The organism is Selenomonas sp. oral taxon 137 str. F0430, from assembly GCF_000183625.1.
Classification (GTDB): Bacteria; Bacillota; Negativicutes; order Selenomonadales; family Selenomonadaceae; genus Centipeda; species Centipeda artemidis.
The window spans coordinates 173,015-230,685 of record NZ_AENV01000006.1 but is presented as its reverse complement, the minus strand read 5'-3'; the positions used below and the strand labels follow the sequence as shown (position 1 = coordinate 230,685).

The window sequence follows — 57,671 nt, the reverse complement described above, 5'->3', positions numbered from 1 at the left end:
GTATGCCAACAATGCACGGACACACTCGCCGGAGCAGATCAACAAGCTGCGCGGAAGTCTGCGGGAGTTCGGATTCGTGAGTCCCGTCATCATCGACAAGGACTACGGCATTCTCGCAGGGCATGGGCGTGTTGCGGCGGCACGGGCGGAGGGTATGGAGAATGTGCCGTGCGTATTCGTCGACCATCTGACGGAAGCGCAAAAGAAAGCGTACATCCTCGCAGACAACCGTTTCGCACTCGATGCAGGATGGGATGAAGATATGCTGCGCGTCGAGATGGAAGCCTTGCAGGGTATGGACTTCGATGTATCTCTCACGGGCTTCGATGAGTCCGAGATTGCTGACCTGCTCTCCTTGGATGGTGGGGAGGCGCAGGAAGATGACTTCGACGTGGACGCAGAGTTGGCAAAGCCCTGCGTTGCCAAAACAGGAGATGTCTGGCATCTCGGCAAGCACCGTGTCATCTGCGGAGATTCCACTCTCCCGGAGACATACGAGCGTCTGCTTGGCGGCGAGAAGGTCAATCTCGTCTGCACGGACCCGCCGTATTTTGTGGCTCTGGAAAGTTCCTCCGGGAAAATAAAGAACGACGATCTGAATGACAAGGACGCCTACGAGTTCCTCAAATCTGCCTTTACCGCCTTCCACTCGGCAATGGCGACAGACGCTTCCATCTACGTTTTCTACGCAACAGCAAAAGCCCGCATCTTTCATGACGCTTATGAGGATGCGGGCTTTAAAGTTGGCGCGGGCTTGGTTTGGAAGAAAGACCGACTGGTTCTTACGCGCACGGACTGGAAGTACATCCACGAGCCAATTATCTGGGGATGGAGGAAGGACGGACGGCACAGGTGGTACGGCGATCAGAAGCAGACCACTGTCTTTGCATTTGACCGTATCAAGGACTCGAAGAAGGACGGCTGCGGACATCCGTCCTCGAAGCCCGTGCCGCTTATCGCGTATCTCATCAAGCAGTGTACGCAGACGAACGGCATCGTTCTCGACGGCTTCCTTGGTTCTGCATCAACGCTCATCGCCTGTGAGCAGTTGAACCGTATCTGCTATGGCGTGGAACTTGAGCCGAAGTTCGTGGATGTCGCTGTTGAGAGGTACATTCAGAGCAAAGACGGGAATGCCGAAGATGTGTTTTTGGAACGTGACGGTGAGCGCATTCCGTATGCGGACGTGCCGAAATCGAAGGAGAAATCTTGATGCGTGTGTTTTTGAATCCGGGTCATGCACCGGATGGCAATCCAGACCCCGGTGCGTGCGGCTACGGACTGCGCGAGTGTGATGTGGCAAAGAACGTCGCTGACCTTGTTGCGGGCTATCTCGCTGCAGCAGGTGTAGAGGTAGTTGGCACTTTGCAATCCGACAGCCTACACGAAGTCGTCTCGGCTTCCAATCGTGCGGATGCCGATGTGTTTATCTCTGTTCACTGCAACGCTTGTAACGGCAGTGCGAACGGGACAGAGGTCTGGCACTTCTACGGAAGCGGCGCAGGGGAGACACTGGCAAACTGCATTCAGAACCAGATTGTCACATCACTCGGAACTACGGATCGCGGCACAAAGGGCGCAAAGCCCGGTGTCAACGGTCTGTATGTTCTGAGCAACACTGATGCGGTCGCAGTGCTTGTGGAGCTTGCGTTTATCGACCATGCGGGCGATGCGCAGTTGCTCCGCAGCCGGCAGGATGAATTTGCCCGCGCCATTGCGCGTGGGGTAACGGACTATGAAGGAGCGTGTTGAAGATGAAACTGGAACACATTCAAAACGAACTGAAGAATCATGTGGGGGATTTTGTACGGACGGAAGCGAAGGAAGCGACCGTCCTCTGGATGCACGAGAAGGGGCTTCCCGCAGCGCGTGAGGTGTCGGCGGCGTACACGGCGGCACTTCGCGAGAGTGCAGAGAAGGAGACGGGATGGTGCAGATTCCGTGACCGCATCTTCCTGCCGCTTGTTATCGACGGGGCGATCTGGATGACAGGCAAGATGCTCGAACGCATGACGGTATCCTTGGCAGGGAAATGATGGGCATAAGATCTATTTGATGAGATAGAGTTGGTGTATACAACAGAATCCGCTTGCTAATTCTTCCCACGTGAGTGATGAATGTAATGACCAAAGTACATGAAGGAGGTAGTCACCATGAAGGTCAATTACAACATCCAAAAGGAAGAGCGCAAGGCGATGGTCGCGGTAGTCAGCAAGGTGCTCGACACGAAGCCCGTCTACTGCGGCGCACCGACATTTTCCTACATGATTGGAGCATTCGAGATCACGAAGGACGGCGGTCTTTGCTTCGACGATGTCACCGACGAAGCGACCGTTGCGTGTGTGCGCACGGCACTGCGCGAAGCGGGCTTTATGTCCAAGGGCGGGGAGGACGAGACTTCCTGCGCGGCCACAGGGGCAGACGCGCCGAGCCGGACGGAAGCTGTCGCGGCTGAACCATCCGCAGTAGAAACGGCGGCAGAACCTGCTCCGACCGAGGAAGAGATGTCAGAACCCGACGAGGACAGCCTTTCCATCAGTCTCCCACGCAGCCTTTTCACGGAGACATCACTGAAGAATCTGGACGTACTCCTCCTGAGCAAGGGGCGGCTGATTCGTCACGCCTTTGACATCAGGGAAGCGACCTACACGCTCACCGATGACCGCATCACCTTTGCATGGCTGCACGGGACGATCACCGACGAGACGGCAAAGGCATACGCCGAGTTTATCAGCAAACTCTGCCTGATGGCGCGGACGCAGAATCGTGTCACGGCGAAGGAGAAGATTGTGGACAACGAGAAATACGCATTCCGCTGCTTCCTCCTGCGTCTTGGCATGATCGGCAATGCCTACAAACAGTCGCGCAAGATTCTTCTGCAGAACCTCACGGGCAGTAGCGCCTTTAAGAGCGGACATCGGAAGGAGGATGAGGATCATGCGGTTTCCGAGTAAGGAACAGATCACCGTGCTTCGAGAGCGGTACCCACGCGGGACGAAGGTGGAACTTCTCGGAATGGACGATCCGCAAGCACCACCCAAAGGGACGATGGGCGAGATTCTGGGCGTTGACGATGCGGGACAGCTTCTCGTCCGATGGGCGACAGGCTCCTCGCTCAGTCTGATCCCCGGTGTGGACTCCTTCCGCATCGCAGAGAAAGGCGGCAGGTCATGAACGAGAGGATTTTCACGCAGATCATGGATATCCGCGATTCGGGGCGGGTGAATATGTTCGACATTCCCGCTGTTCAGAGGATGGCGTTTAAGATGGAATTCTACGAACTCATCTGCTTCATCGAAGAGAACCGTGCGGCGTATGTACGCTTTATCCTCACGGGCGAAGAGTAAGTTTTACGGCTTCTTACACAGCCTTTCGGGGCTGTGTTTCTCTCGAAAAATAAGTGTAGTTTATCCGAAATATGACTTGCTATATTCTGCGTTTAGAGCAAATATGTCAATGACAAAGGGAACAACCTACACACAGAAAGCGAGGAACACAAAATGAAAAGCGCAGAAGCAAGATGGCCGAAGACCACCACGATGGAGCACCTCGATGAAATGCGGTTCGGGACGAGCGGCGCGATCCTGCGCTACGGCGAACAGATCCTTGTCGTCGGGATGGAGTGTTGGGGTTTCCACGCAGCCGTCTACGAGATGGTCGAAACGCCGGAGGAGACGGGATTTGCGGATATCGAATGCCGCCTGAACCTTGTCGAAGCCGCCAAGGAGCTTTTCGAGGACGGCGGGCGCGCGATGGCTTGGTGCATGAAGCGCATCTAAGCCGCTCCAAGAGGAAAAACAGCCCTTCGGGGCTGCTTCTCGTTGCACCGTATGATACGCCGTAAAAAATCTGCAAAATGTCAAGTATACTCCGCTATTCGCTTGCTATATGTGGCTTTTAGAGCCATGTATATACACGAGGAAAGCCCATAGGACGGCGAAGAAAGGGGCGCTTCCAAATGAAAGCGGAAACGGCACGGCAGATTGCAGACATGAAAAGGCAGACCATCGGGGTGGAAGTCGAGATGTACGGCATTACCCGCAGGGACGCCGCGGGCATTGCGGCAGACTTCTTCGGCACGGGAGTCGTCAAGGACACAGCACACCGCAACGGATACTGCACATGGAGCGCATGGGATGCTAAGGGACGCGAATGGAAATTCCAGCGCGACGTTAGCATCGACGCCGCCGGCAGCGCGGAGCAGACCGAACTGGTCACGCCCATCCTCCGCTACGAGGACATCGCGTCCTTGCAGGAACTTTTGCGCAGACTGCGCCATGCAGGAGCAAAGAGCAACCCCGCCCATATGTGCGGCGTACACATTCACATCGGCAAGGGCGACCATACGGCGAAAACCATCCGCAACCTCGCGAACCTGATGGCAAGTCACGAAACACTCCTGATCGCCGCGATGCGCATCGACCAAAGCCGCATCGGACGCTACTGCAGGACGGTGGATCGCAACTTCCTCGACCGGCTCAACAAAGAAAAGCCGCAGACAATGGAAAAGCTCGCAGACATCTGGTACGAAGGGAATTGTGTTGTACATGGCAGAGGACATCACTACAACGGCTCACGCTACCATTGCCTGAATCTCCACGCGACCTTCACGAAAGGCACCATCGAATTCCGCCTCTTCCAGTTTGCCAATCCCACGGCAGAGCGTAAGGGCGGTATCCACGCAGGGGAAATCAAGAGCTACATCCAGCTTTGCCTTGCCCTTTCCGAAATGGCAAAGACAGTAAGGACGGCAAGCCCCAAAGAACCACAGCGGGAGAACCCGAAATTCGCAATGCGGACATGGCTGATGCGCCTCGGCTTCATCGGCGGGGAATTCGCCACGGCGCGGGACATCCTCACGAGGAACCTTGTAGGCGACGCCGCTTTCCGCTTCGGCAGGAGCACCCCTTCGGCATAAATGCCAAAGACCCGACATTGCCCGCCTTCTGGCGGGCTTGGGGCGGTAGAAAGGATGTTCCTTCGGAAGCGGAAAGGATGATGAAGATGAAAACGAAGATTTACATTGCTTACGGCTCAAACATGGATGAGCGGCAGATGGCGTTTCGCTGCCCGGAGGCGGAGCTTCTGGGGACGGGAATCCTCGAAGGCTGGCGGCTCACGTTCAAGGGGAGCAAGACGGGAGCGTATGCGACCATCGAGAAAGAGAAGGGGCTGACCGTCCCGATTCTGCTCTGGCGTATTTCGGACAAGGACGAGGAACGGCTTGACCGCTACGAGGGATTCCCGACGTTCTACTACAAACGGACAGTCCAAGCCGTGAGAACCGATGCAGACGGAAAGCCCTGCGGCATGACGCGAGGAATGGCGTACATCATGCACGAGGAGCGCAAACTGGGACTGCCCGCCGTCGATTATCTTGCCGTCCTCGATGAAGCCTATCGGAAATTCGCCTTTGACGAGGAAATCCTCGCTGTGGCATACGAATACAGCAGCAAATAAACAATACACAATTTGCCGAGAACCGCCTGCGGGCGGTTTTCTCGTTTGCGTACACTCGGAAGGGGGTGACTTCATGCGGAAACTGACGGATTACAAGCCGACAAAGTTCATGGCAGAAAACGCACACTATGACAAAGCAGCTGCGGACTATGCTGTGGGCTTTATCGAGTGCTTGTGCCATACGAAGGGGACGTGGGCAGGAAGGCCCTTTGAACTCATCGACTGGCAGGAGCGCATTATCCGAGACATTTTCGGAATTCTGAAGCCGAACGGCTATCGCCAGTTCAATACGGCGTATGTGGAGATTCCCAAGAAACAGGGAAAATCAGAGCTTGCCGCCGCCATCGCACTCCTCCTCTGCTGCGGAGACGGTGAGGAGCGAGCCGAGGTGTATGGCTGTGCTGCTGATCGTCAGCAAGCAAGCATCGTATTCGAGGTCGCAGCCGACATGGTGCGGATGTGTCCCGCACTCAGCAAACGGGTGAAGATCCTCGCCTCCCAGAAGCGTATGGTCTATCTGCCGACGAACAGTTTCTATCAGGTACTCTCGGCAGAGGCATACTCAAAGCACGGCTTCAATATCCACGGCGTGGTATTTGACGAGCTGCATACACAGCCGAATCGCAAGCTCTTTGACGTTATGACGAAAGGCTCCGGTGATGCGCGAATGCAGCCGCTTTACTTCCTTATCACCACAGCAGGGACGGATACACAGTCCATCTGCTACGAGACACACCAGAAAGCGAAGGATATTCTCGAAGGGCGAAAGATCGACCCGACCTTCTATCCCGTGATCTACGGAGCGAAGGAGGATGAGGACTGGACAGACCCCGAGGTCTGGAAGCGGTCGAATCCGTCGCTCGGGATTACAGTCGGCATTGACAAGGTACAGGCGGCCTGCGACTCCGCACGGCAGAATCCCGCCGAGGAGAACAGCTTCCGACAGCTGCGGTTGAATCAATGGGTGAAGCAGTCCGTACGGTGGATGCCGATGGACAAGTGGGATGCGTGCGCCATACCTGTTGACGCTGAGTCCTTAGAAGGGCGCGTCTGCTACGGCGGGCTTGACCTTTCCTCCACGATGGACATTACGGCATTTGTTCTTGTGTTTCCTCCGACGGATGAAGATGATTCCTTTTCCGTCCTTCCGTACTTCTGGATTCCCGAGGAGAATATCGATCTGCGTGTACGGCGCGACCATGTGCCGTATGACGTGTGGGAGAAGCAGGGCTTTCTCATGACCACCGAGGGGAATGTCGTGCATTACGGATTTATCGAGGCGTTCATTGAGAAACTGGGCGAGAAGTACAACATCCGCGAGATTGCTTTCGACCGATGGGGCGCGGTGCAGATGGTACAGAACCTAGAGGGCATGGGATTCACCGTTGTTCCGTTCGGGCAGGGCTTCAAGGATATGAGTCCGCCGACCAAGGAGCTGATGAAGCTGACTCTGGAAAAGAAAATAGCGCACGGCGGGCATCCCGTCATGCGCTGGATGGCAGACAACATCTTCATTCGCACCGATCCTGCGGGCAACATCAAGGCGGACAAGGAGAAGTCCACGGAGAGAATCGACGGTGTAATTGCGCTCATCATGGCACTCGACCGTGCGATTCGCTGTGGGAACGACGCATCGGAATCGGTGTATGAAAATCGTGGTGTGTGGGTGTTTTGAAATGGAGGATTCTATGAACCTATTCAGCAAACTCTTCCGTTCGCGGGACAAGCCTACGAATCATCTCGGCGGCGTGTCCTTTTTGTTTGGTCAGACGGCGGCGGGCAAGGCGGTCAACGAGCGGACGGCAATGCAAACGACGGCAGTCTACGCCTGTGTGCGTATCCTCGCCGAATCCATCGCAGGGCTACCTCTTCACGTCTATGCCTATCAAGGTCAGGGCAAGGAGCGCGTGCCGGAGCATCCGTTGTATTTCCTGCTCCACGATGCGCCGAATCCCGAGATGACCTCCTTTATATTTCGCGAAACCATGATGAGTCACCTTCTTTTGTGGGGGAATGCCTACGCACAAATTTTGCGGGATGGCAGAGGGCGTGTTCTCGGACTCTATCCGCTGCTCCCGGACAAGATGGAGGTCGGTCGCGACAGCCGCACGGGGGAACTCTACTACACCTACACGAGAAGCACGGAGGAGAATCCGAACTTCAAAGATAAGGGGCAGATTCGTTTGCGACGCGAGGATGTCCTCCACATTCCGGGACTCGGCTTTGACGGACTTGTCGGCTATTCTCCCATTGCTATGGCAAAGAATGCCATCGGCATCGCTCTGGCAACGGAAGAGTATGGCGCGGCATTCTTCAAGAACGGTGCGCGTCCGGGCGGCGTGCTTGAGCATCCGGGCGTTCTGAAAGACCCGTCGAAACTGCGAGAGAGCTGGCATGCCGTCTACGGCGGCACGATGAACACAGGCAGGATTGCCGTCCTCGAGGAAGGGGTAAAGTATCAGCAGATTGCCATACCGCCCGAGGAGGCTCAGTTCCTTGAGACGAGGAAGTTCCAGATCGACGAGATTGCACGGCTCTACCGTGTGCCGCCGCATATGGTCGGGGATTTGGAGAAATCCTCGTTTTCCAATATCGAGCAACAATCGCGTGAGTTCGTCAAATACACTTTGAATCCATGGGTCGTTCGTTGGGAGCAGTCCCTGCAAAAAGCACTGCTGACGGACAAGGAGCGGAAGGATTACTTCATCCGTTTCAACGTGGACGGACTGCTGCGCGGGGATTACAAGAGCCGCATGGAGGGATATGCCATCGGGCGACAGAACGGATGGCTCTCGGCGAACGACATCCGCAGCCTTGAGGACATGAATCCCATCGAAGCGGAGGAGGGCGGCGATCTCTATCTCATCAACGGGAACATGACAAAACTGAGGGACGCAGGTTTATTCGCCAACAAGAAAGGAGAGGGCGATGAAACGTAAATTTTGGAACTGGGTTCGGAACGAGGGAGAGAAGCGTGTCTTGCTTCTGGACGGTGAAATCTCAGATGAAACATGGTGGGGCGATGAAGTCACACCTCAGATGTTTCGCTCCGAACTGAACGCCGCCGAGGGAGATATTGACCTCTGGATCAACTCGCCGGGCGGGGACTGCTATGCAGCGGCACAGATCTACAATATGCTCATGGAGTATAAGGGAAATGTCGCCGTCAAGATTGACGGGATTGCCGCGTCTGCTGCATCCGTTGTTGCAATGGCAGGATCAACGGTTGAGATTTCTCCCTTGGGGATGTTGATGATCCACAACCCGATGACCGTCTCCATCGGGGATACACACGAGATGGAGCGGACAATCACGTTCCTTGCCGAGATCAAGGAGAGCATTATCAACGCCTACGAACTCAGGACGGGACTTTCCCGTGCGAAGATTTCACGGCTGATGGATGCCGAGACGTGGATGAATGCAAAGAAGGCGGTGGAGCTTGGATTTGCGGATTCCGTTCTCTATGAGAACAGGGAACATCTCACAAGTGCTGCGGCAGATGGGCTGATCTTCTCCCGTGCCGCCGTCACGAATTCCCTGCTCTCGAAATTCGGGCAGGGAACACACAATGTCAATGCAGAGCCGCTCAAACGACGGCTCTTTTCTATTTCACACTAACGGAGGGACAAACACATGGATAAGATCATGGCAATGCGCGAGAAGCGTGCAGAAATGTGGGAACAGGCAAAGCAGTTTCTGGATTCTCACGAAAAGGACGGGCATCTCACAGCCGAAGATGCCAAAGCATACGAGCAGATGGAGAACGAGGTGCTTGCACTCGGCAAGGACATTGAGCGCATGGAGCGTCAGGCAATTCTTGACGCGCAGCTCGCAAAGCCGACCGCAGCAGCGATTACCAATCTGCCGGGCGCAGGATTCGCTTCCGAAAAGACAGGTCGTGCAAGCGAGGCCTACCGTGCGGCGATGCTGAAGGCACTCCGCACGAACTTCCGTCAGGTGGAGAACGTCCTGCAGGAAGGTGTGGATGCAAACGGCGGCTATCTCGTTCCCGAGGAATATGACAAGCGTCTCATCGACGTACTCACTGAAGAGAACGTCCTGCGTCCGCTTGCAACGACGATCACGACGAGTGGGGAGCACAAGATCAACATCGCCGCGACGAAGCCTGCGGCATCGTGGATTGAGGAGGGGGCTGCGCTCACCTTCGGTGAGGCGACCTTCGACCAGATCGTCCTCGACGCACACAAACTCCACGTCGCGGTCAAGGTGACGGAGGAGCTGCTCTACGATAACGCCTTCAACCTTGAGAACTACCTCATTGAGCAGTTCGGCAAGGCGCTCGGCAACGCAGAGGAGGATGCTTTCCTGAACGGCGATGGGACGCACAAGCCGAAGGGACTTCTCACCTCGGCAAAGACATCCGTCACCACGGCGGCGGCAGACATCAAGGCGGACGAACTCGTGACGCTCGTCTACAGCCTCAAGCGTCCCTACCGCAAGAATGCGGCGTTCATCGTCAACGACCAGACACTTGCCAGCATCCGCAAGCTCAAGGACGCGAACGGTGCGTATTTCTGGCAGCCGTCGTATCAGATGGGCGAACCTGATCGTCTGCTCGGCTATCCTGTGTACTCCTCGGCGTATATGCCCGCTGTCGCGGCGGGCAAGACTGTCATTGCGTTCGGGGATTACTCCTACTACAACATCGGGGATCGCGGCACCCGCGCCCTGCAGGAACTCAAGGAGCTGTTTGCGGGTAACGGCATGATCGGCTACGTTATGAAGGAGCGCGTGGACGGAAAGCTCGTTCTTGAGGAAGCCGTGCAGACGCTCAAGATGAAGGGTTGATGTATGTTTTGCGGCAAAGAGGGGAGGTGGTTTTATGCTTGTGCCGCTTGCAGCAGTCAAGCAGTATCTTAGGATTGACGGGGATGAGGAGGACGATCTCCTCATGCACTTTACGGAAACGGCAGAACAGATTTGCACGGCACTTCTGCGCGTGAAGAAGCTGTCCAAGGTCGAAGATCAAGCAATCGTGCGTGTCGCGGTGCTCTACGCCGTATCCTATCTCTATGAACACAGAGAGGAAGCGGATCACAGAGGGCTTGCGCTGACACTGCGCTCGCTCCTCTTTGGTGTGCGGAAGGAGGTCTTTTAGATGAAGGTGTCTATGAGCGAACTGCGTCACAGAATTTCTATCCTGCGCCCCGTGACGGATACGGATGATGAGGGAAATATCCTCTCCTCATCTGCGCAGGAGATTTCAAAGGCGTGGGCGCTCGTTCTGCCCTTTGCCGCGAAAATCTCCGACGGTTATGCGGAGAAGGTGCAGGAGGTGGATTACCGCATCGTCATTCGTTACTGTGCGGATGTGCGCGTGACGGATCGTATCCGTTGGGGAGATAAAACGCTCACGCCGATTGCGCCGCCCTATCCGCTCGGTGGGAAGAAATGGTGGCTTGTTCTGGAATGCAGGGAGTTGGTGGAAGATGGCTAGATACCGAGGATTCGTCTCTGCCGAGAAGATATTGTCCGAACTCGGCGCAGAGGCGACGGCTGCAGCAAAGGCAGCACTCGCACACGGCGCAGACGATATGGTCGCAGAGGCAAAGAACCGTTGTCCCGTCTATGCGGGAACAGATAAGCGCGTGGTAAAGGGTGCGCTCCGTGACTCCATCCATAAGCGACTGCGACGCAAGGACGGCTCCGTCTGGCGCATTGCGGCAGATGCGGAGTCTCAAGATGGCGTATTCTACGGTACACTCGTCGAATTCAGCCCGCGCATCAACAAGCCGTTTCTCTATCCCGCGCTCGACGCTAAGAAGGACAGTATTCGTTCTGCCATTGTTGATGCTGTCCGAGCGGCAATACGGAGGCGGGGAAGATGAGTATTGCAAAGATAGTGTACCAATCTCTTGTATGCTCTAAGGAGCTGACGCAGCTTCTTGCACATGGGAGAAAGGGCATCTACCACGGGCGCAGTCCCAATGCAGGGACGTATCCCGTTCTCGTTTACTCCGTTATTTCGGATGTTCCTGCGCTCTCGGCAGACGGTGCGGAACTGGAACGGCGCGTGACAGTGCGCATCCACATTCTGACGAAGGACGGGAGATTCCGAGAGATTCATAAAGTGGTGCAGAATGCGCTTTTGCCGCTCGGCTTTGTCCGTACACAGACGCAGGAGTTCGTTGAGAAAGATATATTCGTGGAAATTACAGATTACAGAACAGCAGTGGAGGGAGAATAAAATGCCGGGACCAACACCAACAGCAAAGCCCGCAGGGAATCTGACAAGCGGGCAGTTCATCAACATCCAGAAACTTCATATCGCCAAGATGCTCACCGACGTGGCAGGAGGGGCGGCGACCTACGAGGTTCCGATCCCGCTCGGGAAGCTCCTGCGAAAGGTAGACATCAAGCCACAGACGAATCAGGCGGAACTTTTCGCGGATGGTCAGTCCGTGGATACGGCATCCAATACTGCATCCTACGATCTGACGTTTGACACGGCTGCGCTTCCTTTGGAATACACGGCGTACCTTCTGGGACACAGTATCGAGAATGGCGTGATGAAGGCGGGCAAGGAAGATGTCGCTCCGTACTTCGCCGTGCTCTTTCAGTCGGATAAGCGCAACGGGAAGAAGCGTTTCACCAAGTTTTACAAAGTCCAATTCACGGAACCCTCTGAGAGCGGCAACTCGAAGCAGGAGAGCATTCAGTTCGACACGCCGACGCTGACGGCAAAGGCAATCTATCGACTCTCGGACGGGCTGTCCTACGCCAAGGCAGACGAGGAGGCGGCGGGCTTTGCCGCAGAGACGGGGACGAAGTGGTACGAGCAGGTATGAGGGAGGAACTTATGGAAACACCGAAACTGCATATTGCTGGCAGGGAGATCGTGCCGAACCCTCCGAAGATGAAGGTGTGGCGCGAGTTCCTTGCCTTTTTTGATGCTGACAAACAGGACATGAATCTTGAGGACTTCTTGGATGCACACGTCCGTCTGATCGTTCTTGGATTCGGACGGGAGGAAGTGACACGAGAATCCGTGGAGGAGAATGTGGATGTTGCGGACATAGTGCCTCTCACACGTGCACTCTTCCGATGGATTCAGTCGCTGACCTTTTCAAAACTGGTGAACCTCCCAAACGGAGAGACGGGGAAAGAGGCGTAGTTCTTTCTCCGTACCAGAATTTACTGCGCTATTACGAGCGGCTGCAGTCCGCCTACGGGTGGACGATGCACGAGGTTGATTCCCATGAGGTCGTTTTTTTGCTCGATCAGCTTGTGGTAACGGCACTGTGCGAACAGCAGCAATGTGAACGCTATATTGACGACGTGATGTAGGGAGGGGATAGGGTGGCAAAGCGCGGACAAAAGATTGATGAACTCTATCTCGACATCGGTCTCAACATCGCACAGCTGCAGCTGGACTTTGACACGGCGGGCAAGACCGTCTCAGATTCCATCGCACGGCTCAACAGCAAGGCAAACAACATTCACCTCAAACTGGATGCCGACCTTGCCAAACTCGACGGTGTGGGTACGGAACTAGACAAGATCAAGGTGCGCCATCAGGCGATCAACCGCGAACTGGATATTCAGCGGCAGAAGGAACAGATTCTTGCCGCTGTTTTGCAGTCTGCCAAGAAGAATGACGGCGTGGATAGTGCGTCCTATCGGCGTGCTGAAAGTAACCTGTTACGTCAGCAACGGACAGTTGCGCAGACCGAAGCCGAGGTGCGGAAACTGAATCATCGCCTCAAGGAGAGCGCGGTTCTCTCCGGCACGCTCGGCGGACGTATCTCAGCGGGCATAACGGCGGCACAGGCGGGTGTCAAGAATCTAACGAGCGGATTCAATGTTCTCTCGACAAAGATGGCCGCCGTTATGGCCGTCGCGGCAACCGGCGCAGGGCTGTTCAACATCACCAAGGACGCAATGCTTGCGGGCGAGAATGTCTACAAGCTGACGCAGCGACTTCACGTCTCTGCGAGTGAGGCGGCGACACTCAATCGGGTGTTTCAGCTTGCGGATACGGACATCAAGAGCGTCATTCCACTGATCGCTCGTTTGGACAAACAGGTGGGATCTGCGGGTGAGAGCGGCAACGATACTGCCCGTGCCCTTTCACGTTTCGGCATCGCACTCAAAGATCAGCAGGGCAATCTCCTGCCGCTCAATGAGCAGTTGGCGCAGCTTGCCAAGGGCTACAAAACCGCAAGCGAAGCGGGGATGGAGGAAGCATATACCGCAGAAGTGCTCGGAGCACGCGGGGCGGCGCTCATTCCGATTCTCGAACAATATGAAGACCTTATGACGATTTCTTCTCGCGTCAAGACCACGGGGCTGCTCGACCCCGCACAGGCGCATGAGACCTATCTCAAATGGCGTGCGATGGAGATGGAAGCGGGACAGCTGAAACTTGCCCTTGGTGCGGCACTCCTTCCTGTCGCCGAGGAACTCATGCCCGAGATCAACGATGGATTCCAGACATTCATCGAGACGATTCGCGACAACAAGGACGAGATCAAGGATGCCGTCCTTGGATGGGGAGAGGCATTAAAGACCGTCGCAGAGCTTGCGGGTTTTGTCGGCGAGCAGATTCATAAGGTCAATGAACACGCCGAGGCGAATGCGTGGCTCATGAAGAATCACCCCGTGGCTGCGCCCCTTATCCCGATTCCGTTCCTCGGTGGTACGGTTCTTGATGCGCTCTACGGGGATGAATACAAGCGTTACCAAGAACAGCAGAAGATTGCCAAAGAGAAAGCGGCGGCAGAGGAGAAGGCACGTGCCGAAGCGGAGAAGAATGCCAAGGCACAGGAGCAGAATGCCAAAGCTGCGGCAATCCGTGCGGCGGCTGAGAAAGATGCCGCAAAGACGGTCAGTGAATCCGCAAAGGCGACCACACAACTAACAGACAGCTTATATACACTGACACACACGGACATCCAAAACAGTCTTCGTGCACTGGATCGTGAATCCTTTGAGTTCTTCCGGAAGGGCGCAGATCCGCATCTGATCGACGAATACCGCTTGGCAAAGGAAGCGAAGATTTACGCCGACTTTCAGCGCGACGTTGTGGACAAGGCGAATGCGCTCTATAAGACCGATTTGCAGAACAAGCTGGACTCCATCGCCCGCGAAGCCGATGCCTTTCGGCAGAGGGGCTTGGACGAACTCCAAACACAGGTGTGGCTCAGTGAGAGCAAGGCGCGAGTGATGGAGCAGTGGGAGAAGGATGTAGCGGGGAGTATCCGCTCCATTTGGAAAACGGAACTTGAGAACCGCCTTGCTGAGATTGAACGCGAGAAGGATGCGTGGGTGCAGAAGGGACTGGACGAGGTCGAAGCGACGCGCTGGGCGGAGAAGCAGAAACTCGATGCCAAGCGTAATGCCGCTCTGGAGGTTCTGCGCTCCCAGAAAGAGGAACTGAAGGTATTCAAGCAGTCCGGGCAGGTTGGGCTGATGGAATACCTTCGCAAGAAGAACAAGTTTACGGCAGAGGATCTGGGGCTGACACCGGAGCTTCTCCAACAGTTCCAGTCCGGGCGCAAATGGGCGATGGAGAATCTCCTGCCGAATTTCGCTCCCGAGAAGCGTGAGGACAGTTCCCGCATCCGTGTGAATGGGCAGGAGTTCTCATACGCACAGATGATGGCAGGATTGGGGCAACAAGCGCAGAGCATCCAAACTGCGGGGCAGAATGTTCTTTCCTCTCAAAATACTCCCCAGTCCGCGCCATCCATGACGGACAACCGCCAAATTCACATACAGGTGCAAATCGAGAACGCTGTCACGGAGGACAACGAGGGAATGCGGATGCTTGCCGATCACGTTGCCGACCGCATTCGTCCTGCCGTCGAAAACGCGCTTGGGGGTGATTCCAATTCATATTCAAATTGGTGAGGTGCGAACGCTCTCCGTTGAAAACTGGCAGATTGTTCCCGACGACCGTCAGCAGCTTTTGGAGATTGTTGGCGGTGCTGTGGTGCAGGATTTCGGACACATCACGGAGGGCGACCGTATTTCCTGCTCCGTTGTTGTGACCGTCGCCGACTGGGAGAAAATCAAAGGCTATTGGGACAGCCGTGCGATGGTGTCCGTGACCGATGAGGGCGGGAACATCCTGCCCTCCATGCGCGTTGTGGTGAAGTCCTACGAGTATATGGCGTATTTCCCGAAGGTATATAAACTGTCTCTGGAATTTTGGAGGGTATGACAATGGCAGAACTGCTGCATATCTATATGAACAATCCAACCGAGGGTGGCAAGGACGGGACGGAGGTCAGCTCCGGTACGGAACTCGCGCCCATCTCCGTTCTCCTCGATGCGGGCAAGGGCGAGCAGAAAGCTGTCAAATGCGCCGTGCGGTGCGAGAGCGGCTTCCATATCGACGGAGTCTTGACGATCAAGTTTGTCGGTGATCATGCGGATAAGTGGAAAATTGCTCTGCATAACGGATACACTGCCGAAACGGTATTGGAGTCCGCCGAGTGGAAAGACAGTATCTCATTATCCAATGTTGCTGATAAGAATACGATTTTCTGGGTCAAGGCACTCAGCAGTGCAGATGAACAGCCGCAGCAGGATACGAGCGTGGACATTCAGGCAGAGGGGCTTTTGGTGTCGGACTGAGGAGGTTTGTATGGCGTTCAAATACATCAATCCCGGCTATGCGGAGCTGCTTTCGGTTCGTGGCGGCACGACGGTAACAGGGGAGAAGTACAGTAAGACAGGCGTATCCTTCTGGCAGCCGACCTATTACAAGGGACTCAATCTTTCCGAGGTTCCATCGGAGCTTTACGGTAAATTCGATATGTACATCAAGAACTCCGAAAATGCAGACCGTGCAAGGTTCTCCATCGCTATCGGGGACTACAAAATCATGGAAGCAGAAACATTCTGGAGCAAGTGGAAGATTCGCGGGAACAACAACAATAATACGCTTGCCGCAGGTGAGGAAGTTCGTGTAAAAGCAATCAGCACGGTGTGGTTTCACATCAAGCCGGGACAAAACAATGACGGTCTTTTTCATGCCGTGATCGATGAACGCGAGGTTTGCAATAAAAGTGATGCGTATGTCGGTTATCTCACAAACTCGGATGCGAAGACAATATCGATCCTCAGCGGAACGGATGAAATTCTCGTCTCGAATCTCATCCTCTCGGATGAGGCGATTAGTCCGAGAGAGCAGGTCATTATGTTGCCCGTCGAATCGACACAGACGAACATGACCGACTGCGGCGATGGAAGCTATGAGGCGACGGCTGCGAATCAGGAGCTTCTGCAAACGGTCTATGTTGCCGCCCTATCCGCGCAGTATGGCGCAGACTCGCGTGTGACAGGGATTTCCCTCATTGGGAATCCTGCCTACCGCACGGCAGAAGGACTGTGCGCTCTGAGGGCACTTGAAAAGAGCGGCGGGAATATCACGGAATACGGCAGACATATCGCCGAACAGAATCCAACATCAGTTGTGATGGACACGCGCACTGTCTCCATGACGATTGCAGAACTCACGGGACGGCAGTTTGGATGGAGAGCGGGAACATGAGCATCAAGCTGAAACCTGGTATTTGTATTGCGTGGCTGCCGTTCGGGCGCATTCACATCAAGTCTGTTATATATGCCACGGTGATTCCCGTATTCCGTCAATCGGTCAAGGTCAGTGGAGATACGTCGCGCCGTCTCAACATATCCATCGCCATGCGTGCAGATACCCTGCGCGATATTCGGATCGTCAAGAAAATCACGGTAACGGGCGACACCGAGCGGCGCATTGGTCGCTGTGGTACGGTTCTCGTAGATACGAAGCGGACTCTTGTCAAGCAGTCGCGCATCCTTGCGGATACGAGAATTGAGATTCCGCACACGCTTACCTACGCAGAATTCCGGGAGCGGGGGATTCGCTCGTTTTCCGTAATGCTTGGGGAACTCAGTCTCTCCGACACCATCCAACTTGAAACCGTTCAACCGCTGTCTGTCGGTGCGAGTGTAGAGGGACGGGTGATGGACTATGCTTTCCGCTTTCTCGTGGAGGAAACAAGTCAGCGCGGCATCGTGCAGTCCGTCAAGGGGACGTACAGTAAAGACACACTCCTCTACACGCCCATCCATATCTATGTCGAGCGGGCAAAGGTATCACGCTATGCTGCCGAGATTGCGGCGGCACTTGGTTTGAAATTACACCGTCTGACCGATGATTTCACACCGTCGCAGAACTTCGAGGGGAGTGGAATGACGTATCATGACTTCATCTCCGCGCTCTTCGGCTGGACAGCAAAACTCCCGCAGCGGCAGATCAACGTCTTTATTCGCGGAGATACGCTCCACATCATTCAGCGCGGCATGGAGGAATCCGTGGTCGATATTACGAACTGGCCGCACGCGCAGCCGACCATCGAACGGAAACTCGTTCGTTCCGTCTGGCACAGCGCGAACAACAATCATGAGAGCGGGGCGCACAACGAGGAGGATACCGCTCCCGTTCCCTTCACGGGAACGATTTCATTCAAAGAGATCAGCCGTACTTACTCCAACGGCTTTCTCGTCCGTGAGACAAACGAAAATGGCTATAGCACATACGCGTATGATGGGGAGTATCTTGCGACAAAGCGCACGCATAATGTGGATGGCTCGACAAGCCGTACGGATTACGCATACGCCTCCACAGGTCGCGACGTTTACCTCTTCAAGGAATGGGAGCGTACAACAGAACCCGTCAATGATGGGAAGAAGCATACGGAATATGACTGGGAGGATTGGAGCAATGAGAAGGGAACAGAGCGCATTACCTACCACGCGCCGCTCGGCTATGGATGGTATGCGACCACCGTCTATGTGGACGGCGTGCTTGAAGGAAGCTCCCTCTCGCAGGGAAAACCCGGCGGCAAGTCGAGTCAGTTCACCGTCGAGCAGTCGAATCTCAGCCTTGGTGCAAGTTACGCGAGTGATGATGAGCTTCCGTATTCTTCCCTCATCGACACCGAGTTTCCCGTTGTGGGGACGGACTATCTTCGTGCCTTGACACGAGAAATCGAGTGGCTCAATCGCAAGACGCAGGAGACAATCACGGTGGAGATTCACGCACGGATTCGTAGCGGCGTTCCCGACATTGACCACATCGTCGATTTTACCGAGCGCATCCGCTTCGAGGGACACGAATACTTCCTTCAGTCCAATATGGTGGAACTCACGCCGCGCCTTCTGCGGCAGACCATCAAGATGGTGAGGTGGTATGGATGAATGGCGTTCTAGGGCTTGCGGCAGCAATCCGAGCAGGACTGAGAAAAGGAAGTACTCAGGAATCTCGCGCTCAGCGTGGTATCATCCGTAACGGACGCGTCCATATCGGCGAGCGGTCGTATCCATTTCGTGCGGCAGTGGACTGCAATACGTCAGATGGCAGTTTGGTGTGGGTACAGATTTCAAAGGGCGACACTGCCGTTATCGTGGGAGCGTGAGCTTATGCACAGGGCTAGAGTGAAAGCTGTGAGCGGGAATCGGGTGCTTGCGAATGGTACGTGGCTCATCTGCATTGGAAATCGAACAGTCTATCCAGGCGAATGGATCTGGACGGACGGTCGCTGCGTCTACGGGCATGAATCCGAGGGCGGCAGCAGTTATGTTCCGACGAATGTCCTTTCCGGCATACCGCTCCTCCAGATAAAGTGGAAGGATCAAAAAAACCAGATGCTCCATTCGTACTATGCAAAAGGAAAGATTCATCCGCTCGGCTTTTCCAAAGAGGATATATGGATGGTCAACAGCAGCCGCCACTTCGCGTATGTCTCAGGCTATGGAATGCTCGATGCCGAAATGGATGAGCGGGGAAATCTCTATACCCTCGAAGCTGTGAATGTCCTCGTGTTCCCGATCATCGGGGCAGATCAGCGTGACAGTATTCTCTCTGTCAAACGCAACGGCGAGATCATCGCCGCATACGATCTTGTGCCGATGTTTGGTGCTCCCGCCGTATCCGGTCCCACTGACCTCTATAGCTGTCAAACAGAAGGCGGGCGGGTGGATAAAGCTGGGAACTTCAAAGTGATGATATGGCACTCCGTATCAGAGCATGGGGGAGACGGAAGCCATGTCAGCACCGACCGTTATGTGTTCTTCGACGGTCAGAACATGGAATCTTGGATGGAGAAAACCAAAACAACGTCAAGAGACTCTGTTACAGGGGAATCCCATACTTCGGAAAGCAAATGGAGCGCACTGGATTATAGTGTCCGCTATCCAATCCATGACGGAATGTATATGCGCTTTCCTGCAAATCTGGATTATCTTATCTCCGGAAAAAAATATATCTCAAAGATTTACAGTGCAAAGGACGAACTGCTCATGGAACTGGAAACAAATCCGACTGCCCGTACAAGTCTCTGCCCTCTGGGACAGGGGAAATATCTGGTCAGCACGGGATCGCCCTTATATTTATGGAAGGACGGTCAGCTTACAGAGCTTATGCGCGGATGCTATAACTACCGTCTGCGCAGGATGAGCAATCTCAATAAATGGAAGAAAGCAGGGGGTGTCTGATATGGATCAGATTTTAACCATACGTCTGTATGCGGCGGGCATCGGCATCGTAGTCGGGGAGTTCCTCGGCAGCTTTGACGATCTGCTCTATGCACTTGTCGCATTTGTGGCAACGGATTACATCACGGGAGTCCTCCGTGCGATTGTAGAAAAGAAACTGTCCAGTGCAATCGGCTTCAAGGGAATCTGCAAGAAAGTCTGCATCTTCACCCTTGTCGGCGTGGCGAATGTCCTCGATACCCACATCATCGGGAGCGGCTGCGTCCTGCGCTCCGCCGTGATCTTCTTCTACATCTCGAATGAAGGAATCTCGATCATCGAGAATGCAGTGCGGATGGGGCTTCCCGTTCCACAGAAATTGCAGGACATGATGCACAGCCTCAAAGATAAATAACTGCTTTAACCTCAATGCCCGGCGAATCTTCGTCGGGTTATTTTTATGCCCGAAAAGGTGACCATGAGAGCCGTTTTTGTCCGCTGCTTCATGAAGGGAGATGTTGAAATGAGCAAGGAAGAAGGCCTTCGGGAAATGACGTATCAGATGGTGATGCGTGCTTCATGGAAAATGCTGCAGAGCGGACTTTTGTCAGAGGACGAGTATCTTGCATTTGAAGCGAAAATGCGCGAGAAATATCGCCCCGTCATCGGGCTTCTATTTTCAGATATTGACTTGCTATCGTGCGGATAGTACGGGAATATGGGAGTGGAAAGGAGGGAGCACCATGAAGATACGAAGAGTCCAACCAAGCCCTATATTGCAGAAAAAGCTGCGTGTGGCTGCGTATGCCCGCGTCTCTGTGGACACGCTTCACCACTCCCTTGCAGCGCAGGTCAGTTACTACAGCAGTCTCATCCAGAAGAATCCCGCATGGGAATACGCCGGTGTCTATGTGGATGAGGGGATTACGGGGACGAGTACCGCGCATCGGACGGAGTTCAAGCGGCTGATCGCCGATTGCAACGCCGGAAAGATTGATCTGGTACTGGTTAAAAGCATCAGCCGATTTGCCCGTGATACCGTGGATTGCCTCAATACCGTTCGGAAATTGAAAGAGCAGGGCATTGCCGTCCGATTCGAGCGCGAGAACATTGATTCCATGTCGGAGGACGGAGAACTTCTCTTGACGCTGCTCGCATCCTTTGCCCAAGAGGAGAGCAGAAGCATCGGCGACAACATTCGGTGGGGTGTGCGGAGGCGTTTTAGACAGGGGATTCCAAACGGACATAAAGCCCCTTATGGCTACACGTGGGACGGCGAGATGTTCCGCATCGTTCCTTCTGAGGGCGAGATCGTCAAGGAAATTTACCGCAGATACCTTGCCGGGGAATCTGCCTACGCCATCGCGAAGAGTCTCGCGGGACGTGGAATCACGGGGCGGCAGGGGAGACCAATAGAGCAGACCACGGTAAAGGACATCCTCTCCAACATCTCCTACACGGGCACAATGGCGCTGCAGAAGAACTACATCACGGAAGGTCATATCCGTAAGCAGAATAAAGGCGAACTTCCCATGTATCTGGTGGAGGGGATGTTCGAGCAACTCGTGTCAAAGGTAGATTTCGACAAGGCACAAGAGATACGGAAACGGAGAGCCGAAGGGGCGGCCAATCGGAATCCTGTGCTAATGCCATTCTCGGGAATGGTGAAATGCGGATGCTGCTGCGGCGGCTTCAGTAGAAGAACCGCCGGGAAGTACAGGCGATGGGGATGCAACACAAGAGAGCGGAAGGGCAGCACTGCTTGCGATAGCCGTCCAATCAAGGAAGAGGAACTTGTCGCTGTGGTCAGAACCGTCATGGAGAAGGATGATTTCGATACTGCGGAACTCAGGCGTAAGGTGTCCAAGATCGTCATTCACGGTGATCGAATCGACTTCCATCTTGTCAACGGGCGCATAAAAAAGACTGCCCGCATCTACAACGGGCAGCGCGGCAGCAATCCCTTCACGAACAAAGTGTACTGTGGCTCCTGCGGAAGCAAGTGTGAGCGTGACACTTGGACGAAGGGAACTAAGGTGTGGTCTTGCAGTCAGCCGCGCACAAAGTGCCGACTGAAACGGCTGCCCGAATCCGAACTAAAGGAAGCGGCAGAATCCTTGTTCGGCGATGGCTATGAGGGCAAGATCGTACAGAATGTAAAGCGGATTGTCATATCCGACGATGAGGTCATATTTCAACTCAAAGAAGGAGGCGCATACCGATGGCAAAGACAGTGCGGGTGATTCCTGCAACTCCCAGAGTGTTTCGGTCAGAAGTTGCGGCAGAACCAAGGCGGCGCAGAACGGCAGGGTACGCCAGAGTTTCGACCGACCATGAAGAACAGGCTTCCAGTTACGAAATGCAGATGGCGCATTACAAGAACTACATCGAAAGCCGCGCTGACTGGGATTTCGTCGGCATGTATTCGGACGAAGGGATAAGCGGCACCAACACAAAGAAGCGTGACGGGTTCAACCAGATGATTGAGGATGCCCTTGCCGGCAAGATTGATCTTATCATTACAAAGTCGGTCAGCCGCTTTGCGAGAAACACTGTGGATTCTCTGCAGAACGTCCGCAAGCTCAAGGAAAACGGCGTAGAGATTTACTTCGAGAAGGAGAACATCTGGACGTTCGATACGCGCGGAGAACTCCTTATAACGATTATGTCGAGCCTCGCTCAGGAGGAGAGCCGCAGTATCTCGGAGAACACCACATGGGGCAAGCGGAAGCAGTTCGCTGAGGGCAAGACCAGTGTCGGCTACAGTGCTTTTCTCGGCTATGACAAGGATTTCAAAATCAACGAGGAACAGGCGAAAATCGTAAGGCTCATCTACAAACTCTTCCTCGGCGGGCGATCCTTCTATGCCATTACCAAGGAACTGGAGAAGCGGGGCATTAAATCTCCGTCGGGAAAGGACAAGTGGTATATCTCGACGGTGCGCTCCATCCTTACCAACGAGAAGTACCGTGGCGATGCGCTGATCCAGAAAGAGTATACGGCGGACTTCTTGGATAAGACGCGACGGAAGAATACGGGCGAGATTCCGCAATACTATGTGGAAGAACACCACGAGCCGATTATCCCACCGGATTTATTCGACTTTGTGCAATCGGAGATAAAACGCAGAGAGCAGAACGGCAAGCACAGCGGTGTGAGCATCTTCGCGAACAAGATAAAATGCGGCTGCTGCAGCGGTTGGTACGGGGCGAAGGTGTGGCACTCCACGGACAAGTACCGCAGAGTCATCTATCGCTGCAACAAAAAATATGCCCACAAGGGCAAGCCGTGTGGTACGAGGCACTTGACGGAGGAGGAAATCAAACAGATTTTCGTCAAGGCACTGAACTCCTTGATGGAAGTCAAAGAGAACGTGATTGCCGAACTGCGATCACTGATTGACAGCGTTTGCCAGATGGAGGAGCTGACTGAGGAGCGTAATAGAATAGAGCAGGAACTCGGCGTTTTGACAGAACGGCTTGAAAAACTGATTCGTGAGAATGCACGGGTGGCACAGGATCAGACGGCATATCTGAAACAGGAAAATGAGATTCGCGCACTCTATGTGGAAAAGCAGGGGAGTTTGGAGAAGCTGGACGAGCAAATTGCCGAGAGGGAGAGTAAGAGAAAGACCTTGGAGGGCATGATTCAAGTGGTATGTGGTATCAACGGGGAACCAGTCGAGTTTGACGAGGAGTTGTGGGGCGGGCTGCTCGATCACATTGTAGTCAAGGAGGACGGGCAGGTGGTTGTTGTTTTCAAGGGTGGGATTGAGATTGGTGTTTGGAAATGAGGCCCTAGAACTTCCATCCGAGGGAGAACCCGCCCGTCACCTTAGCCGTATGGAACCCGTCGGGTTTTCGGATCGGCATCGCCGCAAAGACATCATAGGACAGATCGTCAATCATCCCGCGCACGCCGAGCGCCGCCCCCGCGATCGTGTGCCCGTTGTAGAGATCCGCACCGGCGCCGTACACCGCACCGACATCAAGGCCGAGATAAAGCTCCAGCTTCTGCTTCGGGAACCGCGTCGCAAACTCATTGCGGAGATACCAGCCGTCCGTCCCCATCAGCGTAACCTCGCCGTCGAAGCCCCGTACCGTATACCGATTCCCCATGCTGATCATATCCGTGCCGTAGAGCTCCATCCCGTCCATCGTCCACTGCCCGTGAAAGGACGTCGTAAACGTCGCAGGACGGTGGCTGAACTCAAACGGATGCACATAGTCCGCATCCAGGACCCACATCCGATACCGTGTCCGCGGCATATCCTCATAGGGACTCTCCTCCTGCGCCCCTATCCACCCGAGACCAAATCTATGGGCCAAACGGAAATAGAGCGTATCTCTTTTTAGATACAGACGCTCTGCAAGCCCGACCTCCATCGATGTCTGATGCATCGCCTGGATCGGAAGCTCGACATCGTTGAGGAAGCGATGTGAGTTCCGCTTGCGCAGACGAATGTCCATACTCGTCTTTCGATTTGCCGAACGGCTCAGCACATAGTCCCATGAAAGCACAGAGATATTCGTATCGCCTGCACTGATGAAATCATAGGGCATGCTTGCTACTGTCTGATGATATTTCGACCGCTGATAGGAGAGGGAAAAGGTATGGCGTCCGTAGGGATAGGTATAGCTGATATTATGCCCGCGCGTACCTTTCTCATAGCCGTCACGAGCACCGTCGAGATTCATGCCGATGCGGAGCATATCGTTCTTATGAAAGAGCTGGTCGATGCCGAGTGATGTGTACCACTGGAGCCTGCCCGTATCCTTGAGTCCGGAGTCGTCAAACGAGATCGTTCCGTAGACATTCCTCCCGCGTTTTACCGTAAGTACGACATCTGTCCCCTGGGGCTGATCGGCCGGTACAAGCTGAACCGAGATATCCTGTGAGGGAAGCCGCTTTGCCTGCTCGATACCCTGCTCGATGTCCCGTACGTTCAGAACATCTCCCTCGCGGAAAGGGAAGAGATTCTTCCAGTAGACCGTATCACTGCCGTCTGCAAAACGGACGACATGAATATACCCCACGAGGAGGACAAGGCGCAGCTCGCCGGAGGAGAGATTCTGTTCGGGAACGGCAACGCGGCTTGTCGAAAAACCGCGGGACATGAGCGCGCGGTTCATCGCGGTGACGAGATCGTTGATCTCGCGCAGAGAGAGCTCTTTTCCCTCATAGGGGCGGGAAAGACGTTCGAGGAAGCGAAAACGTTCCGTTTGATTTTGGATCGTAATATGGGAGATATGAAAGCGTACACTCTCATCGGCAGGAAGATCGGAGGAGGGAGGGGGAGGCGCAACGACCTCCGCACGCTCCTGATTCAGCCGCTCCTGTCGCTCAGACTCCTGTGTACGCGACTGATCCAGCTGCTCCTGCTGGGCAGGGGCAGCGATAGCTGGGACGGCAGAGAGGGAGAGGATGGGGATGAGGAGGAAGGTCGTGGGGCGGTTGAGTTGCATCAAGTAGAATCGCCTACTTTCCAAAGAATATTTTGCTTATTTAATGCAAGCAAATAGTGCGAGCGTTCCCATTATAAAAAATAGATTGTGATAGCGAAATATAATATATTATGATCTTTTATTTCGTTGAAAACTTGTAACTGATATTCTGAACGAGGATAGTTTGGAATTTTATCTAATTCTTGTAAAAAAACCAAAACATATTTTCTTAGTAAAATTGCTGTAATTCCAGTGCAATAAAGGACAGCTACCAACAATTCTTCTGTATAAGCACTTGTATAAGCACTGCCTAGTAGAAATAGGCAACACATTATAATCCATGGTAATTTTCCTATTAAGAAAAAACGAAAGTAAGCTTGCTTCACACGGGGGGACCAAAAAGACCCTGTTGATTTATAGTTCCATAATGCTCCTCCTATGATAATAATACTTCCAATTATGTATATATATAATCCAAGATTTGTAGATGCATTTATTTTTTCCAACACTTGCATTGCCCTTCCTAAAATGATATATGGCATTGATAGAACTATTTTGTCTGTCCATCTTTTAGAAGGATTTTTCTCAATTCATACTTTGCAATATCTCCTGCGACGCTACCTGTAATAGCAGCTGCTGAAGCAGTGAATATCGAGGCTGGTCCCGATTCAGTGGCGGCAAATCCGCCAATTGCAGAAAATAATGTTGGCAGTACATCCGTTCCTAGCGCTATAGCCAAGTTTGTTCCAGAATAAATGTACCAATCTTTCCGCATATCTCTATATGTCCACCCCATTCCTACGACGCCGCCTAATTTAAGATAGACTGAAAGCGGTCTTACAAAATGTCCCTCCCTTTTGACTGCATCAGGGAGTCGATTAGATACATCTGTAGCACTATTGATTCCGATTGAACCAAGTATGCTAAATTCTGTTTCTTTTTCAGGCAATACGAGATTTGTGCCATCAAAATTCTTTGGTGTGTGTATTTCTGTAACACGTTCGTATTGTTGAATATTAGAGGTTGAGTGTCGGATAGATTGCGCCTTTTTGGAAACTAATACGTCTCGATTCCAATAACCATCCTCTACTGCGACAGTTTCGGGAGAAGACCAACCAGAAGAACGAAGTGTTTCGTTATATTTTTTGAAGAATTCAATAGCACTTTCCTTTGTAATTCCGGCATCCATAAGATATCTAATAGCCTTGGGGTAGTTGTCGGTATTTTCTGCTTGCTTCCAAGCAGAGTTTGCAAGAGCAGGCTCTTGTTCTGATAGAGTCTTATGCATACCATCAATATATTGATCTATCTCTTCTTGTGATGGCGTTGTACCATCGTTTTTCTTTAGAGTTTCTTTTGCTATGGTTTCAACGGGATAGATATCTGGAAATTCCATTAAGAAATAGTTCCACTTCGTCCCACTTGCAGCCGCAGATGCTCCTGCGAGAGCATTCCCACCCGCGACTTTTGCGGCAGCTGCTCCGATGATGGCACTGATGAGCTGTGCTGTGCCGGGGTCTTTGCCGTCAAGAGCTTTGATGAGTGCTTCGTTGAGTCCTGCACCGATGGCACCCGAAGCAAAGCCAGCTCCTGTGATCTGGCTCATGAGCCCGCCAATGATGGCGTGCGCAGCAATCTTGCGTCCGCTTCCATCGTCCTTCATGTTGTGTAAGAGACGGAATGCCTCCTCGCCGAAGACTGCGGCAAGTTCCTGCTGTTCCTCGATTTTCGCCTTGTCAAAGATCCTGCCGAGCTCATTGAGGGCATTCTCTGTGTCACGGCTGAGGGCGGAGATGTCCTGTGCCGGATTCTCACGGATGTCGATTGTTCCTGCGGCAACGGCAGATTTCGTTGTGCTGCTTGCATCTCCCTTGACGGGCATGGAGAGATTTGGCGCAAGTCCTTTGGTGTTATAGACTTTGTTCTGTTCATCCTCCGACATGTTCTCAAAGTTGCCGTATTTGTGGTAGGAGGCACCGATGCTCTTTGCACTGTAATCGGCTTCGTTTTTGAGATCGCTAACTCAACCTTCCTCTTTTTTCTTGACCTCCTCAAACCATTCTTCGCAAATATGTAATCCTAATTTTGTTTCAGAATCTGTCCATAGATTCTCATAGCAGTAGTCTGCTTTGAGGCTATTCTTTTTTACATCATATACCAGTTTCATTTCTGTCGGCATGTCTTTTCCATATTTCATGCAAAGTGTATAAATTTTTTCTATGTCCTCAGAAATAATATCCAATAGACCTCTTTGTCGCTCTTCAGATACATCATATTCAAAGCCTTTCTCCTTTCCTTTGATATCATTAAGTTGGTGCTTCTTTACAACTTTTTTAGTAATTTCAAAAAAACAATCACCATAAATCGTATTACTTTCATATGAGCAGTATATATATATAGCATCTGCACGCCAATCAACATACTCAAGACATATAGATACCATATCTGCTTGATATTCTGTAAACTTCTCCTCAAAATCGTTTTTCATAATCTGTCTCCTTTAATTGTCATTTATTTAAAATCGTTGTTTTTACAGAATCTTTACCTTCTATCGTGTGTACAATAACGAATTTTGCTGGCCTTTTGCTAGCCCCTTCATATATCACATTTACTTCAACTTGTACGTTCTTTCCCTCCTTAATAGCTTTTGCCCACTCGTTCTCTAGTTTTTTGTACGTGCTCAGATTTACATGTGAACTCTGAGATACCAGATTCGCGAGCTCTGGTGAACCTCCGAAACGATCTGCCGCAAGATGAGCTGCTTGGTCTCCTTCTTGTTTGCCAGGAGTATTCGGGTTGTGCCTGAGCCTCTTATCACGTTCAGTAAGCTGAAGATTGTCTGTCTTGAATTGGCTGAGACGCCCTGCCTCATCGGTCTTATACAAATACTCGAATTCTCCCGCCTTATATTGAATATTGGGGCGTAAAGATTTGCCGTCTGGCTTGTATATATCTTTTGATCCAGGTGCTATCTTTTCAAGGTTTTCTAGGGTAGTAGCGGTGGGGACTGTTCCTGTTGGTAATTGTGACGGAGTGGGGGAGTTGCTTTTGTTCAAACGTGAAACTCCTGGAATAGCATCAAGTTTTTTTACAACCTTGATATATCTCCCTCCTGGAATTATCGTTGTAGCAGATAGTATCGCAGCACTATAATCTCCCTCCGCAAGATATAGGGCGGTTTCTGCTGCTCCTGCCGCAGAACCAATCGGTCCAGGAATATACCCAGCCCAATCTAATCCTTCGTGTGCAACGGAAGCAAATTGCTTAAACCTCATATTATTATTTTGTACGTTATTTTTTGATGTGGAGATTTCTTTCGCAGAAGGAAGGATTTTACCAAGATATTGCCCTTCTGGCTCCAGAATGCCAGTTTTGAATTCTTTAAGATTGGTATCGATGATTGTGGGTGGCATACTTTTGAAGTAGTCACCATTTTTGTCCTCGTCATAACCGCCTGGTAAATCCCATGCGTTCCCCTGGTTATCAACGACGAGATGAATCGTTTGATTATTATACCTAGTGTATAGGAGAATATATTGCCCCTCTTTCAGATCTTGATAAACTTCGGATTCTGGAAGTTTATCAAGCTGCTCTCTAATTTTGGGTAACTTTTCGTATTTATTCCACTTCGTCCCGCTTGCCGCAGCAGACGCCCCAGCTTGTGCATTGCCACCGATTGCCTTCGCAGCAGCTGCTCCGATGATGGCACTGATGAGCTGTGCTGTGCCGGGGTCTTTGCCGTCAAGAGCTTTGATGAGTGCTTCGTTGAGTCCTGCACCGATGGCACCCGAAGCAAAGCCAGCTCCTGTGATCTGGCTCATGAGCCCGCCAATGATGGCGTGCGCAGCAATCTTGCGCCCGCTGCCATCGTCCTTCATGTTGTGTAAGAGACGGAATGCCTCCTCACCGAATACGGCGGCAAGTTCCTGCTGTTCTTCGATTTTTGCCTTGTCAAAGATTTTACCGAGTTCGTTCAGTGCGTTTGTTGTGTCACGGCTGAGGGCGGAGATGTCCTGTGCCGGATTCTCACGGATGTCGATTGTTCCTGCGGCAACGGCAGATTTCGTTGTGCTGCTTGCATCTCCCTTGACGGGCATGGAGAGATTTGGCGCAAGTCCTTTGGTGTTATAGACTTTGTTCTGTTCATCCTCCGACATGTTCTCAAAGTTGCCGTATTTGTGGTAGGAGGCACCGATGCTCTTTGCACTGTAATCGGCTTCGTTTTTGAGATCGCTAAAAGAGAGTGTACCTGTGGAAAGATGGTTCTTGTCGGGAGTTGCGTTGCTCGCGATCAGTCCACCCTTTAGATCGGTATTCTTTTCGACATAGATATCAAAGCCACCACTTCCAGCAAAAAAACCTGCCTGATCGCGTGCACTACGGTAGTGGGAGTCGATATTTCCTTTACTAAAGGAACCTCCGATGTTGGGCTTAGCAAAGGAGCGGGTCGTTACCGTTTTGGACGTTCCGTTTGGTCCCGGAACCTCTGCCTTTGTCATGTTGACATTCCAAGAAATCCCAAAGCCCGCAGAGGTATTCTGCTCCTCATAGGTCTCTTTCTCCTGGAGCGTCTCAATATTGAGGTTCCCGCCGACTCTTGCCGTGACCTTGTCTCCCTGCACCTCGCTCCCAAGGATGTCCGTATCCTTGCCGGAGGAGATGACCGCATTCTCCTCAGCACGAACGAGGGCAGGGGTGTAGGAGGTGTAGGTCTCCTTGCTGTTGCCTTTGGCTCTGTTTACATCGATGCTGATGTCGCTGAGTCCGTTTATGCCAAAGGATGCCCCGACGCTTGCCGAGCTGTATTTATTCGCGGTGGTGGTAACGCTCGTGTTTTCTCCTGCCGCAAGGCGCACGTTCCCCTTAGCTGCGAGGGAGACGTCCTTGCTCTCGACGGTGGAACCCTTGACGGTGAGGTCGCGCTCTGCAGCAGTGAGATTTGCAAGCGCTCCTGCACGGATCATGCTGCCCGCATATTCTCTCGTGACGTTCTCGCTCCGATTGTAGGATCTGCTCGTGCCAAGGCTGAGATTGAGCGAGGGGGTATAGGATTTGTGCAGGGCAAGGGCATTCTTTCCGAAGTAGTCGTGGATGAGGCGGCCGGTTCTCCATGCATAGGCGGCTTTCAGGCGATCATCCTCAACCTCGCCCATGCGCTTTAAGGGGGCATAGAACTCCTGTCCGAGATCGATGAGGCCGTGTCCGAAACTGACAGTAAGACCGGAGGTCTTTACCTCCTTGGTATAGCTCTCGCGGTAGACGTTCTCCCTGCCGTCGATGGTGGTCTCCTTTGCGGTGACGGACGCTTCTTTTCCTGCGAGCACATTGGCAGAGGCCAGATGCGCCGTCTCTCCTGCGGTGAGGGAGACATTTCCGCCAAGGGCAGCAATATTTGTTCCCTGCTGGGTAGTCGCTTCTCTGTCATGATCGGTCTTCGTGCGCTGTGTGCCGATGGTAAAGCCAAGTCCGCCGGAGGAGAAGATGCCGGATTTCTTGACCTCTTTGTAGTGATCGAGCCGTGCGTAGTTCTCAGCGGAGCTTAAGGTCAGGTTCCGCGTTGCAGAGACGTTTGCACTGCCGTCTGCGATGACGTTTGCCGCCTGGAGCTCTGCATCTTTTGCCGCAGAGATATGGATGTTCTTTCCGGAGATATTGGCAGAGAGTGCCGAACGCTCCTCGCTGTCGGTGCGGATGGTGGTGGTCTTGCTGGAGAATAGGCCACGCTCTTTGTACCGCATGGCGTAGTGGTCTTCGGCGGTCTCGGTACCTGCAGTGATGTTCACATCGTTTCCGGCGGTGAGGGAGACGTCTGCATTCTTGCTTGCAACATTCGCCGCTCTTGCGCTCAGGTCATTTCCTGCGGCAAGATTTACATTGCCGTCTGCTTGGATCTCTGTCACAAACTCGGTGCCGCGCTTTGTCCGCAGATAGTTCGAAGAGTCGAGGGTCATGTCCTTTTCGCTTTGGAGTCTCTTGGTGTCGAGGACAATGTCATTTCCTGCCGTGAGCTGGATGCTGCCGTTTTTGCCCTGTGCGGAAAGACTTGCGCCTGTGAGCTCAATGTTCTTGCCCGCACGTATCAAAAGAGTGCCCTCATCTCCGCGGACGGAAATGTCCGCCGTCTGATCGAGGACGTCCTGATGGGGCAGCTTCTCCGTGGTGCTCTGTGCGTAGATATTATCCTTCGCATCAAGGAGAACAGAGGACCCTCCCTGAATGGTGCCGGTGGTCTTTATGTCGGTATCTGAGGTAAGGGTTACATCTTTGGCAAGGATCAGCCCTTCGTTTTCGATGTCTCCTGCATGTGCGCGGATGTTCTCGGCGTAGAGGGTGCCGGCATTTTTGAGTGCTTTTGTTGTTTCGACGCTGATGTTTTTGGCAGAGATGAGACTGCCGCCTGCGGTGAGTCTCAGACCGTTTGTGTTTTTCATATAGAGAACGGGATAGACGGCGCGTTCTTTTTTGCCGCGGACATAGACCTCGCGCTCCTCGAGCCAGATCATGTCGGAGGTGAGCGCCTCGATCTGCTCTTTGGTAAGAGCAACGCCGGGAGCGATGTTCATCTCCTCGGCATACGAAATACCCGCATCCATGAGTGCCTGGAATGCGGCTTCATCGTCGGTATAGCCGTCGAGGTGCCGTTTTCCGGTCTGACGGAGGATTTGCTCAGCAAAGAGCTGCTGCTCGTAGAAGCCGTCGCCGATTCTCTTGGGGACTTTGTCGGGATCCCAGCGAAGGCGCTGGTACATGTAGTCGGAGGAGAGGAATTTGCGCCGGTCGGTGAAGGCAGGATCGGTCTCGATGAGATATTTGGCCGTGCTCTCGGGGTGCACGCGGTAGAGGGCGCTGACGAGGAGATGCTCGAGGCCCTCGGCGCCGCTCCCTTTGGCAAAACCGTCCGGTGCAAGACCGAAGGGGGAGAGGGCGTTATGGATGCGCCTTCTCTGCTCGTCGGTGAGATTCTCGCGGGCGATGCCGCCCTCATAGAGACCAACACCGATGGGGGAGCCCTGGCTGCGGGCAACTTCGGGCGTCATAAAGACGTGGGAGCGGTATTTACGAACGTGACCTTTATGGAGCCAGTTTCTTCTTTCTGTGTAACTTGCCTGTGTGGTTCCAAGCGCGATGGTCTGTGCCTGCTGTTTCTTTGCCTCCTGTGTGAGGGCACCGGTTGTATGGAGTGTTCCCCCCGCGATGATGTTGCTGTCACGGTTTACTATATCGCCGTGCAGCTCAATGCTGCCGCCGGCACGGATGTTGCCGGGCATGGATGAGGTGACCTGTTCCTCTGAGGTCTGCGCATAGGTTTCGATGAATGTGAGGTGATGGATCTTTTGTCCCGCGGCCTCTTCGATGGGCGCATTGTATTTTTTGGCTTCTTCGTTGTGGGCAGCGATCTTTTCGTTGAGCTGTGCGAGGATGCCTTGGTACTGTGTGTCCCAGGCTGCCTGTGCGGGATCTCCGTTTTTGGGGCGCGGCGTGTTCATGGATGGGACGCCGAGCTCTTTGAAGATGGGATCGTCGTAGTCGTAGTTCGGTGCAAGTGTGCCGATGAGTTCTTCGGGGACAGGGGGCTCGCCGTTTGCGATCTCCTCGGGCGTGAGCGGGCGGATCTTTTCGTAGGCCGCAGGTTCATAGATGGGTTTTAGAGCCACCTGGCTGTGATACGCGCCGTAGCCATTATTAAGCTCTCGGAATTCGCTTGCGGGAAATACCTTTCCCTCTTCTTTGTGTCCCTGCTCATTGATAAGGATCTTGGTAGGATTGTAGTGGCTCTCCGTGACGACGCGCTTTGCCGCAAAGGCGGCGTTCTCGTTCCTCACGACGGGCGCGGTGATGCTCATATTTCCCTGTGCTTCGATGCGTGCGCCGTGGTTCTTTAGTTCTTCGTTTGCCGTAAGAGAGAGATCTCCGCCGGAGTAGAGGAGGGCGCTGCCGCTGTTCTTGATGTTCTCTGCACTGAGCGTGAGTTCTTTTCGTGCGGCAATGACGCCCGCGGGTTTTTCCGCAAGGGCAGTCTTGGCCTTCTCGACGATGGCCTGCTGCGCGTCGTAGGCATCCTGTGCTGCACCGATGTCTTCGTTGTAGCGGTCAACAATGGAATGGAGGTTTCTCCCTCCAAACTTTCTTCTGGCGGATTCATCCGTCAGGATGCTCTGGTGTGCTTCTTCGACCGCAGCTTCTCTTTCTTTGAGCACTTTCATTTCGTTTGCAAGGCGCTCCTCAAGGGCTGCATCGGTTTCGTTGGTGATGGTCTTTGCCTGGATGCGGATGGTATCGCCGTAGATTCTGCCGTCTGCGCTGTTCGTGAGTGCTGCCGCTGTGACGGAGGTGTCTTTGCCACCGTAGATGAGGCCATGGTTTTCGATATCTTCTGCGCGGACGGAGGCGGTCCCGTCGCTGTAGAGATTGCCGGAGGTTTTGAGGTTGCCGTTTACATCGAGGGAGACGGCGCGCGTAGCGCTGACCGTTCCCCCGAGGTTGACGCCGAGTCCCTTCTCGGTGCCGACGAGTTCGACACGGCTTGCATACATGCCGCCGATGTCTGCAAGGTCGATGGCATAGGAGGGGGCAGAGCGCAGGACGTTGTCCGCAGTGATGGGGGTGACGCTGCCATCTCTGCCGACGTCATTGGCTCCCGCAGCGAGTTTTGCATGGTTCGCCCAAATACCTGCGTTGATCTCGATGGCACGCGCATAGATCTCAGCGGAATCCGCACCGCGCGCGTCGAGTCCTTTCCCGGTGATGAGGGCGTGCCCGTCCTCCACGCGAATCCCGGTGAAGTTTCCTGCGGCATCGGTCTCGCTGCGTCCTGTGGCAAGGATGGCGCGGGAGGTATTTAAAAAACCAGCGCCGTCTGCGAGGATTCCGTTCGGGTTCGCAATGACGACGTTGGCTTTGGCTCCGGCGACCTCGAGGAAGCCGCGGAGTTCGGATGGATTCCTCCCCATAACCTCGTTGACGATGATGCGCGCCGGCCCGCCGATGAGGTTCGGATTGCCCTCGATGTACCCGGCGAGCTGTGTATTGGCGAAGAGGAAGGCGTTATTGAGGATGGCGCCGCGCTCCGGGACGCTGAAGGAGTCGTAGCGGTTGAGGGAGACCTCACCGGAGGGTGCCGTGATCTGAACAAGGGGGATGCCGCTGCTGCCCGCCTCGGTGACGACGGGGCGCTGAGCAGAGGATGCGGCGGGATCGGCGACGATGTCCTCCGCAAAAACAAGAACCGGCTGCACCGTAAAGATCCCAAGCGTTAGCCAGCAGGTAATCTTTCGCACGAGATCTTTCTTCTTCATCTTTGGTGTCCTCCTTTAAACCATATCCTTACACAATATAACAAAGTAAATCAATAATAACACGAATCAATGGGTTCTTACAAGGATATTATTTCAATGAGATAGAAAAAGTAATTCTTGTTGGAGTTGTATGATTGTGTCTTTTCAAAGGTGTAGGAGATCGACGTTTGGAATCTCTTTTCTTTTGCAAAGAATCATTAGGCAACTTCCACCATCCTGTGTTATAATTTTCTTATATTTGAAACGTAGGAGGGAAGGCCGTTGTTTGCAAAGACCTATGGTGCGACGACCCTCGGGATAGATGGACGGATTATCGACGTTGAGGTGGATGTGTCGCCCGGGCTGCCGGGCTTTGAGCTGGTGGGGCTTCCCGATACGTCGGTGAAGGAGTCGAAGGAGCGCGTGCGCACTGCGATTCGTAACTCCGGTATGCAGCTGCGACAGGAGCGTGTGACGGTCAATCTTGCACCCGCCGATGTGCGAAAGGACAGCTCCGGGCTTGATCTGCCGATTGCCGTTGGTCTCCTTGCATCCTACGGTATGGTTCCGGAGGCGGCGGTGCAGAGTGCACTCTTCTCTGCGGAACTCTCTCTTGATGGAAACTGCCGTCCGATCAGCGGCATTCTCCCGATGGCGATTACGGCGCGTGAGCACGGTCTGACAGAGTTCTACGTTGCACCGTCCAATGCAGACGAGGCACTCCTCATTGATGGGCTGAAGGTCTATGCGGTTGAGAATCTGGCGCAGCTTGTACGCCATCTGACGGGCACGGAAACACTGACCCCCAGCGTGCCAAAACAAGTCAAAGACACAAAAGACAATGCCTTTACCGATGACTTTGCGGATGTGCAGGGGCAGTATCAGGCGAAACGTGCACTTGAGATTGCAGCGGCGGGAGGGCATAATGTCCTAATGGTCGGTGTACCCGGCTCGGGCAAGACGATGCTGGCACGTCGAATGCCTTCGATTCTGCCGGAGCTGACGAAGGAAGAAGCCATCGAGATCACAAAGATCTACAGCATCTCGGGACTGCTGAGTAAAGATACGGGGCTTGTGACGACGCGCCCCTTCCGCAGTCCGCATCATACGTCCTCGACGGTAGCGATGATCGGCGGTGGGAGCATCCCGCGCCCGGGCGAGGTGACACTCGCGCATCACGGCGTTCTCTTTCTGGATGAACTGCCGGAGTTCAGTAAAAAGGCGCTTGAGGTGCTGCGTGAGCCGATCGAGGATCGCCAGATTACGGTATCGCGTGCGAACGCAACACTGACCTTTCCCTCTAGTATCATTTTGGTAGCGGCAATGAATCCGTGTCCATGCGGATATTATGGAGATAAGAACCATGTTTGTGAATGCAGTGCGGGGGAGATCAAGCGGTACACGCGCAAAATCTCGGGGCCGTTGCTTGACCGCATCGATATTCACATCCGCGTGTCGCGTGTGGATTACAACGACCTGCATACGACGCAGCGCGCGGAGTCCTCGGCGGCGATAAGAGCCCGCGTCGTTGCCGCACGGGAAGCGCAGCGTGTGCGGCTGAAGTCATACGATCTGTTTTGCAACGCGCAGATGAATCACAGCATGATCAAAAAATACTGCCGGCTGCAATCGGATGCCGAGGGCATTTTAGAAGCGGCGTTTTACCGGATCAATCTTTCGGCACGCTCGCACGACCGTATCATCAAGGTTGCCCGTACGATCGCAGATCTAGACGGCGCACAGGAGATCGCGGCGAAACATATTGCCGAGGCGATTCAGTTGCGCAGCGATATCGGTCTCAATATCGACTAAAAATATCGGAGTGAATAGCGTGTGTAATCATTCGGAATATGTCAAACTGGAAATTTTCATTCCCGAGACGCATCTTCCTGCGCTTCGTACGGCTCTGCAGTCCGTAGATGCCGGGCATATGGGCGATTACGATTCCTGTTTTGCGTATAGCCGCGTGACAGGAACGTGGCGCCCGCTCGAGGGGGCGCACCCGTATGCGGGGACGGTCGGAGAGATATGCGAAGCGCCCGAGTTGAAGGTGGAACTATGTGTTGCGGCGCAACGCATGGAGGAGACGGTTGCCGTCATCCGTGCCGTACATCCCTATGAGATGCCCGCGATCTATGCACTGCCGCTCATCGGTGGAATTTGAGTGTAAATTCCACCAGATATACAACTTCCTTGGAGATTATGGTATAATGGGAAAGTATGTCAATATGACATGTTTTTTTATTTGTCAGTTTAGGAAGGAGATGTGTTTGTGGCAGAGAAGATCCGTCCTGAACTTCTCTCGTTCTTACACCCGGGCATGATGCCTCTGAAAATTCTTGTCGTGGAGAGTCTCTCTTACTTAACTAAACTAAAAGAGATGTTTCCCCAAGCGGAACTATATGCTGTGACCGCCGAATTGGATCAAGAAATATCCGTTTTTCCTGAAGGAATTCATTGGGAATTTCTTGACTATCTTTCTGTTCCATTACCATATACACGAAATTATTTTGACTACATCATCTCAGATCTCACATTGGAGTGTGCTGCTAATCCTCAGGACATAGCGGCGGGGTTTTCTACATTTTTGAAAGAAACGGGAGCCTTACTCACAAGTTTTCGCAACATTCGACATTGGTCTGTATTGCAGAAACTCATGGAGGGACATTATTACGGTGTTGTCTCACGTCTTTTTGCACGACCCGAGTTTGAAAATCTGCTTTACGCGTCCTTTTATAAGAATGTTTGCGTTCGAAGACAGCTTCGTGAGGCTTCCGGCGAATCGATCGATCATCTTGTTGCGGCGGGCTTTGAAAATGAACACAAGGATCTTGAGACGGAATTTTACCTTGTTCGTGCTGATCGTTCTATGCCGGAACTCTCCTTGCTTAAATCCATGTATACAGGGGCGGATCGTCAGGAGTTATCACGGCTGATTCATCGCATCGAGTATGAAGTAGACTGCCCGGAATCTATCCGAACACTGTGGTTCAAGGTAGAGACTTTGAATATTTTTTCGGATTATCTCGCTTCATTTATTCAAGAAACCGTTATGCATCAGGAGGCGTTCTACCGACGGCTGCTTGTACATTCTTTCGGGCGGCAGGATTTTATCATTCGAATGCTTGCATATAGTGCGAGAGAAGCGTTTGATCCTTCGATGCGCAGAGTTTTTGCGGCACTCCAAAAGGAAGCTGAACATGGAAACGAAGGGATTTTATATGCCCGAACTTGATCGCAATAAGGTTGCCTTTATTTCCTGCGTCAACGATGAGGATATGTATGGTGAATGCCTGCTGTACTTAAAATCATTGCATGTTCCGCACGGCATATCGGTCGAATATATTCCCGTACGCGGGGCATCATCAATGTGTTCAGGCTATAACGAGGGCGCGCGCAAAACAAATGCGCGATATAAGGTGTACCTGCATCAGGATGTGCTCGTAGTCAATAAGAATCTCATTCAGGATCTTTTTTCCCTCTTCCGGGACGAGGAGACTGCGCTTATCGGCATGATCGGGTGCCGTAGTTTGCCGCATTCCGGTGTTTGGTGGGATGGTCTGCGTACCTATGGCAGGGTTTTGCATCATTGTGAATCCGAAAGTGTTGTGGATTCTCATTGTATGGAACCGGATGGAGACCATATTGAGGTGGAAGCAGTGGATGGGCTTCTCATTGCTATGCAGTATGATATACGTTGGCGGGACGATTTATTTACAGGATGGCATTTTTATGATACGTCTATGTGCATGGAAGTTCGTCGGCATGATTTTAAGTCAGTGGTGCCAAATCAAGAACAAAATTTTTGGTGTATCCACTGTCCGCAGGAAAAGCCGCTTTCACCTGATTACAAACGCTATCAAAAGATATTCCTCCGAGAATATGGCTCTGAATTGAATCCCGAAGTATAAAATCTAAAGAAAGGAGGGCTTCCTACATGCAAGAGCAGCCTCCGCAGAATGAACACAAAGCCGAAGAGAAGATGAATTGGCTCAAACTGGCTGCAAAATTTTCCGCAGACGGCGATTTGAGGGGGATGCGTGCCTGCGCTCAGGAAGTCGACAAACTTGCGGAAGGGGATGTCGATGCTGTGGCGGTCAATGCAGAGGCGGCACTCTACAGTGGCAGTATTGAAGAGGCACAGCAACTTGCAGAGCAAGTACTCCGCGTATCACCTCGCCATCCGCGTGCCCGCATGGTATGGGCAGGGCTTGCCGCACTCGAATTTCGCCTTGGGGATGAGATCTCTCTGCTGGCTGATCTAATTGAAGAGCTTTCCTACAAAGCAAAAATTCTTGGTGAAGACGATCCTGCCTACAGCATATATTATCAAATGCTTCGGCGTGCGCGCGGCTGGCTTGCGGATGCGTTCTATCTTGGCGGAGAGGCAAAATGTGCAGCTCATGAGTTGCTGATGTCCAGCCGCCTTGCTAAGGAGCCGAGTGAAGAGGCGGAACTCTACAGTAAATACTTGTTTATGCGGAACTATCGTTATCTCGGAGCGCGCGAAGGTCGGCAAAAAGCAGAGCTCTATAACGATATGGTTGCTGTGACATCTTACACACATGAAAATGCATTGCGTACAGAGCATCGAAAGCTCCGGATAGGCTACATCTCACCGGATTTTCGTGAGCATGCGGTCGCATATTTTTTAACGCCGCTGCTGCGCCATTTTGACGGAGAGCAGTTCATGGTTTTTTGCTATGCGACGGGGCGGAACGATGCAGTTACGGATCGTTTGCGTTCACGGCGCGTGACCTGGCGTGATTTACGCAGCAGATCCCCACGGACAGCCGCACGTCTTATCAATGAAGATAGAATAGATATCCTTGTTGATCTCTCCGGGCATTCTCAGGATAACGCGCTGCCCATTATGGCCTATCGTCCTGCACCCATCCAGATCTCCGGTATCGGTTATACAAATACGACAGGGGTAGATACTATAGACTATTTCTTGTCGGATGAAATTTGTATTCCCTATGGAGACACCACAGCGGAATCAGGTTTTACAGAACAAATCCTAAGAATGCCACATTCGCATCTTTGTTATGCGCCGGAGGAAATTCGCCCGATGCCGAAGACAGGCTTTGAAGCTCCTGTGCGCAGAAACGGCTATGTGACCTTTGGCAGCTTTAACAATTTTGCCAAAGTAACGGATGAAACCTTACTACTATGGCGTGGTATTTTAGAATCTGTTCATGATTCGCGGCTTGTCATAAAAGGAAAATTTGCAGCATTGATGCCGGCAAGGATTTTCTAAAGAAACGGCTGTCACTGCTCAGCTATGATATGACGCGTGTCGAGCTGCGCCCCTACAGTCCAGATTATCTTGAACAATATCGCGATATTGATATTGCACTTGATACGGCGCCATACAACGGCGGATTAACCACATGTGAGGCACTCTACATGGGAGTACCCGTGATCTCAATACGCGGTCGTACACACGGCGCACGTTTTGGCGCGTCTATTTTAACCAATGCCGGTGTACGTGAACTCGTCGTAGAAAACGATATCAATTATGTACGACGCGCCGTTCAACTGGCGGAGTCGCCAAAACTAATTGAGGCATATCACGCGGGGCTTCGGACGAATATGAAGCGATCCCCACTGATGGATATGCAGTCTTATATGCGCGCTTTGGAAGATGCATATGTGGAGATTTGGAAGAAATTCTGTGACATAGGGGCAAAACAGTCCATATAGGAATGGATCCAAAAGATGAGAGGAGGAAACATACATGTCGTTTGTCCATCTGCATGTACATACGGAATACAGCTTGCTTGACGGTGCAAGCCGCATCAAGGAGTTGGTGCAGCGGACGAAAGAACTGGGGATGGACTCTATTGCCATCACGGATCACGGCGTCATGTATGGAGCCATTGCTTTCTATAAGGAAGCCATGGCACAAGGGATTCATCCAATCATTGGCTGCGAGGTCTACGTTGCGCCACAGTCACGACATGAACGTGCAGAGGTGGACGGTGTTCGCTATTATCACCTCATCCTGCTTGCGGAGAATGAAATCGGCTACCGTAATCTCGTTCGCCTTGTATCCCTCGCAAATATCGAGGGATATTATTATAAGCCACGTGTCGATAAAGATTTGCTTCGTCAATACCATGAAGGAATCATTGCGTTGTCTGCCTGTGTGGCAGGGGAGATTCCGCGATCCATCCTGCGCGGGGATCCGGAGCGTACTGACGAGATTCTTGCCGAATATGTGGATATATTCGGTCGAGACAATTTTTTTCTAGAGCTACAGGATCATGGGCTCCCTGAGGAAAAGACTGTCAATCATGCCTTACGTGATCTTTCAAAAAAACACGACATCGGACTTGTTGCGACCAATGATATCCACTATGTGAGAGCAGAGGACAGCGAGTTTCACGATATACTCCTCTGTGTACAGACGGGGCGAACGATCAACGATCCCAATCGGATGCGGTTCTCGGGACCCGATTACTACCTGAAATCGGAAGCCGAGATGACAGCGCTCTTTCACGATTATCCGGGCGCTGTTGAAAACACTGCAAAGATTGCCGCGCGGTGCCGTGTAGACTTTACCTTTGGAGAATTGCAGCTGCCGTTTTACCCAATTCCAGAAAAATTTGCTGATGATGATGCGTATTTACGAACACTCTGTGAAGAACGGCTGCCGGAGCGTTATTCGGAGATTACTAATGAGATTCGTTCGCGTCTGGACTACGAGCTCGGTGTCATTCACGGGATGGGATATGCCAGTTACTTCTTAATCGTCTGGGATTTTATCAATTATGCACGAGGACACGGTGTTGCCGTAGGTCCGGGGCGCGGCTCAGCGGCAGGAAGCATCGTCGCGTATTTGCTGGGGATTACGAATATTGATCCGCTCCGATATGCGCTCCTTTTTGAGCGGTTCCTGAATCCTGAACGCGTGTCCATGCCGGATATTGATATTGATTTTGACGACATCAATCGCGGCAGAGTGATTTCGTATGTCAAAGAGCGCTATGGGGAAGATCATGTCGCACAGATTGCTACATTCGGTACGATGGGAGCTAAAGGGGCGATTCGCGATGTTGGGCGTGTTCTGGAAATGTCGTTTTCAGAAGTGTCCAATATTACAAAGCTTGTGCCGAGCGAACTTAACATTACTATTGACCGCGCACTAAAGGAATCCGCGGATTTTCGCCGTCTCTATGACGAGGATGAATCGGTACGTCGTGTCATTGATCTTGCGCGCAAGATTGAGGGACTGCCTCGCAATACGTCCATCCATGCGGCGGGCGTTGTGATCGCGAAGGAGCCGCTGACCAATCACGTTCCCGTATGGATATCCGAAGGAACTCTTGTCACCGAATTTGATAAGGACGATGTCGAGGCACTTGGTCTGCTCAAGATGGATTTTTTAGGGCTGCGGACGTTGAGCATCATTGAAGATGCACTTAAAAATATCCGCACGTCCCACGGGATCGACATTGATATCGACAATATTCCACTCGAAGATGATCTGACTGCACAAATGCTGTGCGATGGCGATACGGGCGCAGTGTTTCAGATGGAATCTGCGGGTATGACGAATCTTGTCAAGGATCTGCAGCCGAAGGGATTCGTCGATCTGATCCCGACGGTCGCGCTCTATCGCCCGGGACCGCTCGGCAGCGGCATGGTGACGGACTTCATCGACGGACTGCACGGAAAAAAAGAAGTTGTCTACATGCACCCACTTCTCGAACCGATCCTAAAGGAGACATTCGGGGTCGTACTCTATCAAGAGCAGGTCATGCAGATCGTACAGGTGCTCGCGGGATTTACGCTCGGTCAGGCGGATCTCCTGCGGCGTGCTATGGGCAAGAAAAAGCATGCGCTCCTCATGGCTCAGAAGGAATCTTTTCTTGCTGGTTGTGCGAATAACGGCATCGACGCCCCCCTCGCGAACCATATCTTTGATTTGCTGACACATTTTGCGGATTATGGGTTTAATAAATCGCACAGTGCATCTTACGGACTCCTTGCATGGCAGACAGCATATCTCAAAGCACATTACCCCGTAGAATTCATGGCGGGCGTCCTCACGAGCATTATGGATAAGACGGATAAAATTCCCGTCTATATCCGGCTTTGTCATCAGATGAAAATCAGGATACTGCCGCCGGACATCAATTCTAGTGCGGCAACATTCAGTATCGAAAGCGGCGCAATACGATTTGGTCTTGCAGCGGTCCGCAATGTTGGCGAGAATGCGATTGCCGTGCTGGAGCATGTCCGCGAAGAGGGCGGGCCTTTTCGCTCTCTGGTGGATTTCTGCACACGTGTCGATCTACGAACACTGAATAAACGGGCGATCGAGAGTCTCATCAAATGCGGTGCATTTGACAGCCTTGGAATTGATCGCAATCATCTCCTGGCGTCACTTAATGCCGCCGTCACGGATGCGGCACGCAGGCAGCGTGATTTACTGAGTGGTCAGATTGGTCTCTTTGGCGACGACGCCATGGCAGAAGTCCAGCAGATCGGTGATTTCGACGATGTTCCGCTCTGTACGCCGCGCGAGCGTTTGACCTGGGAGAAGGAGGCAACCGGATTTTACATCACGGGGCATCCGCTGGAGGACTATCAAGAGACGCTTTCGCATTTGCAGCCAATCGGGCAAATCGCCGCGGCAGTGCAGCGGGATCGCCAGCTCATGCGCGTCGGCGGCATCCTCACAAGCACGAAGCGTTTTACGACGAAGAAGGGCGACACAATGCTCTTTGCGGATTTGGAGGATTTCACAGGAACGCTTGAGGTCACTGTATTTCCGCGTGTCTTTTATGCCCATGTATCCGACTTGGAGCCGGATCGGGTCGTGGTTATGCAGGGGCACGTCGATACGGCAGGTGAGACGCCGAAACTGCTTGCCGACGAGATTTGGCGCATTGACGATTATCGGACGTCGTATTATCTGACGCCGCCCCAAGATGCGGATCGCGCCGCACTATGGGAGAAAATGAAGGACGTGTTTTCCGCACACACCGGAGATCATCCCGTCTATGTGCAGAGTGACGGACGATGGCGCAGACTGGACGAGATGTATTGGATTGACGGCACGCCCGAGGTACGGGCGGAGCTCAGTACGCTTTTGGGCGAGACTTCAGTGCGGATTCGATAGAGGAGAATGATGGAAGAGCGTTTGCAAAAAATACTCGCCAATGCGGGGATCGCTTCGCGACGCAGCGCCGAGGAGATGATTCGCGCAGGGCGCGTGACTGTAGATGGCGTGTGCGTGACGGGGCTCGGGCGTAAATATGACGCCGCGCTGCATGAAATTGCCGTGGACGGGATTCCTGTGCAGAAAGAAACGGAACGCGTCTATCTCCTGCTCAATAAGCCGGTCGGCTATCTCTCCACGGCACGCGATGACCGCGGACGCAAGACCGTGCTCGACCTCCTGCCTCATACTTCTACACGCCTTTACCCCGTAGGGCGCCTTGATGCCGATACGGAGGGACTGCTGCTCATCACGAACGACGGTGCTATGACGCAAGGGCTCCTGCATCCGCGGTATGAGATTGACAAGGTATACCGCGCGGAGATCGAGGGGGCGTTGACGCCTGAAAAACTGAGGCACCTGCGCGGCGGTATTCTTTTGGAGGACGGTATCACCGCGCCCGCACGCGTGCGTATTTTTGCCGCAGACAGCACGGTTACGACCGTTGAAATCGTTATCCATGAGGGACGCAACAGACAGGTGCGACGCATGTTTGCAGCCGTCGGATGCCGCGTGCTGCGTCTGCGCCGTGTACGGTTTGCAATGCTCACGCTGAAGGATCTCCCGTGTGGTGCGTCACGTCCGCTGAGTGCAGAGGAGATTCGGGAGCTGAAGGTACTGTCCGGAGGTGATGTGCGGTGAAACGGATTGTCGTCGTGGGGGCGGGACCCGCGGGCATGATGGCGGCGATCGCTGCGGCAGAGCACGGGGGCAGCGTTTTACTCTTCGAGAAGATGCCGCGCGCCGGGCGCAAGATGATGATCACGGGAAAAGGACGCTGCAATGTCACAAGCGCGGATGACCCAGCGGACATTATCAAGAACATTGCGGGCAATGGTCGCTTTCTGAATAGTGTCATCCGTGCGTTTGACAACGCCGCGGTCATGGCGTTCTTCGAAAATGTCGGTGTACCGCTCAAGACAGAGCGCGGCAATCGGGTATTCCCTCAGAGCGATCGTGCTGTGGACGTGGTGGATGCCATGATGCGCCGTCTGCGCGATCTGCATGTGGAGCTTCGTACGAATACGCACGTGCGGGCGCTTGTTGTTACAGACGGTGCGATTCTCGGCGTTCGTTTAGAGAGCGGCGATACGGTCGCGGCGGATGCCGTCGTCCTCGCGGTCGGCGGCGCGTCGTACCCGCTGACGGGATCGACGGGCGACGGCTATGCGATGGCACGGGATGCAGGGCATCATATCGTCCCCATATTCCCTGCGCTCGTGCCGCTTTGTACGGCGGAAGGATGGGTGAGGGACGTGCAGGGGCTGTCTCTGCGCAACGTCCGTGCCGCTCTTTACAGTGCGGGGAAAAAACAGGCGGAAGAGTTCGGCGAGATGATGTTCACCCATTTTGGCGTGACGGGGCCGATCATCCTGCGTCTCAGCAGACGTGCCGCAGAGCTGATGAACGGGGGCGCGGATACGCTGACACTGAACTTGAATCTCAAGCCCGCCCTGAGCTATGAGGTACTGCATGCGCGCATCGAACGCGATTTTTCCAAATACGAGCGCAAGCAGGTGCGCAACGGCATGATCGATCTCCTGCCAAAGCGGCTCATCGACATTGTTCTCGGTGCCGCGCAAATTTCCCCGGAACGTACGACGGGGCAGGTTTCGGCAAAAGAACGCAATCGGCTCGCGCAAACATTGCAGGCACTGCTACTCACGATCACGGGGACGCGCCCGCTCGCCGAGGCGATCGTGACGGCGGGCGGTGTAGAGACGCGCGAGATCGATCCGCGTACGATGGCGTCAAAAATCGTGCGCGGGCTCTATTTTGCAGGGGAAGTCGTCGATGTGGACGGCTTCACGGGCGGCTATAATTTGCAGGCGGCGTTTTCCATGGGCTATGCCGCGGGGAAATACAGTGCCGACGATACGGAAAGCGAGTGAAATCTATGTCGGAGATGAAGATCATTGCCCCCGCCGTCCACGGATGGAGGGGAGAACCTGTGATTCCGGGCGATAAATCGATTTCGCACCGCAGTGTGATGCTCGCGGGTCTTGGAAGCACGCCGGTTCATATCAAGAATTTTCTCCATGCGGCGGACTGTCTGTCGACGGTCGGCGTCATGCGCGCGCTTGGCGTCCGCGTCGAGTTTCCCGCGGACGGCGAACTCGTTGTGACGGGGCGCGGCCTCCATGGACTCTCCGAACCTGCGTCCGTACTTGATGCCGGGAACTCGGGAACGACGCTGCGGCTGATGATGGGGTTGCTCGCTCCGCAGCCCTTTTTCTTGACGTTTACGGGAGACGCGTCGCTCTCGCGCCGTCCGATGGGGCGCGTCCTCTTGCCGCTCGGACAAATGGGCGCGCAGATCTACGGCAGGAACGACAACAATAATCTGCCGCTCAGCATTGTCCCCGCAGGAAAGAAACTGTGCGGCATTTCGTACGACAGTCCCGTTGCCAGCGCGCAGGTGAAATCCGCGATCCTCCTCGCGGGGCTGTATACGGATGCGCCCACGTCCGTGACGGAGCCGTTCGTCTCGCGGGATCATACCGAGCGGATGCTCGCGGGATTCGGCGTTCGCGTAGAGCGCGAAGGATGCACGGCACGCGTATATCCGGTCACGCGGGAGGAGGATTACATAGCGCCCGAGGAAATCACGGTGCCGGGGGACATCAGTTCGGCGGCGTATTTCCTTGTCGGCGGGAGCATCATCAAGGGCAGTCGGCTTCTCCTCAAAAATGTGGGCATCAACCTGACGCGCACCGGTATTTTGGACGTGCTTGCGCAGATGGGCGCACATATTGCGGTGAAAAATGAGCGTACGAGCGGCGGCGAAGCCCTTGCCGACATTTCTGTGGAGACGGCGGAGCTGCACGGCGTACGAGTCGGCGCGGAAATCATGCCGCGTCTCGTCGACGAGATCCCCATTCTCGCCGCCGCGGCATTATTTGCCGAGGGCGATACCGTGATCACCGGCGCGGGAGAACTGCGCGTCAAGGAGACGGATCGTCTGCGTGCGATCGCGGACGAGTTTGGGAAAATAGCGCCCGGCAGCATCGAGGAGCTGGAGGACGGACTGATCATCCGGGGGAAACGTCCGATTTGCAAAGCACGCGTGCACAGCCGCAGCGATCATCGCATGGCGATGTCGCTTGCCGTCCTTGGCGCGGCGGCGGACGGTGCGGAGATCGAGGAACCGGACAGCGTTCAGATTTCGTATCCGGCATTTTTTGAGCAGTTAGACCGGCTCGCCGGAGCATAGGAGGGAAGTTCTATGAAAAGTATTATTGCCATCGACGGACCTGCGGGGGCAGGGAAGAGCACCGTCGCTAAGCGCGTGGCGGAGCAGCTCGGCTATATCTATATCGACACGGGCGCGATGTACCGCGCCGTCGCATGGAAAACGCTCCGCAGCGGCGAGGAGGTTACGGACGCGGCGATCCTCCGGGCGGCTGCGGATATTGACGTGCGCCTTTCCTGTACGGACGGCGGGACGCGCGTCACCGTTGACGGCGCCGACGTGACGGGGGAGATTCGCACGCCCGAGGTGACGGGGATTGTTTCGCGCGTTGCGGCGCTCGCCCCCGTGCGTGCCAAGATGGTTGACCTCCAGCGCGCGATGGCAGGCGCCGGAAAGGTCGTCATGGACGGACGCGACATCGCGACGAACGTTCTTCCCAACGCGGATGTTAAGGTGTTCCTCAGCGCATCGGTCGAGGAGCGGGCGCGCCGCCGCCATAAAGAGATGCAGGAAAAAGGATACGACGTCGACCTCGCCGAACTGCAAAAAGAAATCGCCGCCCGTGACAAACAGGACAGCGAACGCGAAATCTCCCCGCTGCGTCAAGCCGACGACGCGATCCTCATAGATTCGACCGGGCTGTCGATCGAGGAAGTGACCGCTCGGATTCTTGCGCTCTGCGCATAGACGAGGAGGGCATATGGTATACGGATTTTTCCAATATCTTTTTCGATTTATCTTTTATGTCATTTTTCGAACACGGGTCTATGGGCGTGAGAACATCCCCGCAGAAGGCGCGGTCATCTTGGCGGCTAACCATGCGAGCAACGCCGATCCACCGCTCATGGCAAGCCTCATCGAGCGCCCCGTCAGCTACATGGCAAAGATCGAACTGTTTGAGAACCCCATTTTTGGCGGCATCATCCGCCGCTGTCATGCGTTTCCGGTCAAACGCGGTGAGTCGGATCGCGGCGCGATCAAAACTGCCGTTCAGGTGCTCAAGGAAAAGCGCATCCTAGGACTATTCCCCGAGGGCACGCGCAGCAAGACGGGCGAACTCAAAAAGCCGGAGGCAGGCGTCGCTCTGATTGCCGCAATGACGGGCGCGCCCATCGTACCCGTCGCGATCCTCAACACGCATCGAATTTTCGCGAACGGCGGAAAAATCCCCGCGCTTCGCATCATGTACGGAGCGCCGATTTCCTTTCAAGGCGACCGCAAGAGCAAAGAATCTCTGGATGCGTTTTCGAACGAAATTATGGCGCGCATCGCCGCGATGCGGGACGACCTCAAGAGCATGTCCTAAATTTACTCATATGAATTTTGCAGACATTTTACAGGCAAACGGAATATCATGAGCAGGAGAGAGGGTCGGTAGATTGCAGGTATCCATACTGGCAAGCGGGAGCAAGGGAAACTCCGTGTACGTCGAGCTCGACGGGACGCGTCTGCTCGTCGATGCCGGCATCTCGGCGGCGCGGATCAAGAAAGGGCTTGCCCGGCATGGCGTCGATTTACAGTCGATCGATGCGGTGCTTGTCACCCATGAACACATCGATCATGTGCGCGGCCTCAAGACACTGTCCAAGCAATACCGCCTGCCTATTCTCGCTACGCAGGGAACGCTGGAGAATATCGACGGAGGAGAGGCATTTGCCGATGAGATGCATGTCGTGACGGGCGATTTTTCCATCGGCGGGGTACGCATTCAGTCGTTTGCGACCTCTCACGATGCCGCGGACCCCTGCGGATTTCGCATCGAAGGCTCCTACTGCTTTACCCTTGCCACGGATCTTGGCGTCGTGACCGACAGCGTACAGGCGGCGATCGAGGGCGCGGACGTGCTCGTCCTCGAGGCGAATCACGATCCCGAGATGCTCAGGCGCGGCAGCTATCCGTGGACGATCAAGCGAAGGATTCTCTCAGACAGAGGTCATCTTGCCAATAACGAAGCGGCGTGGGCGCTCATGCGCATGAAGAAGCGCCCGCGCAAAGTCTATCTGGCGCACCTCTCCGAGGAGAACAACCGCCCCGCACTCGCACATGATACTGTGCAGGAAATTCTCTCCGGCCACGGTGTTCTGATTGATGTCGAAGCCTGTCTCCCGGAGGGCGGGGTATCGACGATTATATAACAAAGGAGATGCTATTATGAATATCCGTTCTGTCTTGCGGCGCCGAAAGAGCGTGGCAGTCATAGCTGCGCTTGCCGCCGCGTCCGTCATTGTCTTTGGCGGGTGCTCCATGGGAACGGCAGCCGACAACAGTGTCGGGGGAATGAAGTCGATACAGGCGGCAGATACCTCTGGACTCTCTGAGGCCCGGAATACGCCTGTCGTGCGTGCAGCAAAGGCAGTTGGCCCCGCCGTGGTCGGGATTACGAACAAAGCGGTTGCACGAGATTGGTTCAATAATCCCGTAGAGACCGAAGGTGTCGGCTCGGGCGTCATTTTCCGTAAAGACGGCTATATTGTCACCAATAACCATGTTGTCAGTGGTGCAAAGGAGATTATCGTTTCTCTCTCGGATGGACGCAGTCTCAAAGGCAAGCTCATCGGTAAGGATGAGTTTACAGATCTTGCTGTCGTCAAGGTAGATGCGAACGATTTGCCGACCGCCGTCTTTGGGAACTCCGACAATATTGTTGTGGGGGAACCTGCCATTGCCATTGGCAACCCGATGGGGCTTGAGTTCCAAGGAAGTGTCACCGCCGGTGTGATCAGTGCACTGAACCGTACTCTTGACATCAGCGACAAACGCGTGAAGCTGCTCCAAACCGATGCCGCCATCAGCCCCGGAAACTCCGGCGGCGCACTTGTCAACGCAGACGGCGAAGTCATTGGCATCAACAGTGCAAAGGTAGCGGCAAGCGGAGTCGAAGGGATGGGCTTCTCCATTCCCATCAACACGGTGCAGACAGTCATCAATGAACTGATCGAAAAAGGCTATGTTGCGCGTCCGTATCTCGGCGTGTCCGTCTTTGATCCTATGACGGCAGAGCGTTACGGCTATCAGCTCAACATCGACAAGGGCGTCTACATTTTCCGACTCACACTCGACGGTCCCTGCGGCAAAGCAGGATTCCAGCGCGGTGATATCATCCTTGAGATTAACGGTGAGGAGATCAACAGCGTTGCCGATCTGCGCAACAAAATTGCCTCGTATCAGGTCGGTGACACGATAACGATTACCTATGACCGTAACGATACGAAACATAAGGCCGACGTCGTTCTCGAAGAGATGCCGCAGGACGATAAATAAAATGCGGATCACCGTCCTATGCGCAGGGAAACTCAAAGAGAAATACCTGCACGACGGCATCGCCGAATATGCCAAGCGGCTGCGTCCATACGTTGATCTCCGCACGATTGAGATTACTGAGGAACGAATGAAGGAGACTCCATCTGCGGCGGAGAAACAGGAAACGCTTCGCCGAGAAGGCATGCGTCTCTGTGCACAGATCCCACAAGGGGCATATCTTATCGTACTGGACGTCGGAGGCACGGAACTTTCCTCTGAAGAACTAGCAGCGCATGTTGAGCAGATCTGTGTCGCGGGGAGGAGTCATATCGTCTTTCTCATCGGAGGCCCCTTTGGACTCTCTGACAAAGTACGCCGCGCAGCCGATTTACGGCTTTCATTTTCCCGATTTACACTGCCGCATCAGCTCATTCGGCTTATGCTGATGGAGCAGATCTATCGCGTCTTTAAGATCAATCGCAGGGAACCATATCATCTATAACCCCGGGAGAGGTATCTGCATCCGGCAGAGCCTCTCTTTTTGTATTTTATTTGCATATTGTATTCATGCAATGAATCTCTATACAAGCTTTTCGCCCTGTGCTATACTCAGTCACGTTCGTTGCAGAGTCAATCGAACCACATGAAAAGGGGGATTTATCATGTCCAACATGAAGCAGTATGTCAACGATATTCTCGATCTCGTATCCAAACGTGACCCGGATCAGGCGCATTTCAAGAACACGGTGGAAGAGGTTCTGACCTCGGTTGTGCCGCTCCTCGAAAAGCATCCGGAGTACAAGGCGCATAAGATCCTCGAGCGTATGATCGAGCCGGAGCGCGTCATATCGTTCGCGTGCCTTGGGTGGACGATAAGGGCGAGATTCAGGTCAACCGCGGCTATCGTGTGCAGATGTCGAGCGCGATGGGACCCTATAAGGGCGGACTGCGCTTTCATCCGAGCGTATCGCTTGATATTCTGAAATTCCTCGCGTTTGAGCAGGTGTTCAAAAATGCGCTGACGGGACTTCCCATCGGCGGTGGCAAAGGCGGCTCGGACTTTGATCCGCACGGCAAATCGGACAACGAGGTGATGAAGTTCTGCCAGAGCTTTATGACGGAACTCTACCGCCACATCGGACTGAATGTCGATGTCCCCGCAGGTGATATTGGCGTCGGCGGTCGTGAGATCGGCTACCTCTTTGGTCAGTACAAGCGTATTCGGGATTCCTATGATGCGGGCGTTTTGACCGGAAAACGTGTCGATTTCTGGGGGAGCCTGACGCGTACGGAGGCGACCGGGTACGGTCTTCTCTACTTCGTGAAGAATATGCTCGATGCAAAGGGCATTGATCTGAAGGGCAAGACGGTCGTTGTCTCCGGCGCCGGAAATGTTGCGACCTATGCGATTGAAAAGGCACAGGAATACGGCGCGAAAGTAGTCACTTGCTCGGATTCGAGCGGCTATATTTACGACCCGAACGGCATTGACCTCGCAGCGCTCAAGGACATCAAGGAAGTGCGCCGTGCCCGCATTAAGGAATACATCACGACGCATCCAAATGCAGAATATCATGAGGGGTGCCGCGGCGTCTGGTCGATTCCGTGCGATGTTGCTCTGCCGTGCGCAACGCAGGATGAGATCGATCTTGATTCTGCGAAGCTGCTTGTGGAAAATGGCGTGAAGGCGGTCGGCGAAGGCGCAAATATGCCCTCGACACTCGAGGCGATTGCATACTTTAAGACGCATCATGTACTCTTTGCGCCAGCAAAGGCGGCAAATGCGGGCGGTGTTGCGGTTTCGGCACTCGAGATGTCGCAGAATTCCGAGCGTCTGCAATGGACGTTCGAAGAGGTGGACGGCCGTCTGAAGGGTATCATGGAGAATATCTATAAGAATTCGAAAAAGAATGCGGAACTCTATGCCGATCCGGACGATCTTGTCGCCGGTGCAAACATTACGGCGTTCGCACAGGTCGCAGACGTGATGCTCGCACAGGGGCTTGTCTAAAACCATAAATTAGAATTGATGAAAGACTGCTTCGGCAGTCTTTTTTACATTATTTATAATTCCGGCGGTTCATTATGCAGAAAACCGTGAAATGTGATATAATGGGCGGGATTTTACCATTTGAAATTTGAGGGGAGCTTAGCATTTTGGAAATAACACTGATGGAGTTATTGAAGACAGTGATTCTTGGCATTGTAGAAGGGCTGACCGAGTGGCTCCCCATCTCCAGTACGGGGCATATGATTCTCGTGGACGAGTTCATCCAACTAAATGTGACAAAGGCTTTCATGGATATGTTCCTTGTAGTGATCCAGCTCGGTGCCATTCTTGCCGTCGTCGTGCTGAATGCAGGGAAGCTCAACCCGTTTCTGCGCCGAAAATCAAATGCGGAGCGGCGCGAGACGTTTGATCTTTGGGGAAAGGTCATTTTTTCCTGCATTCCCGCAGGGGCGATCGGGCTTGCGCTGAATAAGTATATGGAAGAGCATTTTATGAATGCTCCCGTTGTTGCGTCTATGCTGATTTTATACGGCGTTCTCTTCATCCTTGTCGAGCGTTGGAATCGCGTGCGTACGCCGCGCATCGAGAATCTTTCACAGCTCGATTATCGCACGGCATTTATCATCGGAGTATTTCAGGTGCTTTCTCTCGTGCCGGGGACAAGCCGGTCGGGGGCGACGATCCTCGGCGGTATCCTGTTCGGCGCGAGCCGCTATGTGGCGACGGAGTTCACGTTCTTCCTCGCAATTCCTGTGATGTTCGGCGCGAGCTTTCTAAAGCTGGTAAAATTTGGCTTTCATTATACGGGGGCGGAACTTGTCATTCTTGCCGTCGGAATGGTGACGGCGTTTATCGTGTCCATTCTCTCCATTCGCTTCCTCCTGCGCTACATCAAGCGGAATGATTTCACGGCGTTCGGTTGGTATCGGATTGCGCTCGGCGTCGTCGTACTCGCGTATCTGTTCGCGGTCGGCGATCCGACCTAAGGGGGGCGCCCGATGAAAATCATTGCGGGGCTCGGCAATCCCGGCGCGGAATACACGCAGACGAAACACAACGTCGGCTTTATACTCGTGGACGCACTGGCGCAGCGGCTAGGCGTATCCGCATGGAAAAAAGCCTTTTCCTCACTCGTCGCCGAGGTGCGCATCGGCAGCGAGAAAGTTTTCTTGGTCAAGCCGCAGACCTATATGAATGACAGCGGTTCAGCGCTCGGACCGATGCTGTCGTATTATAAAATTGATACGAAAGATCTCATCGTTGTTCACGACGATATGGATATTCCTGCGGGGGCAGTGCGAATACGAACCAAGGGCGGATCGGGCGGTCATAACGGAATTAAATCAATCATTTCTCATGTCGGTACAGAAGAATTCCCACGCGTACGCATCGGCATCGGGCGCCCGCCCGTAGGTTGGACGGTCATCAATCATGTCCTCGCGCCTTTCTCGACCGATGATGCCTCTCTCGTAGGTGAAGCAATTGGCTATCTCCTACCCGCGGTCGAATACATCGTAACAGACGGGGTGGATATGGCAATGAATCGGTTCAATCCGCGAAAGAAAAAGACTACGCGCGACGTTTAGGAGATACCGGAACCTGCAATTGACTTCTGCGGCTATTTCGGATAGAATGTCCCTGTGTATCATGGATACATAGGGATTTCTTTTATTGAAAAGAACGAAGTTCTTAGCGCCGGTTCTGAAATGGTACGGAATATATTTCAGAAAACGAGGAGAAGGTTGTCGATCCGTCGGCGGATGCCTTCCGGCACGCTCTGTCGAGAGTCTGCGGTCAAATCATGGGGGCGACTCCGTGGACAAAGCCGCAGACGGAGCGGAATCCCTGAGAGATGTTCTATATGTTCTATCAATCGGGAGGTATTTTTATGTGTGGAATTGTCGGGTATGTCGGAAATCGTCAGGCGGCGGAGTTTCTTTTGGACGGGCTGTCCAAACTGGAATATCGCGGCTATGATTCGGCGGGGATTGCGGTCTATGAGGACGGTGAGATCCGCATTGAGAAGAGCGTGGGGCGTCTCGCGGCGCTGCGCGAGCAGATCAAGGGGCGCGTCCCGGTCGGCACGCTCGGCATCGGTCATACGCGGTGGGCGACGCACGGGCGGCCGTCCGATGTGAACGCGCATCCCCATGCGGATTGTCATAAAAATTTTGCGATTGTCCACAACGGCATCATTGAGAACTATCTGTCCCTCAAGGAAGAACTCATCGCGAAGGGACACGAGTTCAAGTCCGAGACGGATACGGAGGTCGTTGTCCACCTGCTTGAAGAGGTGTATGCGGGTGATTTCGTTGCGGCAGTGCGTGAGGTACTGCGCCGCATCGATGGCTCGTATGCGCTCGCGTTCATGAGCAAGGCGCATCCCGATATGCTCATTTGCACGAAACAGGACAATCCTCTCATCATCGGTCTCGGTGAGGGGGAAAACTTCATCGCCTCGGATATTCCCGCCATCATTTCGCGCACGCGCCGCACCTATATTCTCGGTGACGGTGAGCTTGCGATTGTCCGCAAGGACAGCATCGAGGTCACGAATCGCGCGGGCGAACCTGTGCAAAAGAAAGTCTTTGAAGTGACGTGGAATGCGGAAGCGGCGGAGAAGGGCGGCTATGAGCATTTCATGCTCAAGGAGATCCACGAGCAGCCCAAAGCTGTGCGCGATACGATGAGTCAGCGCATTACAAGCGATAAGAAGGCGATTTCGTTCGAGGAACTTGCGTGGGACGCGGCCTACCTCAATTCGTTCAATAAGATTTACATTGTTGCGTGCGGAACGGCGTATCATGCGGGACTTGTCGGCAAATACTATATTGAAAAGCTGGCGCGTGTCCTCGTAGAGGTCGATGTCGCCTCGGAGTTCCGCTACCGTGATCCGATCGTGGACGATAAGACGCTGCTCGTCGTCGTCTCGCAGTCGGGTGAGACGAGCGACACGCTCGCTGCACTGAAGGAGTCGAAGCGGCGCGGGGCAAAGACGCTTGCGATCACGAATGTCGTCGGTTCGTCCATCGCGCGCGAGGCGGATCAGGTGGTCTATACATGGGCGGGACCCGAGATCGCAGTCGCATCGACGAAGGCGTATACGACGCAGCTCGTACTCTTCTTTATGCTTGCGCTCTATATGGCTGAAATCAAGGGGGCTATCGCACCCGCGCGCACGGCGCAGCTCGTTACGCAACTGCTCGAGATTCCGACGCAGGTCTCGGAGATTCTTTCCGATGTGGAACCGATTAAGACGTTTGCGAAGCAGTACGGGTTTAACGAGGATGTGTTCTATATCGGGCGCGGACTGGACTACTCGGTCTCGCTCGAGGGCGCGCTGAAGCTCAAGGAGATTTCCTACATCCATGCGGAGGCATATGCGGCAGGGGAACTCAAGCACGGCACACTCGCGCTGATCGTAGAGGGCGTTCCCGTGATCGCGTTGGCGACGCAGCGCAACGTCTACGAAAAGACGCTCTCCAACATCAAAGAAGTCAAGGCACGTGACGCTATAGTCATCGGCATCGCTGCCGAGGGCGATACGGAGCTGAAAAAGTATGTGGATCATGTGATCTATGTGCCGGCAACGGATGAGTTCATCATGCCGATTCTCTCAGTGATCCCACTCCAGCTTCTTTCCTACTATGCCGCTATCACGCGCGGGTGCGATGTAGATAAGCCGCGCAATCTCGCGAAGTCGGTCACGGTTGAATAAGCTACGGTTCCCATATAAAAACAGCAGAGCTTTTACTCTGCTGTTTTTATATGAAAGGGGTGACAAGCGTGCGCAATCATGTTATAACTATCTCATTATGATAAATGAGAAGCAGCGCATCAACATCAACAATATTCTCGAGCGTGCCATCGACATCGGGCAGCGGATGCTCGTCACGGGGGCTGAGGTGAGCCGCGTAGAGCGTACGATCAACTTCATATGCCGTGCCTACGGTGTGCGTCATGTCGACGTGATGGTGATTACCTCGAGCATCATCGTGACGATCCGCGGCGCGGACATCGGCATCCTGACGCAGATGCGGCGCGTTCCGCCGCAGAACTTTGATTTTCAGCGGCTCAAGGCGCTCAATCAGCTTTCGCGGGAGATCTGCGCGCAACCGCGCACGTCGGATGAGATCAAGGAACGCATCCGTGCGATCGATACGATGGAGCAGACATCACTATGGGCGTCCGTATTCTATTGGACGATGATTGCGGCGAGTTTTTCCGCTTTTTTCGGCGGGCGGTTTGAGGATGCGGTCTGCGCCGGGCTTGTGGGGGCGCTCCTGCGCCTGATACAATACGCTCTGAGCCGTACGAAGCTGAACGCATACTGCTCGCTCGTCCTCTTGAGCTTCCTCGGAGGGATGCTTGCCAATTCGTTCCTATGGTTCGGGTTCGATATCCATCCTGCCGCCATCAATATGGGCAATATCATGCCCGTGATTCCAGGGCTCGCGCTGATGAACTCAATTCGTGATATGTTCAGTCAGGAGACGATCTCGGGGCTGCTCAAGAGTGCGGAGGCGATTATTTTGAGCTTGCTCATCGCGGCGGGGTTTGCATTCAGCGCGACGGGCACAATCATTGCGTTCGAAACGCTGTGGTGGGTCTATCTGCTCACCTCGCTCGTCGGCGGCTTCTGTTTCCATATGCTCTTTCACGGGCATATCAAAGACGCGGGGATGGGCGCAGTCGTATGCATGGGTGCGTGGGGCTTTACCATGCTGTTCGTTGCGCTCGATTGGAACGAATTTGCCGGGTACTTCGCGGGTGCGGTCTTTGCGACGATCGCGGCGGAGCTATTGGCGCGGGTCTATAAATGTCCCGCGACGGTGTTCCTCATCATCGGAGTGATTGCGATGGTGCCGGGCGGCGCGCTCTACCGAACGATGTTCTATGCAGTATCCGGTGATTGGGGAAAATTCGGGATGCAGGGCATCAAGACGTTCCTCTATGCCGTCTCCATCGCTGCGGGCATCGTCATCGCAACGGCGATATGGGAGACAGTCAAAGACCGCTTGTTGTCATATAAAAAGAAGGACGCGCACATATCGGGGGATGCGTGCGCGCGATAACGTACGGGGAAGCGGGGATACGATGGCTTTACGCGGGCGCAGCCGCCTTTGGCTGACTGTGTTTTTAGGAATCATGACGGCGATCGCGCCGCTCTCGACGGATATGTACCTGCCGGCACTGCCGGAGGTGCAGGCGGACTTTGGTGTGTCGACGTCTCTCATCCAGATGACGCTCACAATGACGACACTCGGGATGGCGCTCGGGCAGATCCTCGCGGGACCGCTCAGTGATTTGTGGGGACGCAAAAAACCGC

53 protein-coding genes and 2 pseudogenes (2 of these 55 running past the window's edge) are annotated in these 57,671 nt (G+C 53.7%); 50 read left to right on the top strand and 5 right to left on the bottom strand.

The features are described 5' to 3' along the window. From HMPREF9162_RS04825 to HMPREF9162_RS04685, 30 genes are all read left to right on the top strand, one after another. On the top strand, positions 1-1,213 hold the 3' portion of the coding sequence (locus HMPREF9162_RS04825) for a site-specific DNA-methyltransferase (protein WP_009438546.1). The gene continues 53 nt to the left of window position 1, outside the view; 1,213 of the gene's 1,266 nt are visible here — the last part of the coding sequence; its start codon lies beyond the left edge, outside the window; its stop codon occupies positions 1,211-1,213. After that, positions 1,213-1,752, top strand: a complete 540-nt coding sequence (locus HMPREF9162_RS04820) for an N-acetylmuramoyl-L-alanine amidase (RefSeq protein ID WP_009438454.1) — start codon at positions 1,213-1,215, stop codon at positions 1,750-1,752. Before HMPREF9162_RS04825 ends, HMPREF9162_RS04820 begins: the two co-directional genes overlap by 1 nt. 2 nt (positions 1,753-1,754) lie before the next feature. Beyond that, complete coding sequence (locus HMPREF9162_RS04815) at positions 1,755-2,036, top strand: hypothetical protein (protein WP_009438483.1); 282 nt, start codon at positions 1,755-1,757, stop codon at positions 2,034-2,036. A 117-nt stretch (positions 2,037-2,153) separates the two neighbouring features. After that, on the top strand, positions 2,154-2,954 hold the full coding sequence (locus HMPREF9162_RS04810; RefSeq protein ID WP_009438418.1) for a hypothetical protein: 801 nt from the start codon (positions 2,154-2,156) through the stop codon (positions 2,952-2,954). Continuing rightward, positions 2,938-3,174 carry a DUF4314 domain-containing protein gene (locus tag HMPREF9162_RS04805; RefSeq protein ID WP_009438348.1) on the top strand — a complete coding sequence of 79 codons (237 nt, stop codon included), beginning with the start codon at positions 2,938-2,940 and terminating at the stop codon, positions 3,172-3,174. The genes HMPREF9162_RS04810 and HMPREF9162_RS04805 overlap by 17 nt, the downstream gene beginning before the upstream one ends. Continuing rightward, positions 3,171-3,347 carry a DUF5049 domain-containing protein gene (locus HMPREF9162_RS04800; protein ID WP_009438557.1) on the top strand — a complete coding sequence of 59 codons (177 nt, stop codon included), beginning with the start codon at positions 3,171-3,173 and terminating at the stop codon, positions 3,345-3,347. The genes HMPREF9162_RS04805 and HMPREF9162_RS04800 overlap by 4 nt, the downstream gene beginning before the upstream one ends. A gap of 153 nt (positions 3,348-3,500) precedes the next feature. Next, on the top strand, positions 3,501-3,779 hold the full coding sequence (locus tag HMPREF9162_RS04795; protein WP_009438462.1) for a hypothetical protein: 279 nt from the start codon (positions 3,501-3,503) through the stop codon (positions 3,777-3,779). Positions 3,780-3,958: 179 nt separating this feature from the next. Beyond that, positions 3,959-4,918, top strand: a complete 960-nt coding sequence (locus HMPREF9162_RS04790) for an amidoligase family protein (RefSeq protein ID WP_009438449.1) — start codon at positions 3,959-3,961, stop codon at positions 4,916-4,918. Between the two features lie 77 nt (positions 4,919-4,995). Then, a complete protein-coding gene (locus tag HMPREF9162_RS04785; protein ID WP_009438495.1) occupies positions 4,996-5,460 on the top strand; it encodes a gamma-glutamylcyclotransferase family protein in 465 nt (154 codons plus the stop codon). Between the two features lie 73 nt (positions 5,461-5,533). Further along, a complete protein-coding gene (locus HMPREF9162_RS04780) occupies positions 5,534-7,135 on the top strand; it encodes a terminase large subunit (protein ID WP_009438577.1) in 1,602 nt (533 codons plus the stop codon). Positions 7,136-7,148: 13 nt separating this feature from the next. Beyond that, positions 7,149-8,399 (top strand): phage portal protein, encoded by a 1,251-nt coding sequence (locus HMPREF9162_RS04775; RefSeq protein WP_009438354.1) that lies wholly within the window; start codon positions 7,149-7,151, stop codon positions 8,397-8,399. Next, a complete protein-coding gene (locus HMPREF9162_RS04770; protein ID WP_009438466.1) occupies positions 8,389-9,078 on the top strand; it encodes a head maturation protease, ClpP-related in 690 nt (229 codons plus the stop codon). The genes HMPREF9162_RS04775 and HMPREF9162_RS04770 overlap by 11 nt, the downstream gene beginning before the upstream one ends. A 15-nt stretch (positions 9,079-9,093) precedes the next feature. After that, on the top strand, positions 9,094-10,269 hold the full coding sequence (locus HMPREF9162_RS04765; RefSeq protein WP_009438469.1) for a phage major capsid protein: 1,176 nt from the start codon (positions 9,094-9,096) through the stop codon (positions 10,267-10,269). Positions 10,270-10,303: 34 nt separating this feature from the next. Further along, positions 10,304-10,579, top strand: a complete 276-nt coding sequence (locus HMPREF9162_RS04760; RefSeq protein WP_009438355.1) for a head-tail connector protein — start codon at positions 10,304-10,306, stop codon at positions 10,577-10,579. After that, on the top strand, positions 10,580-10,918 hold the full coding sequence (locus tag HMPREF9162_RS04755) for a phage head closure protein (protein WP_009438405.1): 339 nt from the start codon (positions 10,580-10,582) through the stop codon (positions 10,916-10,918). Further along, entirely contained in the window at positions 10,911-11,309 is a 399-nt protein-coding gene (locus tag HMPREF9162_RS04750) for an HK97 gp10 family phage protein (RefSeq protein WP_037350222.1), read from the top strand. Before HMPREF9162_RS04755 ends, HMPREF9162_RS04750 begins: the two co-directional genes overlap by 8 nt. Next, entirely contained in the window at positions 11,306-11,668 is a 363-nt protein-coding gene (locus tag HMPREF9162_RS04745; RefSeq protein ID WP_009438536.1) for a DUF3168 domain-containing protein, read from the top strand. Before HMPREF9162_RS04750 ends, HMPREF9162_RS04745 begins: the two co-directional genes overlap by 4 nt. Position 11,669: 1 nt before the next feature. After that, complete coding sequence (locus tag HMPREF9162_RS04740; RefSeq protein WP_009438477.1) at positions 11,670-12,269, top strand: major tail protein; 600 nt, start codon at positions 11,670-11,672, stop codon at positions 12,267-12,269. Between the two features lie 11 nt (positions 12,270-12,280). Further along, on the top strand, positions 12,281-12,595 hold the full coding sequence (locus tag HMPREF9162_RS04735) for a hypothetical protein (RefSeq protein ID WP_009438386.1): 315 nt from the start codon (positions 12,281-12,283) through the stop codon (positions 12,593-12,595). 185 nt (positions 12,596-12,780) lie between these two features. Further along, entirely contained in the window at positions 12,781-15,333 is a 2,553-nt protein-coding gene (locus HMPREF9162_RS04730) for a hypothetical protein (protein WP_009438353.1), read from the top strand. Further along, positions 15,305-15,646, top strand: coding sequence for a hypothetical protein (locus HMPREF9162_RS04725; protein WP_009438429.1), 342 nt, complete (start codon positions 15,305-15,307; stop codon positions 15,644-15,646). Before HMPREF9162_RS04730 ends, HMPREF9162_RS04725 begins: the two co-directional genes overlap by 29 nt. Before the next feature lie 2 nt (positions 15,647-15,648). Next, entirely contained in the window at positions 15,649-16,062 is a 414-nt protein-coding gene (locus HMPREF9162_RS04720) for a hypothetical protein (protein ID WP_009438492.1), read from the top strand. 10 nt (positions 16,063-16,072) lie between these two features. After that, on the top strand, positions 16,073-16,981 hold the full coding sequence (locus HMPREF9162_RS04715; protein ID WP_009438560.1) for a hypothetical protein: 909 nt from the start codon (positions 16,073-16,075) through the stop codon (positions 16,979-16,981). Then, the gene (locus HMPREF9162_RS04710; RefSeq protein ID WP_009438341.1) at positions 16,978-18,672 is read left to right on the top strand and encodes a hypothetical protein; all 1,695 of its coding nucleotides are present in this window, start codon (positions 16,978-16,980) and stop codon (positions 18,670-18,672) included. Before HMPREF9162_RS04715 ends, HMPREF9162_RS04710 begins: the two co-directional genes overlap by 4 nt. Next, the gene (locus HMPREF9162_RS11890; protein ID WP_071586901.1) at positions 18,669-18,890 is read left to right on the top strand and encodes a hypothetical protein; all 222 of its coding nucleotides are present in this window, start codon (positions 18,669-18,671) and stop codon (positions 18,888-18,890) included. The genes HMPREF9162_RS04710 and HMPREF9162_RS11890 overlap by 4 nt, the downstream gene beginning before the upstream one ends. A 4-nt stretch (positions 18,891-18,894) precedes the next feature. Beyond that, positions 18,895-19,968, top strand: coding sequence for a hypothetical protein (locus HMPREF9162_RS04705; RefSeq protein WP_037350220.1), 1,074 nt, complete (start codon positions 18,895-18,897; stop codon positions 19,966-19,968). 1 nt (position 19,969) lies between these two features. Further along, entirely contained in the window at positions 19,970-20,362 is a 393-nt protein-coding gene (locus tag HMPREF9162_RS04700) for a holin family protein (RefSeq protein ID WP_009438406.1), read from the top strand. Between the two features lie 108 nt (positions 20,363-20,470). Continuing rightward, entirely contained in the window at positions 20,471-20,656 is a 186-nt protein-coding gene (locus tag HMPREF9162_RS04695) for an SHOCT domain-containing protein (protein ID WP_009438368.1), read from the top strand. 34 nt (positions 20,657-20,690) lie between these two features. Beyond that, positions 20,691-22,190 (top strand): recombinase family protein, encoded by a 1,500-nt coding sequence (locus HMPREF9162_RS04690; RefSeq protein ID WP_009438576.1) that lies wholly within the window; start codon positions 20,691-20,693, stop codon positions 22,188-22,190. Continuing rightward, positions 22,169-23,740 carry a recombinase family protein gene (locus HMPREF9162_RS04685; RefSeq protein WP_009438362.1) on the top strand — a complete coding sequence of 524 codons (1,572 nt, stop codon included), beginning with the start codon at positions 22,169-22,171 and terminating at the stop codon, positions 23,738-23,740. The genes HMPREF9162_RS04690 and HMPREF9162_RS04685 overlap by 22 nt, the downstream gene beginning before the upstream one ends. Positions 23,741-23,744: 4 nt before the next feature. Here the strand turns inward: HMPREF9162_RS04685 and HMPREF9162_RS04680 are convergent, their stop codons facing one another. From HMPREF9162_RS04680 to HMPREF9162_RS04665, 5 genes are all read right to left on the bottom strand, one after another. After that, positions 23,745-25,412, bottom strand: a complete 1,668-nt coding sequence (locus HMPREF9162_RS04680; RefSeq protein ID WP_009438413.1) for a ShlB/FhaC/HecB family hemolysin secretion/activation protein — start codon at positions 25,410-25,412, stop codon at positions 23,745-23,747. Between the two features lie 71 nt (positions 25,413-25,483). Further along, entirely contained in the window at positions 25,484-25,933 is a 450-nt protein-coding gene (locus HMPREF9162_RS12335) for a hypothetical protein (RefSeq protein ID WP_217490382.1), read from the bottom strand. Between the two features lie 8 nt (positions 25,934-25,941). Continuing rightward, entirely contained in the window at positions 25,942-27,333 is a 1,392-nt protein-coding gene (locus HMPREF9162_RS04675; RefSeq protein WP_009438514.1) for a hypothetical protein, read from the bottom strand. An 81-nt stretch (positions 27,334-27,414) separates the two neighbouring features. Then, entirely contained in the window at positions 27,415-27,879 is a 465-nt protein-coding gene (locus HMPREF9162_RS04670; protein WP_009438337.1) for a hypothetical protein, read from the bottom strand. A 19-nt stretch (positions 27,880-27,898) separates the two neighbouring features. Next, positions 27,899-34,687 (bottom strand): hemagglutinin repeat-containing protein, encoded by a 6,789-nt coding sequence (locus tag HMPREF9162_RS04665; protein ID WP_009438520.1) that lies wholly within the window; start codon positions 34,685-34,687, stop codon positions 27,899-27,901. 261 nt (positions 34,688-34,948) lie between these two features. Between HMPREF9162_RS04665 and HMPREF9162_RS04660 the strand changes: the two genes are divergently transcribed. The 20 genes and pseudogenes from HMPREF9162_RS04660 to HMPREF9162_RS04560 all read left to right on the top strand — a co-directional run. Continuing rightward, the gene (locus HMPREF9162_RS04660) at positions 34,949-36,478 is read left to right on the top strand and encodes a YifB family Mg chelatase-like AAA ATPase (protein WP_009438499.1); all 1,530 of its coding nucleotides are present in this window, start codon (positions 34,949-34,951) and stop codon (positions 36,476-36,478) included. A 19-nt stretch (positions 36,479-36,497) separates the two neighbouring features. Then, positions 36,498-36,830 (top strand): divalent cation tolerance protein CutA, encoded by a 333-nt coding sequence (gene cutA, locus HMPREF9162_RS04655; protein WP_009438545.1) that lies wholly within the window; start codon positions 36,498-36,500, stop codon positions 36,828-36,830. Positions 36,831-36,938: 108 nt separating this feature from the next. Next, entirely contained in the window at positions 36,939-37,901 is a 963-nt protein-coding gene (locus HMPREF9162_RS04650; RefSeq protein ID WP_009438442.1) for a hypothetical protein, read from the top strand. Then, positions 37,867-38,577, top strand: a complete 711-nt coding sequence (locus HMPREF9162_RS11885; protein WP_369791743.1) for a glycosyltransferase family protein — start codon at positions 37,867-37,869, stop codon at positions 38,575-38,577. Before HMPREF9162_RS04650 ends, HMPREF9162_RS11885 begins: the two co-directional genes overlap by 35 nt. A gap of 26 nt (positions 38,578-38,603) precedes the next feature. After that, positions 38,604-40,372, top strand: a pseudogene (locus HMPREF9162_RS04635) (hypothetical protein). Positions 40,373-40,406: 34 nt separating this feature from the next. Then, the gene (locus HMPREF9162_RS04630; RefSeq protein ID WP_009438329.1) at positions 40,407-43,799 is read left to right on the top strand and encodes a DNA polymerase III subunit alpha; all 3,393 of its coding nucleotides are present in this window, start codon (positions 40,407-40,409) and stop codon (positions 43,797-43,799) included. A 6-nt stretch (positions 43,800-43,805) separates the two neighbouring features. Continuing rightward, a complete protein-coding gene (locus tag HMPREF9162_RS04625; RefSeq protein ID WP_139057080.1) occupies positions 43,806-44,540 on the top strand; it encodes a pseudouridine synthase in 735 nt (244 codons plus the stop codon). After that, positions 44,537-45,790, top strand: coding sequence for an NAD(P)/FAD-dependent oxidoreductase (locus tag HMPREF9162_RS04620; RefSeq protein WP_009438424.1), 1,254 nt, complete (start codon positions 44,537-44,539; stop codon positions 45,788-45,790). Before HMPREF9162_RS04625 ends, HMPREF9162_RS04620 begins: the two co-directional genes overlap by 4 nt. 5 nt (positions 45,791-45,795) lie before the next feature. Further along, on the top strand, positions 45,796-47,112 hold the full coding sequence (gene aroA, locus HMPREF9162_RS04615) for a 3-phosphoshikimate 1-carboxyvinyltransferase (RefSeq protein WP_009438533.1): 1,317 nt from the start codon (positions 45,796-45,798) through the stop codon (positions 47,110-47,112). Positions 47,113-47,124: 12 nt separating this feature from the next. Continuing rightward, the gene (cmk, locus tag HMPREF9162_RS04610) at positions 47,125-47,778 is read left to right on the top strand and encodes a (d)CMP kinase (RefSeq protein WP_009348815.1); all 654 of its coding nucleotides are present in this window, start codon (positions 47,125-47,127) and stop codon (positions 47,776-47,778) included. A 13-nt stretch (positions 47,779-47,791) separates the two neighbouring features. Continuing rightward, complete coding sequence (locus HMPREF9162_RS04605) at positions 47,792-48,397, top strand: 1-acyl-sn-glycerol-3-phosphate acyltransferase (protein ID WP_009348813.1); 606 nt, start codon at positions 47,792-47,794, stop codon at positions 48,395-48,397. A 73-nt stretch (positions 48,398-48,470) separates the two neighbouring features. Further along, a complete protein-coding gene (locus HMPREF9162_RS04600; protein WP_009438565.1) occupies positions 48,471-49,226 on the top strand; it encodes an MBL fold metallo-hydrolase in 756 nt (251 codons plus the stop codon). A gap of 16 nt (positions 49,227-49,242) precedes the next feature. Next, entirely contained in the window at positions 49,243-50,352 is a 1,110-nt protein-coding gene (locus tag HMPREF9162_RS04595) for a S1C family serine protease (protein ID WP_009348810.1), read from the top strand. Position 50,353: 1 nt separating this feature from the next. Further along, positions 50,354-50,833 carry a 23S rRNA (pseudouridine(1915)-N(3))-methyltransferase RlmH gene (rlmH, locus tag HMPREF9162_RS04590; RefSeq protein ID WP_009438575.1) on the top strand — a complete coding sequence of 160 codons (480 nt, stop codon included), beginning with the start codon at positions 50,354-50,356 and terminating at the stop codon, positions 50,831-50,833. A gap of 160 nt (positions 50,834-50,993) precedes the next feature. After that, positions 50,994-52,342 (top strand): annotated as a pseudogene (gene gdhA / locus HMPREF9162_RS04585) (NADP-specific glutamate dehydrogenase). Positions 52,343-52,503: 161 nt separating this feature from the next. Next, the gene (locus tag HMPREF9162_RS04580) at positions 52,504-53,328 is read left to right on the top strand and encodes an undecaprenyl-diphosphate phosphatase (RefSeq protein ID WP_037350212.1); all 825 of its coding nucleotides are present in this window, start codon (positions 52,504-52,506) and stop codon (positions 53,326-53,328) included. A gap of 12 nt (positions 53,329-53,340) precedes the next feature. Then, positions 53,341-53,928, top strand: coding sequence for an aminoacyl-tRNA hydrolase (pth, locus tag HMPREF9162_RS04575; RefSeq protein WP_009438476.1), 588 nt, complete (start codon positions 53,341-53,343; stop codon positions 53,926-53,928). Between the two features lie 302 nt (positions 53,929-54,230). Continuing rightward, on the top strand, positions 54,231-56,060 hold the full coding sequence (gene glmS / locus HMPREF9162_RS04570; RefSeq protein ID WP_009438519.1) for a glutamine--fructose-6-phosphate transaminase (isomerizing): 1,830 nt from the start codon (positions 54,231-54,233) through the stop codon (positions 56,058-56,060). Positions 56,061-56,157: 97 nt separating this feature from the next. Continuing rightward, positions 56,158-57,417 carry a threonine/serine exporter ThrE family protein gene (locus HMPREF9162_RS04565; protein ID WP_009438528.1) on the top strand — a complete coding sequence of 420 codons (1,260 nt, stop codon included), beginning with the start codon at positions 56,158-56,160 and terminating at the stop codon, positions 57,415-57,417. A 22-nt stretch (positions 57,418-57,439) separates the two neighbouring features. Next, positions 57,440-57,671 carry the beginning of a multidrug effflux MFS transporter gene (locus tag HMPREF9162_RS04560; protein ID WP_009438488.1) on the top strand. Its footprint extends 959 nt past the window's final position, so the window shows 232 of its 1,191 coding nt (coding positions 1-232); it begins with the start codon at positions 57,440-57,442; its stop codon lies off the right edge, out of view.

Bases quoted from the DNA above. Each gene is read 5' to 3' on its own strand.
- HMPREF9162_RS04625 (WP_139057080.1), top strand. From the start codon at position 43,806: ATGATGGAAGAGCGTTTGCAAAAAATACTCGCCAATGCGGGGATCGCT.
- HMPREF9162_RS04780 (WP_009438577.1), top strand. From the start codon at position 5,534: ATGCGGAAACTGACGGATTACAAGCCGACAAAGTTCATGGCAGAAAAC.
- pth (WP_009438476.1), top strand. From the start codon at position 53,341: ATGAAAATCATTGCGGGGCTCGGCAATCCCGGCGCGGAATACACGCAG.
- HMPREF9162_RS04810 (WP_009438418.1), top strand. From the start codon at position 2,154: ATGAAGGTCAATTACAACATCCAAAAGGAAGAGCGCAAGGCGATGGTC.
- HMPREF9162_RS04580 (WP_037350212.1), top strand. From the start codon at position 52,504: ATGGAGTTATTGAAGACAGTGATTCTTGGCATTGTAGAAGGGCTGACC.
- rlmH (WP_009438575.1), top strand. From the start codon at position 50,354: ATGCGGATCACCGTCCTATGCGCAGGGAAACTCAAAGAGAAATACCTG.
- HMPREF9162_RS04715 (WP_009438560.1), top strand. From the start codon at position 16,073: ATGGCGTTCAAATACATCAATCCCGGCTATGCGGAGCTGCTTTCGGTT.
- HMPREF9162_RS04765 (WP_009438469.1), top strand. From the start codon at position 9,094: ATGGATAAGATCATGGCAATGCGCGAGAAGCGTGCAGAAATGTGGGAA.
- HMPREF9162_RS04700 (WP_009438406.1), top strand. From the start codon at position 19,970: ATGGATCAGATTTTAACCATACGTCTGTATGCGGCGGGCATCGGCATC.
- HMPREF9162_RS04670 (WP_009438337.1), bottom strand. From the start codon at position 27,879: ATGAAAAACGATTTTGAGGAGAAGTTTACAGAATATCAAGCAGATATG.
- HMPREF9162_RS04685 (WP_009438362.1), top strand. From the start codon at position 22,169: ATGGCAAAGACAGTGCGGGTGATTCCTGCAACTCCCAGAGTGTTTCGG.
- HMPREF9162_RS04740 (WP_009438477.1), top strand. From the start codon at position 11,670: ATGCCGGGACCAACACCAACAGCAAAGCCCGCAGGGAATCTGACAAGC.
- HMPREF9162_RS04750 (WP_037350222.1), top strand. From the start codon at position 10,911: ATGGCTAGATACCGAGGATTCGTCTCTGCCGAGAAGATATTGTCCGAA.
- HMPREF9162_RS12335 (WP_217490382.1), bottom strand. From the start codon at position 25,933: ATGCCATATATCATTTTAGGAAGGGCAATGCAAGTGTTGGAAAAAATA.
- HMPREF9162_RS04785 (WP_009438495.1), top strand. From the start codon at position 4,996: ATGATGAAGATGAAAACGAAGATTTACATTGCTTACGGCTCAAACATG.
- HMPREF9162_RS04770 (WP_009438466.1), top strand. From the start codon at position 8,389: ATGAAACGTAAATTTTGGAACTGGGTTCGGAACGAGGGAGAGAAGCGT.
- HMPREF9162_RS04735 (WP_009438386.1), top strand. From the start codon at position 12,281: ATGGAAACACCGAAACTGCATATTGCTGGCAGGGAGATCGTGCCGAAC.
- HMPREF9162_RS04565 (WP_009438528.1), top strand. From the start codon at position 56,158: ATGATAAATGAGAAGCAGCGCATCAACATCAACAATATTCTCGAGCGT.
- HMPREF9162_RS04695 (WP_009438368.1), top strand. From the start codon at position 20,471: ATGAGCAAGGAAGAAGGCCTTCGGGAAATGACGTATCAGATGGTGATG.
- HMPREF9162_RS04795 (WP_009438462.1), top strand. From the start codon at position 3,501: ATGAAAAGCGCAGAAGCAAGATGGCCGAAGACCACCACGATGGAGCAC.
- HMPREF9162_RS04630 (WP_009438329.1), top strand. From the start codon at position 40,407: ATGTCGTTTGTCCATCTGCATGTACATACGGAATACAGCTTGCTTGAC.
- HMPREF9162_RS04815 (WP_009438483.1), top strand. From the start codon at position 1,755: ATGAAACTGGAACACATTCAAAACGAACTGAAGAATCATGTGGGGGAT.
- HMPREF9162_RS04805 (WP_009438348.1), top strand. From the start codon at position 2,938: ATGCGGTTTCCGAGTAAGGAACAGATCACCGTGCTTCGAGAGCGGTAC.
- HMPREF9162_RS04745 (WP_009438536.1), top strand. From the start codon at position 11,306: ATGAGTATTGCAAAGATAGTGTACCAATCTCTTGTATGCTCTAAGGAG.
- HMPREF9162_RS04755 (WP_009438405.1), top strand. From the start codon at position 10,580: ATGAAGGTGTCTATGAGCGAACTGCGTCACAGAATTTCTATCCTGCGC.
- glmS (WP_009438519.1), top strand. From the start codon at position 54,231: ATGTGTGGAATTGTCGGGTATGTCGGAAATCGTCAGGCGGCGGAGTTT.
- HMPREF9162_RS04605 (WP_009348813.1), top strand. From the start codon at position 47,792: ATGGTATACGGATTTTTCCAATATCTTTTTCGATTTATCTTTTATGTC.
- HMPREF9162_RS11890 (WP_071586901.1), top strand. From the start codon at position 18,669: ATGAATGGCGTTCTAGGGCTTGCGGCAGCAATCCGAGCAGGACTGAGA.
- HMPREF9162_RS04705 (WP_037350220.1), top strand. From the start codon at position 18,895: ATGCACAGGGCTAGAGTGAAAGCTGTGAGCGGGAATCGGGTGCTTGCG.
- HMPREF9162_RS04790 (WP_009438449.1), top strand. From the start codon at position 3,959: ATGAAAGCGGAAACGGCACGGCAGATTGCAGACATGAAAAGGCAGACC.
- HMPREF9162_RS04775 (WP_009438354.1), top strand. From the start codon at position 7,149: ATGAACCTATTCAGCAAACTCTTCCGTTCGCGGGACAAGCCTACGAAT.
- HMPREF9162_RS11885 (WP_369791743.1), top strand. From the start codon at position 37,867: ATGGAAACGAAGGGATTTTATATGCCCGAACTTGATCGCAATAAGGTT.
- HMPREF9162_RS04680 (WP_009438413.1), bottom strand. From the start codon at position 25,412: ATGCAACTCAACCGCCCCACGACCTTCCTCCTCATCCCCATCCTCTCC.
- aroA (WP_009438533.1), top strand. From the start codon at position 45,796: ATGTCGGAGATGAAGATCATTGCCCCCGCCGTCCACGGATGGAGGGGA.
- HMPREF9162_RS04800 (WP_009438557.1), top strand. From the start codon at position 3,171: ATGAACGAGAGGATTTTCACGCAGATCATGGATATCCGCGATTCGGGG.
- HMPREF9162_RS04665 (WP_009438520.1), bottom strand. From the start codon at position 34,687: ATGAAGAAGAAAGATCTCGTGCGAAAGATTACCTGCTGGCTAACGCTT.
- HMPREF9162_RS04710 (WP_009438341.1), top strand. From the start codon at position 16,978: ATGAGCATCAAGCTGAAACCTGGTATTTGTATTGCGTGGCTGCCGTTC.
- HMPREF9162_RS04595 (WP_009348810.1), top strand. From the start codon at position 49,243: ATGAATATCCGTTCTGTCTTGCGGCGCCGAAAGAGCGTGGCAGTCATA.
- HMPREF9162_RS04720 (WP_009438492.1), top strand. From the start codon at position 15,649: ATGGCAGAACTGCTGCATATCTATATGAACAATCCAACCGAGGGTGGC.
- HMPREF9162_RS04690 (WP_009438576.1), top strand. From the start codon at position 20,691: ATGAAGATACGAAGAGTCCAACCAAGCCCTATATTGCAGAAAAAGCTG.
- cmk (WP_009348815.1), top strand. From the start codon at position 47,125: ATGAAAAGTATTATTGCCATCGACGGACCTGCGGGGGCAGGGAAGAGC.
- HMPREF9162_RS04820 (WP_009438454.1), top strand. From the start codon at position 1,213: ATGCGTGTGTTTTTGAATCCGGGTCATGCACCGGATGGCAATCCAGAC.
- HMPREF9162_RS04675 (WP_009438514.1), bottom strand. From the start codon at position 27,333: ATGTCGGAGGATGAACAGAACAAAGTCTATAACACCAAAGGACTTGCG.
- HMPREF9162_RS04760 (WP_009438355.1), top strand. From the start codon at position 10,304: ATGCTTGTGCCGCTTGCAGCAGTCAAGCAGTATCTTAGGATTGACGGG.